The following is a 57,671-nucleotide window of genomic DNA, read 5'->3' on the forward strand; positions in this document are numbered from 1 at the left end:
GATAAATTCTTTTGTATCCCTTATTCTATTAACAAGAATTAGTAAGTCTCCAGTCAATTTTCTATTTTTTCGAATCTTTTTGAGATTATCATCATTCTTATATAACAGGATTTTTTTCAAATTAATACCAGTAGTTACACCACTAATATCTCCTATTTTTAAAGCCTCAATTTCTCCATTACATTTTTCTATAAAAGTGTTATCTAAATAGTGATAGATTTGATTAACCAAATCATTAAATCTATCCACACGTATTTCAAAACTCAATTTAACATCAGATAAACTATCTAATTTTTCTTTTACTTTTAGTAAGGTAGAGTAATCCACCGTCATAAGTTTTAAAAAGGCTTTATCTTGTTGTGTAAAATAGTTTTCCAATCCATTGTGAGATCCAAAATTCTTAAAAATTAACATATCTAATTCGTCTTTTTCTGGTAATTTCTCATAAATATCACGACAAAATTCATATACTTGTTTAGAATTGCTCTTTTTTATCGGAATCATTTTTCACCTCTAAACCTTAGTTTAATCATAATTATACCACAAAAGACCGTTTTCACGGTCTTGCTTTATATATTAACTATCCAACTCTACTAAAGGCTCAGCAACATCTAACAAATGACGGGATGGCTCTACTATTTATTTCATTAAATGACTACATTCAAATCTTTGCCCGAAATACCTTCAAGAAATACTTCATCAATTTCTGGTCTTAATTTTGTTAGTTTAAATTTTTGAATCTTCGTTATTTCGGGCTGAAAAGAGATAGTCCCACTTGGAAATTGGCCTACAAGAATTTTAGTATAGACATCTTTTACAAAACCTTCCCACTCCTCTGATAGCGGATTTTCAAAGGCTGCCTCTCCCTCAAGTAAATACCTGATGCCATCTGCACGATAGAAAGCTAATAAAGCCACTGAAAGACTACACTTGGAATGATTAAGCACTGCTTTTGGCACTTCAAATCCATTATCCCAGTTAAAATTGTCCAGCAAGACAAACAGCTCATCTTCAGTTTGAAGCTGCTTAAGGCTCGCCACAGCTTTAGCATTGCTTTCAGCGTACAAAATATCAGCTATTTGCTGAATTTGTCGATTATCCATTTAAAACTTCAACTCCCTCCTAATAATCCTAAGCTTTCCAATATTTGCAAAGCAGTATTTTTTGAAGGAGGACAATTATTCTTCACAAAGCCCTTAATTTCTTCAAGATAATTATAAAAATTCATATTGATTTCTTTTAAATTCGCAATAAATAAGTCTACTAAGCTTGAATCAATATTTTCCAAAGGAGAAGGCAATTGTTGCTGATTGTCCAGCAGATAGGCTTCCCTAGCAGTTGCACCGATTGCATAGCTGAGGTTGTCCCACGATGGAAGGTTAGCCTCATTCTCGTCTAATTGCATGTAGATAAAAATTCCCTTAAAATCCGTTCCATCATCTAGCAGACTATAAAGCTCCTTGCCCGTTTTGTTTTTATTTTCCAAAAAACTCCAGCAAGCATCCAAGGCAACTCGAATTTGTGGCTTATATTCTGTTTCCATATGACTTAGGATAGCTTCTGAGTAGACCAGCATGAGATAAAGTTGATTGGTATTCATATTCTCGCACTTACTCCTTAAATAAAAATTCTAAGTAGGGGATAACAGAGGAGTCTGAGACATACGCCTCCTTCTCAAGCAATTTCGTTTTCCTTGCAATGTCACTGTAGCTTCTAACCAGTTGCTTATAATGAATAAAATAATCTTCGAGCGTATCTTCATCCACACACTCTATGGTTTGGGGCAAATATCGCTGTCCAACAGCTTTGTATGACTGATAAACTACTAACGCAATGAAAGAATCAATACATCTCCACACAGCTGGATCGGTGCTTTTATCCAGCTCCGAATAGGTTAAGATGTCTTCCTCGTCTAAATTTTCCAATCTATCATACAGAAAGTCTGGGTCGGACTCACTAAGCCTATCAATAAATCGGCCCGCAATGTCTAACGTTTCATGCACAAATTCCTTATAATCCGAGTTGCCTATATATGTTTCTAGCGGTTCCGTTAATTTTTGCATAAATTGCAAAAGATTGAGATTAAGAGTAAATTCCATTTTGATTCCTTTCCGAACCTAGGACGCTGCAAAAGCTATCGTAGCTCTAGAATATTGACTTTCCATTAAAGCTAGTGTCTAATTTCATTCTTCATCTCCTTCATCAGCCTTCAAAAATGCTTGCTTGAAATCCTCATACATATCAAAAGCAATTTTCATGACATCTCTAAAATCAACGTAATCAGAAATTACGGGATCCAAAATGATATAGTCTCTTGAGATTAACCATTTGGCATAAGATGCAAAGGGGCTACCCATGATGGCTTTATCTCCCTCATAGATGACCCAGATCAATTCTAATCGACCACATTCAAAAGAAAAATGAAAGCCAAAACGAAAATTTCCGATTTCCTCCAAATCAATATGGAAAAAGCGTTCTTGTTTATCATACTGCACTTTGTAGCCTAATAATTCCACAATTTCCATCAAAAAATCACCGTCAAAATAATCCAATTCTTGGCCTTCCGGAGTTCTTTCCCTACTGTATTTTTTAGAAATATTCTCATATTTTTCTACAAAATTTATATTATATAAAGCTTGTTCAACTCTAGTATCTAATTTCATCTATTTATTCCTCAGTGAATTGTAATTCTAGGGCGTACTTTGGACATATTATATCACAACCAGATAATTGTGTGACCAATAGAAATCTAGTATAACAAAAACTTTTGAAAAACGAGAAAACCACCCATATGAATTGGATGATTTCGTTTTATGTATATCAATTATATTCATCAATCTTTAAAAAAGCTATCTACCAACTCTATGTTTTGGATATATTTATTTAACCCAACAGTTTAACAGCTGATAAAATGACATATTACTAACTTCACATTTAACCGAGTATCTCTGATAATTCATTTAAAATTCCATCTTTTGTTATATCAGAATTGCTTGATAAATATTTTTTGTAATTTTCTAAAACATCAATTTTGTTTCCAAAAATATCCTGTAATTGTTCATTGAAATACTCCTCTTCTTGTTCAGAATCAATTTCTTCTAATAAAGCAGGTATATATTTTTTCCTCTCGAACTCAAAAGCTAATGAAGATATCGAAGCACCCGCTTCAAAGATACAGTTCCACCTTGAGTCATATTTTGGATCATCCTCTTCCATATAAATAAAAGCTCCTCCGAATTCAGTCCCATCATCAAGAAGAGAGTATAAATAATCTGCTGACACCTCCTGATTTTCTACCCATTTCCAACAAGCTTCAAGAAGCTCATCAATATTTTTATAAAACTTACTTTCCTGCATAGATTTGGATAACCACGTAGCAATCCCTAGTTTATATATTGCGTTTATATTTTTACTCATTTTTTACTTTCCTTACCTCACTACTTCAAATACTTTCCATTTTGGATTGTGAAATTTAACCTTCCAACTTTTCTAACACCATCTCTCTTGACTGATGTAACAACAATTTTTAAATCTGGATATTTTTTTNAAAATTGTAAAAAAATTCCTTCTTTAGCAGCATCATTTGTGATGCCAGAAATGCACGAAGTACATACACCAATTGGATTAGATTGATACATTTCTAATGTACCTTTTACTTTTTCAGGTTCCATATTTTGATTTTTTAAATTATTTATCTTTAGCAATCTTTAAAAATACTTGCTTGAAATCCTCATACATTTCAAAAGCGATTTTCATAATGTCTCGAAAATCAACATAATCGGAAACAATTGGCTGTTTTATAATATAATCACGCGCAATCATCAACCTTGGATATCTAGTCCAAGGAGAACCAAGGACAACTTTATCTCCTTCATAAACAACCCAAATCAATTCTAATCGACCACTTTCAAAAGCAAAATGAAAGCCAAAACGAAAATGTCCGATTTCCTCCAAGTCAATATAGAAAAAGCGCTCTCGTTTATCATATTGAGCTTTGTAGCCTAATAATTCCACAATTTCCATCAGAAAATCACCGTCAAAGTAATCCAATTCTTGACCTTTTGGGGTTCTCTCCCTATCGTATTTTTTAGAAATATTTCCATATCGTTCTACGAAATTGATTTCTATTAAAGCTTGTTCAACTCTAGTATCTAGCTTCATTCTTCATCTCCTGTAGCAGCCTTCAAAAATGCTTGCTTGAAATCCTCATACATGTCAAAAGCGATTTTCATAATGTCTCGAAAATCAACATAATCGGAAACAATTGGCTGTTTTATAATATAATCACGCGCAATCATCAACCTTGGATATCTAGTCCAAGGAGAACCAAGGACAACTTTATCTCCTTCATAAACAACCCAAATCAATTCTAATCGACCACTTTCAAAAGCAAAATGAAAGCCAAAACGAAAATGTCCGATTTCCTCCAGTTTAATATGGAAAAAACGTTCTCGTCTATCATACTGCACTTTGTAGCCTAATAATTCCACAATTTCCATCAGAAAATCGCCATCAAAATAATCTAATTCTTGACCTTTCGGAGTTCTCTCCCTATTGTATTTTTTAGAAATATTTTCATATCGTTCTACGAAATTGATTTCTATTAAAGCTTGTTCGACTCTAGTATCTAGCTTCATTCTTCATCTCCTGCATCCACTATTTCTACATTTAAAATACCATCATCTAGGAATTTTTCCTCAGATATTTCTCCACTTTCATACATAAAGTGCTTATTCATTACTATTGAAATGTGTTTTAGTTCAGAAAATGCATCCTCCAGACCGTCTAGAGCTAAAAAGATATCTACAAATCCAGATGTATAAGAGGGTTCTTGAGATAATGAAATTTCATTTTTCTTTTTTTCTAACAAGCTAAGCCCGCTATTTAATTGGTTCAAACATCCATTTATAGCTTTTTCACAGCTTTTTAAATCATCTAGGCTGTCACCACTTAAAAGCTTTCCATTGCAGTTCTGATTTAAGTTCTCACAAAAGCTGATATACCTCGTTATTAGCTCATTCATTATCCTACACCTATCTATAATCAACTGTCGCAATAAATTTGATATTGGGCTGCTCTTCGTCTTGCCCACAATATTTATAATTATAAAGCAAAATAATGGAATTACTTTCAGGTATGGCTAAGCCATCTTCAATCTTCTTTAAATTATCTATGACAACATCTGCATATGAGGCTTCGATTAAATGGTCATATACATTTAAAAATCTTGAATCAAGATATTCTTTTTCGATTAGGTATTCGTCAATATCATCGATATCAATTTGAAAAGCATCATAAAACTTGGAACTGATAATTTCTCCGTCATCATTATACCTTAAGTCGATATAGGTATCCAGCTCTTCCCTACTTGCAAAATTTCCAACCCAAATTGATACTGTATTTTCAGTCTCCATATTCTCACCTCTATTTATACTGAAAGTCGCGCTATTAAAAATTCTAGGCTTATTCTAAAAATGCTACTGATGCTAGAACTTATAGCTTTTATCCCTCACTATCGAGCATTAGTTCATCTAGTTTCTCTCTATCAGCAGCAATATTTTTATAGGTTTCAATGGTATTATTTAGAAATCCCATATCCACTTCAGCTTGTCCTTTGTACAAGTTAATTTTTGCACCTAAACCTATGAGACTAGCGAGAATTTCTTGCATAACTATTAACTGGTCTAGATCCAGATAATCACTTTCTAACAAAGTCTCATTTCTCTCTATTCTCGTCTTGATTTCACCAATTGGCAAAGTGCTATGTTTCCTCATTATTTTACATGCCTGTAAGATATTATCTGACATTTTGACCTTTGCGTAGATTATTGACACCATTCGCTCCTTTATAAACATCTTCCATTAAAAGAATTCCCTCACTCGGTCACCCCATCTGTAGTTATTCGAGAAACTTGATTTAATCTGAGTCACCATCTTCATCCAGATATTTAACATTTAGGATTCCATCATCTAGGTATTCTTCCTCAGATGTTTCTCCGCTTTCAAACATCAATTTCTTATTTAGGGCTACCAGCAAGTCATCCGCATCATCCAATAAAACCTCTAGTCGCCTCAGTCCCCAAAAAATTTCAATAATCCCTTTTGTATAGACCCTGTTTCTTGAAGATTCAATTGATTCAACCTGACTTTCCAAGATCTGAAGACCATCTTTTAACTGTTCAAAACTTGAATCCCAGTCATCACGAATGTCCTCCAGAAAATCATCTAACTTCTCCTGATCAAGCAGTTTTCCATTAAATTTATCATTAAGTGTTGAGCATGCCTGATGCAAATTTTCTAGTACTTCTTTCACTTTCTACTTTCCTTATATATTTATCATCTACTTCTATCTTCAAAGACCACAATCTTGACTGAGAGGGAACAATTTCGCATTATTACTATGTTGGGAAGTCGGAACCATTACTTCGCATCATCGAATATATTAAAAATCGTCTTCCTCAATTTGATTTTTGGTATCTTCTTGTGACTCAATGACATGGCTCAAAAATTGCATGGTTACCTTTTCATCATCAAGAAATAATTGAAGCTCCCCGCCCAATTCGGTTATCTCTTCTACTGTCTTTTTAAAGCTCTTTAGTCGCTCTAAATTCAGATATTCTGTTTCAAGCACAACCATATGATGAGTCATTTTTTCCTTGATTGCTCCGATTGGTTCATGACTGAAATCTCTAATTATTTTCAAAATTTTCGTATCGCTATTATCTGACTTTATTTTGGCCATAAATTTATGCATGACTGCTCCTTTTTAAAATCGATCCATTCGCCGAGTAAACTCATTTTCTATCTTCTTTGCCAATCACATCTTCATCAACAATTTCGCCATTGATTTCTCTAATCTTCTTTGAAATTTGAATGTGAATCTCCCTTAAATCGGCTACATAATTTTCAATATTTAGCAATGCAGTATAGATATCATACATCCCATTTAGATAGGCTTGATTAGCAGTATCATGTATTGATTCTAAGTCTAAATTTTTCATTGTAGCAAGCCCTCTTGCAAGAGTATCGATGTCTTCTTGGAAATCTTCACGAATGTCATCACAAACATCCGATATCTTTTCTGGATTTATTAAATGCTCGTTATAATGGGAATTTAACTTCGAATAAAGGGTTGTTAATTCTTCCAATAATTGTTTCATAAGTGTCCTTTAATTCATTCTATTTAGGAAAGTATTTGACTTCAAAACAATATCTGCCTCTCACAAAATAGACAGGTTGTTAAAAATCAATATACAATAAAACTAGTATAACAAAAACTCTAGGAAAAATGAAAATGTGATAACATTAGGTTATCACATTAAACGAAATAAGACTATAACTTAACAATCACTTGCTCACGACCAGCATATCTATCGATTTCTTCTTGCCAGATTGCTATCAATTCATCATCAACAATGACTGGACTATTTACCTCTTTCATTTTTTGAATTCTTTCGTCAATAGATTTAATCTTACATACCTTACTTTTAATGATGGCTATAAATTCTTTAAACGAAAGATGGAAGGGAATAATTTTTTGTTTTTCATGATCAAAAAATGCTATGAGATTATAATTTTGTTTAGAAATTCCCAAAAGAATATAATTTCCAAAACTATCCTCTGCAATCGGTAGGTAGCCAGCTTGGATATGCTCGGATAGAAAGTCATGGTCAAGAAAATACTGGAAATTGTATTCGTAATCAGCATTTTCAAAACCATAAAAGGCTCGAATATCCGCACTCTCTTTCTTTATTTTAAAGCTTGTCTGTAAGGCATTTCCACCATTATAGTTTATTAAAAAGGTTCTATATTCTTCCGGCAACAAAATGTCATGATTTTTTTCAAATTGAGCCACTGCCTCTAAAACACCTGTTTTATCAAATGGAAAAATTCTTAACATTTTTTCTCCTTTTTTGTTCTTGAATAGCCAGTATACTTGAATTTCAGCTTTTTCTAGCTATTTCATCGGAAAGTTTAAGCAATATGTCACATAATTCCTCAAAATCCAAAGATAGATTGCGTAGACCTACTATCATCTGTGAAATTGCTTCTCTGTCCAACTGATTGTCTTTTGTAAGAGACTGAACCAGCTTTTCATTTCCCTTTTGTATCCAACCTACATGATTTGGAATGTAGTCCCTTAAATAGTCTGTGAAATCTTCTAGAACATCTTCTGAAAACGGCACCTCAGCTTGACTTATTTGAATCAATGAAATGCTTTCCACTATTTTTTCCAACTCTTTCTCAATTGTCATTTTATTCCTCTTTCTTGCCAAATTGCTAGCAATTCATCGAGTTGAAGGACTTATTTAACTTCAAAACCATAAAAATATTTTCTTCCTTCTATCCATTCTTGTTTTGATACATTTTCAATGTATTCTACCATAGACTCGATATCTTTTTTAGAAATCCTTTCATTGTTTTTGACTGAAACTCTTTTACCAGTATATGTAGAAAGAAGAGCAGATTGAAGGTATTTATGAAATTTACCTTCAATTTGAATACCTGCATACAATGAGGTCATGAGTTCCTTAGCGAACATTCCTGGAAATACAGGATAGCCCTTGTAATAATAGGTATCTGGATCTCTACGATCATGTACCAGAGTCCATAATTCTTCAACCTCTTCCTTAGTTGATTCATCCGTCAACAATTCCTGATCATAAAAATAATAATCTAATGCATCTTTGATCGCATTTTCAATATCAGAATTCGTATCTTCCCACTTGTCCCAGAGCGCAAGTAAATACGGAATCACCTCATAGGACATAGCTTCCACAGCACCCGTAACAAATGTGAAAATTGCAAATTCCGACGTATCGGATAAAAATCTAAGATTGGAAATATCCCTTAAATCTTCATTGCTACAAATAGAGCAAAAAAGTCGAATACACAAATTTAATACAGACTCATCTTTAGTCTGATTCATCAGCTCAATCAGCAACGGTTTAACCGAAAAATCTCCCTTCTTTAAAATTTCTGCGATGAGTAAGACACAATCTTTTTCATCAGATAAAAACAGTAGATCATTTTTCAAATTTTCAAGAGAAGAGGAACTAACCAGGCCGAAATCTATCCCTGTCAACAATAAATTATTTTCCATACAATTATCCTAATCCTTCTTTTCCTATAGCCATTTTCATGATAGAAATACGTTCCGATAAATTATACATCTTTGACTGAGATAGATTGATAGTGCCAGTTCCATCAGGAAAGTAGCTTAGAACGTCAATGATGAACAAATCTAGTATAACAGAAACTCTCCAAAAAATAAAAATGTGACAACATCAGGTTATCACATTAAACAAAATAAGACTACAACTTAACAATCACTTGCTCACGACCAGCATATCTATCAATTTCTTCTTGCCAGATTTCCTTTAATCCAGGTGTAATTCTTTTTTGCTACCTACAGCTCTCATATCGGCGATTCTTTCTTCAATCGTGCGAATCTTTTTCTTTTTGCTTTTAAGTTTAGCCACCCAGTCTTCAAAATTGATTTCTAAAGGCCGCACAAGCTGGCCTTCATGATCAAAAAATGCTAGCTGATTGAAATTTTTTTCTGTAACACCAAGAAGAATAGAATTCCCAAAACTATCCTTGGCTATGGGAATAAAACCTCTGTCTAAAACCTCTGTCTAAAACTTCTTCTAAAAAACCACTCTCAATCAAATATTGGAAATTATTGTATTGACTCGCTTTATTAAATCCATAAAATGCTCGTATGTCTGAAGTTTTACGATTTATACTAAAACTAGTTTGTAAGCTATTCCCGCCATTATATTTAAGTAGAAATTCTTTATATTTTTCTGGAAACTTGATTGTAAACTTATCTTCAAAATCCGCTATAGCCTGCTCTACACCTTCTGTATCGTAAGGAAAAATTCTTAACATTTCTAACTCCAAATCTTCTTGCCATCTTGTTGGGTTTCAATTCAATCAATCCACTATTTTTAAAATAAGTACTAAATAAAAAGAGAGAATACACATTCTAATCCCTCCCATTTACCATTAATTTTGGACTAATTCTAGAAATTCGGTAAAAGTGCGAACCAGAAAATAGGCATTATTTTCATCACTTGAAGCTTCCAGATTATATGTATCATCATAGTAATAAATACCTTCATTTTCATCACCACTCAACCAGAAAATAAGAAAACCATGTTGCAAGGAATCACCTATAATGATTGAATTAGAAAAAAGATCATCTAAGTATTCATCAGTCCAATCTTCTATATCAGAGTTTTTTACGCCAGTCTTAATCCCATATAAAACAGCAACATTAATTTCTTCATTGTTGTTCTTTATCTCAATAGAATTTTCAAACTCATAGGAAGGACATCGTCCACCATTGTTTTCTTTCAAAAAGTTTTTATAGTCTTCTGGAAGAGTTAGCATGTACTTCTCTTCCAAATCTTTTATTTCTTGATCACTGGCATGACCTAGTGGTCGAATCATTAAGCTCATCAAATTTTCCTCTTCTTTTCAATATCGCAATCTTTGGTTTACGATTTTGTTGAACATGCTCCCCTTTTGGTTAAAAGGCTTGATGCCTTTTAGACTTTCTTGTCCATCTATCGCAAAATCAGAGTCAACTCAGAAAGTCAGTAAAAATAGTATTACAGCTTAACAATCACTTGCTCTCGGTCTGCAAATTCATCGATTTCTTCTTGCCATAAAGCTTTTAACTCATCATCAACTACAACAGGACTTCCAATTTCTTCCATTTCTTTCATTCGTTCCTCAATGGATGGAATATGAACAACAGGACTTTTTATCTTTTTTAGAAATTCGATAAAATCGATAGTAAATGGAATATACGTTTGCTTTTCATGATCAAAAAAACCTACTTTATTATAAGTACTAGCGCCGACACCAATTAGAATACTATTACCAAAACTGTCTTTAGCTATGGGTAGATAATGATTGTCAATAAAATCTTCTAAAAATCCTTTTTCGACTAGATAGTTAAAATTACTAAAATAGTTAGCTAATGAAAAACCATAAAAGGAGTGGATATCTGAACGAACTTTCTCTACTTTAAAGGTTGCATCAATCGTATCTCCGCCATTATACCTTAATAAAAATTCTTTATATTTTTCAGGCAAGGACATAGAATAATTTTTCTCCAATTGTTCTATTTCATCTAAGACACCATCGGTTTTATTTGGAAAAATTCTTAACATATCTGCCTCTTTTCACTACTGGCACCAAAAATATCCTCTATCAATCTGGTTGAGCAATATCAATGAGTATTTGAAAGCTGTATCTGAATCTCTCGAAAATCAGATAAATTTTTCTTTCAATCTATATCTAGAATCGGCTCCGCCACTTCTAACAAAGGTCGGGATGGCTCTGTTTGATTGAGTTTTGCCTGCACAGCTTCTGCCACCGCTCGCGGTACGCCCACTTCGACGATTTCATCGACACTGGCTTCTTTAATCTTAGTCAGTGATTTGAAATGCTTCATGAGATTTTGCTTACGTTTTGGCCCCAAGCCTTCGATGCCATCGAGTTGCGATGAGAAGGAATTCTTAGATCGAAGCTGACGGTGGAAGGTAATGGCAAAGCGGTGGACCTCATCTTGGATGCGCTGGAGAAGGAAAAATTCCTGAGAATTACGGGACAGTTCTACGACTCGAAGAGGATCGCCAAAGAGCAATTCATGAGTCTGGTGCTTGTCATTTTTTTGCAGTCCAGCGATAGGAATATCAAGCCCCAACTGGTTCTGGATAACTTCTTTAGCAATATTGACCTGGCCTTGTCCACCGTCAATGACAATCAAGTCTGGTGGCGTCAGCCCGTCACGAATCACCCGACTATAGCGGCGCTTGATAACTTCTCGCATACTAGCGTAGTCGTCCGGCCCTACCACAGTCTTGATCTTGTATTTGCGGTAATCCTTCTTGCTCGGCTTACCATTGACAAAGACCACCATAGCTGAGACGGGACTAGTTCCCATGATATTGGAGTTATCGAAAGACTCAATCCGAACGGGTGTCGGAATATTGAGGAGCTTCCCTAGATTTTCTATAGCGCCCTGCGTTTTCTCAACGGATTTCTCCAAAAGGTCAAATTTCTGCTGAAGGCTGACCCGAGCATTCTTAATAGCCAGATTGACCAGCTGTTTCTTTTCGCCTCGCTGAGGCTTGACTACTTTGGTATCCACCACGGCCCGGACAGCTTCTTCATCAATGTCTGCTGGAATCAAGATTTCATTGGGCTTGAGGTGGGACTTTCCTTGGTAAAACTGGCCAATATAGGTCAGAAAATCTTCGTCGGGATCATTGTAATAGGGGAAAAGATTGACATCACGCTCAATCAACTTGCCCTGGCGCACAAAGAAGACCTGCACACACATCCAGCCCTTATCCACATAGTAACCAAAAACATCACGATTCTGCAAATCCTTGGCCATAACCCGCTGCTTGGTACGCAAGGTTCCAATAGCCTGAATCAGGTCACGGTATTCAGCCGCTCTCTCAAACTCCATAGCTGCAGCTGTTTTATTCATCTTATCACGCAGCTCATCGATAATCTTATCATCCTGTCCCTTGAGAAAGTCCGACACTTCCTGAGCCATATTCTTGAAATACTGGCTATCCCGCTTGCAAATCGTATGGGCTTCGCATTGCCCCAAGTGATAATAAAAACAGACTTTTGCAGGTGGATTGGTACATTTTTTGAATGTGAAAATTCGATCGAGCAGGCGCTTGATTTCATTGGCTGCACCGACGTCTGGATAAGGTCCAAAATAAAGACCGCCATCTTTTTTGACTTGGCGCGTGATGATCAGACGCGGATAGACTTCGTTGGTAATCTTAATAAAAGGATAGGACTTATCGTCCTTGAGCATGATATTGTACTTGGGCTTATTTTCCTTGATTAGATTGATTTCTAGGAGCAAGGCCTCAATATTAGACTCAGTAACAATAAACTCAAAATCCTCAATCTCTGAAACCAGAGCCTCCGTCTTAGTATCGTGGCTGCCACGAAAATAAGAGCGAACCCGATTACGTAGATTCTTGGCTTTGCCGACATAGATAATAGTACCGTTTTTGTCCTTGTGAATGTAACAGCCGGGACTGGTCGGCAACAGTTCCAGCTTGGTTTGAATTAGCTTGTTTGTAGACATATTTTCCAAAACCCTATCTTTTCAATAGAAATTTTTCAATTTCCTAGAGCATGCACTTTCCTAACAATTCATGATCATTCCTCGTTGCAAATGTTTATTTCTAGGTTGGTAGATCTTAGACTTACTTTGTTTCTCGCGCTCTTTTTTCTAACATTTTCTTTATGAAATAAGGCATTTTGACATTTTCTCTGCCCTTTTTCTCTATTAACTTTTTGACAAATTCAGGCATTTGAAGTTCTTCTGTTTCGCTTAAGATTTGATTACTTTCTTCTGAAGGAGCCAATTCGTCAAAGGTTGTTTCTTCTGGGTGCAGGTATCGAAGCTCTTCTGTTTCATGCTGACGAATAGTTGCTAATAATGCATCAATCAAACGGGAGTCTGTGTTAGGCATTGGTGGACGATGATAAACCACACCGAGTTCTTGGCACAATTCCTGACACTCCACATCATTATCAAACAGTACCTCGATATGTTCGCTGATGAAACTGATTGGGACAAAGATATAATGTTGCGGATGGTTCGTTTGATCTCGGAGATATTCTAAAACATCTGGCTTGATCCACGGCAATCCAATATCGCTTTCGCTCTGCCAGGTATTGGTATACTCAGATGGAGCAAGGCCCAGCCGATGTGCAATCAACTGTGAGTTTTCAATAATCTGATCAATATATGGATCTTCAAAATCAAGCGCTAAAACTGGCACACTGTGAGCTGAAAAGATGACCTTAAAACTTTCATCTTTGACTTGCGTTTGCAAGATTTTCCTGATTTCTTTCTCCCAAAAGCGAAGCAAGTCCTCAGCCTGATACCATTCTTTGATAATATGGAATTTAATTGTCTGACTCGTAATAAATTTTTCATACCCCATGACAGAGTAAAAAGAATAATGCGGTTCTAAAATCAAGCAGATACATTCCTCAATCCCGTCATTCTCCATCTGCTTAATAACATCTGGAATAAAGGGGCGAGAAAATTTATTAGCAAAATAGACAGCATACTCTCCCTTTAAAGCTTCTTTCACCAGCTCAACTTCTGCCCGTGTGATGCGTTGCAGGGGACTGCCACCAATACGCTGATAATTATCATGAAGGTGCTGAATCTCCTGATCAGTAGGCCGCACACCACGACGGATATTCGTGAAAAATTCTGCAATATCCTCAAAAGTATAGCCCTCTGGCGATCCAAAGGTCATCATTAGAATAGCTTTTTTAGTCATAAGTTCCTCTTTTTGTATAAAATCCTCTGCTATTATAACATGATATCCCCTGAAAAGCAGATAAAAGGAGTGCTTTCTAGCTAAATTTAAGAATTATTTGAGTCTCAAAAAATTTTCTTCTTAAATTTGTTTCAATCAAACTAATTAGCCAATAAAAAATGAAGTGAGATGTAACACTCACTTCACTATTATATACTATAAAGTTTTTCTGCGGCGATGTTTCACTGCACCTGCGAGAAGAGCTGCACCGAGAGTCATTCCAAGGAAGGCTAATTGTTCCGCTTCCGTTCCTGTATTAGGAAGGACAACTGACTGGCTAGGCGAAGCTTTAGGAGTCGCTGGAGTATTAGTATTATTATCAGTCTTTGGCTGAACTTGAGCAGCTACGTTAGCCAATGTTTCAACCGATGCATCCTTCTCATCTTGAGAAGCTGAATTTGCATTCGAAGTCAGAACCGTTTGACTACCTGCACCTGCTGCTGCAAAATTAAGTCCACCATTTGCTTGATAAGTAGTTGTAGTGGCAGATACTAGGGCTTGGCGCACTTCTTTTGGAAGAAGGTCTAGCAAATAATTGTAATTTGCTAGCAACTCATTGTAGACTGTTTGCAAATCAACTAATTTTGCATTCTCAGTCTCAGCAATAGCTTGTTTAGCCTTCAGGTCAGCCTCTGCTGCAACCAAGTCTTGCTTAGCTTTTTCCAATTGTTGTGGAGCTGTTTTCAGATCTGAAACTTTCTTCTGAGCCGCTGCTACACGATTTTGAGCAGCGACCAATTCAGCTTTAGCTGCTTCTAAGTCCTTATTCTTGTTTTCCTCAGCCGTCTTCAAAGCTGCGAGCTGATTCTTAGCCTCTACTAAGGTTGCCTGAGCTTTTTGTAATTTGGCTTGATATGGAGAGAGGGCAGACGCGATTCTAGCTGTTGCTGATTTCAAAGCAGCCTTTTTATCTGACAAGTTTTGTTGAGTCAGAGCTAAGGCTTTCTCAGCAGCTTCAAGATTCTGCTTAGCTTTTACAACAGCAGCCGCACGATCTTTCTGTGCTTGGTATGAATCTGTCAACTGATTATTTAAAAGATTCAAGCCAGACTCTTGACTAACTTTTTGCGCTTGTAACTCTGCCAAACGATTCTTCAAGGCTGTCACATTGGCACTTGAAGCAGCCCCACGACTGCCGCCGCTGCGAAGAAGTTTCTCCATCGCTTCAACTGTTAGCAGTGTGCCATTATTGACTCTTTGGTTGAAATTACGAACATTGTGGAATCCAACTTCTGAAGTTCCATGCGGAGTTCCAAACTGATTTGGATGAGTGTCATATGCTGCAGAAATAGCATTGGCCTTGTTATCCATCATTTGGACATAGTGACCGATTTGCGCAAAGACGTTAGGCCCTACCTTCATATAAATATCATTGGCATCCAGTTGTCTTTCATCAGTTGGCAAGCCGTATTGAGCAGCAATCTTCTGATACAAGGCTTTTTCACTATGCCAGAAATTAACCGCACCTTGAGGATCGAAGCTAATAGCTACGTTTTCATTGCCAATCAGCTTGCCCATGTGCCAATTTTCCTTCTCAAAGTACAAGGTCTGAATTTGGCTGGCAACATTAGCATATGGATCCACCAAAAGCTCTGGGAGACCCGCATTACGACGGTAAGCATTGATAGCCTTAACCAATTCCAAAGCCTGCAAGTTATTTTCCAAGCTGGCTGGGCTAGATGGATCTGAACCAACCGTGATCTTAAATTCATTCTGACCACGTTTGTAAAGAGCTAAAGCATCAGCTGCAGCATTTCTTACGGCTTCATTATTCGAATTATCTCGAAGATTCTCTAAGAATTGCGAATAGGTCGTATTTCGTAAATCAACCGGTGCTGTACTTGCATTTTTCTGTTCATGCACCAACTCTGTATTTGTTGCAGCAATCAATTGCTTGGTCTGTTCTAACTTAGCCTGAGTTTGATTGATTTTGTTTTGGATTTCTGCTTGATTTTGTGGCGCAGCATTTGCTGCTTGTTCTGCTTTTGCTAGTTCATTTTTAGCATGCTTCACAGCTGTCTGAGCTTGATTTTCCTGATTTTTAGCAGTTTCTACAGCAGCAGTTTCTGCATGAACTGGTTCTTTGGCTTTGTTTAGTTCAGATTCTGCCACATCTACCAATGATTGTTGACCAGCTATTGTATTTTCTTGGTCTTTAACTGCTTGACTTGCTTCTTGTACAGTAGTTTCTGCTTCTTTGACAGTTTCTGATTTTGCTGTTACTTCTTCTTCAGCTTTTTTAACATTGGTCTCTGCTTGAGAAATGTTTTCTTCAGTTGCTGCTTTTTCATTTTCAGTAGCTGTAGCCACTTTCTCTTGAGCCTCTGAAACTGCAGTTTTAGCTCCTTCAAGGTCTGCTTCAGCTTTCTTAGTTTGCTCTTGTTGCTGATTTACATTTTTCTTGGCAGCATCCGCTTTTTCCTTCGCTTCTGCTACATCCGCTGTCGTAATTGGTTTCTCGGTAACTGCTGTTTCCTTTGGTTTCGTAGCCGTTGACTCAACGAGTTCATCCGCTTTTACCTGATGGCTGAGCGCACCAGAAATAATCGTTGTCGCTGCAATGCCAGTTGCTACAACGGATTTACCAATTTTCTTGTCCATAGACATCTCCTTCTAATAGCACATGTATCATTTTACAATCAGTCCTATGCTATAATACTAACATAAAATGACTGGTTAAACCAGTCAAAACCATATCATTTAAATAGAAATTCTATTACAATTTTATGACAAAAATCGAACGCTCCATCCTAAGAATATAGAAATAGAGCGGATTTAAAGCATTTTTCGCCTCTTCCGCTCCTCATTTCCATTTATTTAGAAAAAATTTCTTTACTGCTTATTTGCTTCTGATGTCACTTGACTTTCAGGAGCTTTTTCTGAAGGAGCTGCTGAATTTGATTTTTCTACTTCAGGAGTGGCAGGTGAGTTTGACTCTTCCACTGTCTCTTTAGGAGCCTCGCTAGGTGTTTCTTTTTTAGTCTCCTCAGCCGGACTGGCCTCCATCTCAGTTTTAGCTTCAGTCGGAGCAGGCTTGTTGGCTTGAAGCTGATTAAAGAATGCTTCTGCTTCGGCTAGCAAAGCTGCTTTGTCCAAACTCGGATCGGATAATTTATCCAATAGAGCATCTACCTTGGCAAATTGCTCATCTGTTCCCTGTTGTTCCTCAAGCATCTTGTGGGCGGACATCAGCAAATTGTAAATTTTAAGATAGATCTCTTTATCCTTGAGCGCTGCAGATGCCTGCTGTTCCTTTAAGGTTTCAACGATTTGGGTCAAGAGCGTTTTCGTTTCTGCTAAGATTGTTTCTCTATCTTTTCGTGCTTCTTGCAAATCAGTTCGAAGTGCTGCGAGTTGCTTTTGATAATTTTCTTGCAGAGTCGAATTCGTTACTTTTTCCAAAAGTTCTTGACCTTTTTGGAAGAGAGCTTGGAGAGTTGCTTCTGAGATTTCCTCTGTAGGCTGCGGTGCAAATTCTCCATACAATTCTTTCAAGAAACCATAGATAGCCGTCTTATAACTGTGATCGTCCAGCTTTTCGGTATCCAGAACCGTTTTATCCTTGGCTGAAGCTGCCTCGCCACTTGCCAGAGCCTTATCAACTTCTAGCTTGGTTTGATAGAGTTCCAAGAAAAGAGCTTTCAGATCGACCGCTTCGATAAAGGCCTGAGATTTATAAAGCTTGAGCGTCAAATCAGCAACTTTCTTACGAAGTTCTGGCTGCAAACGAGCATCATCAACCGCAAGATAGAAAGCTTTGAGATATTCAACGGAGGTCACTCCTGTCCGATCTTGATAATCTTGCAGGCTTGCCAAGAGTTGCTCAATCTCAGCCATCTTAGCTTCATTTTTTTCTACCTTAGCTGCCTGCAATTCACTGAGCAAGCTGGTTTTATTCACATTGTAGCTGTCCGTTTCCAAACGTTTGATCTTGTCAACCAATTCTTGATATTTTTTATCAACTTCTGTCAGCTCTTCCGTTTTCGCTTTCTCGTCAACATGGATGTAGTGCTTATCAAATTGATCCAGGCTTGCCAAATATCCCTCAGTTGAGTTGCTTGGTAATTGCTTCATGGTTTCTACAAAATTACCGAGGGCTAGCTCGATTCGACGCTGCATGAGCAAGTCTTTAGCATAAATGGTTCGGCTAGCTGCCAAGAGGGCATCCACCTTTTCAAGAACAGCCTTTTCATCATAGCCTCCTGCTTGATAAGCTGATTGTAAGGCTGGAATTTTATTCTTCAAGCCCAGATTCAATCCTTTGGATTGGACACGGATGTAGTGGTTGTGATCGCCATGCGGAATGACAAACTGACCATTTTCCACCTGAATACTGTACGGAGACAGACCTGAACGCAGGGCTGTTGTATAAAGCTCGTTTAGGAAGTCCAGCTCTGGATTTCCAGTTTCTAGAGGAATCCGAACGTGCTCTTTTCGAACAGCGTATGGATGGATATGTGTCGGATCGTAGTCTTGATCTGGATTATTAAAGACAAAGAAGCCTTTTGAAATCTTAATCGCTTCACGCGGTACGCCATAAGTCTTGGAAATATAAGCGATTTTCTCTTCGTCACTTGCGTCACGAGAAAAACGGTCATATTCTGTGCTGACTTGACTGGACTGACTTGAATCTTTGTGCTTAGCCAGATTGGCTTCTGCTGCTGCAATCTGATCTTTGGTCAAATCTTTTTTGAAGAAATAATGTGCATGGCCGCCGTGTTGGACAACGTATCCTTCCTCATCTTTTGAGATGACATGCTCAGCATGGAAACCATGATCGTGCTCATCTTTATCAGCTGGTTTGGCTGGTTGACTTGGATTTGCTGGTTGGCTAGGCTGGCTTGGTGTACTTGCAGCAGCCTTAGGATAAGTCTTCTGACCAGTAACAGGAATGTTCCGAGCTATTTCTTCTTCTAGGGCAGACAGTTTGCTGTAAGGGATAAAGTGATAGTGATTTCCATGTGGAATGGCCACTCCTTCTGCAGTCCGTCTAACGATTTTGCTTGGATCAAAGACAAGACCATCTTTTTCAGCATAGCGTTTTTCTTTTGGTGTATGGTAGAGCTTCTCAAGTAAGGTTTGGTAACTTGATGGTGCATCTTCTGCTTTTTCAGCTGGTTTAGCTCCGTGCCCAGCATCTGATTGGGCAGGTTTGGACGGTTGAGCTGGCTTAGCAGTCTGTCCCTTATCAGCTTGATACGCTGGCTTAGTCGCAGTTCCTGCATGTTGATTTTCCGATGCTTTAGCTGTAGGAGCAGAAGCTTCTCCCCCTGTAGTAGGATTTTCAGCTGGACTAGCTGCTTGCTTGCCTCGCTGCAAGGAATCCCAGTAGGCTTGGGCAGCCGCTAATTCACCTGGCGACAGATCACTTTTAGGAATATAATGTATATGACCGCCATGTGGCACAAGGAATCCATCTCCTGTATCCGAAATCACATCAGATGGACTGAAAACATAGCCGTCATCTGTTGTATAGGCGCCATTGCTCCGACTCGATGCAGTGCCTTCTGCTTGATAGGTTCTCTTTCCTGCAGCATAAGCGGCACTTGGACGACTGAAGTCTTGTGTTTTTCTGCTAACAGTTTGACCCGATTTAGCTTCAGAACTGCCTTCGCCTTCTTCCTTGCTAGGATGAATTTGTCTTTGCCGTGCGATTTCATCAACTGAACGGACATTGCTGGTTTCTTTAGCATTGGTCAGATATAGGTAATATTTGCCTGCAACCTTGATAATATAGCCATCTTTCACTTGGTTGACAATATCTGATTCTTGCAATTGATAATTTGGGTCCCGCATGATCAACTCTTCACTCAGAATTGCATCAAAGGGAACCTTGCCATTATAGTAATGATAGTGATCACCATGTGAAGTCACATAGCCTTGGTCCGTAATCTTGACAACAATCTGCTCAGCAGTAATGCCTTCTTTGGCCTGAATCTGCTCAGGTGTCAATTTCTCCGCTTTTTGAGATTTATTGTCCTGCTTCTTTGCAGATTTCTTTTCTACATAGGCCACTCGATTTGTTGCTTGTTCTTGTGGCTTATCTGCTTGATACTGCATGATCGCATAACCGCACACACCAAGTGTAGCTAGTGCCGCAACTGAACTAATAATATATTTCTTTTTCATACATCACCTCAATGTTTTAATTCTTTGGCTAAAATTTCTAAATTATCTTCTAAATTTTCAAGATAGGTCTTGTCATTTTCAGGATCTGCTTCGAGAGGATTCAGCACCTTTAAGTTGACTCCTGTCGCCTTCTTCAAGGTTTCAGCCAGCTTAGAAGAAGCATTGCTCTCAACAAAAATCGTCTTGACTTTATAGGTCTTGATAAAATCTTGTATCTCCGTCAACTGCCTTGGACTAGGTTCTTGGTCTGGCGAAATGCCTGAAATCCCTAATTGCTTGAGACCGAAACGCTTGGCTAGATAAGAAAAGGCCGTATGCTGGGTCACGAAAGTTTTTTCATCTAGTCCGCTAAATACTCCTTTATATTTTTCGCTCAGGGCCTTTGCCTTCTCTGCAAATTTTTGAGCATTTTTTTGATAGGTTTCCGCATTTTTACTATCTAGCTTGGACAATTCTTGAGCGATGAGTTGCGCCTCTTCTGCCACTTTTTCAGGATCTAGCCAAGTATGTGGATCATAGAGGGTCTTTTCATCAATCCCTTCCTCAGCGGATACTTCTTCTAGGCCGGCCACCTTGTCCAACTGCATCCCGTTGCTAGCTTCTACGACCGCTACCTTGGACTTTTGTAAACTAGGATCCAAACTACCAGCCCAAGACTCCAAAGTCCGCGAATGATACACAAAGACATCCGCTTCATAAATAGCCGCTACATCGCTGGCTGACGGCTCAAATTCATGAATCCCTGCACCCGACTGAATCATCCGTACATCATTTAAGTCTCCAGAAACTTCTCTGACCATCGAATAAATCGGGTAAAAACTCGTGACAATATTGAGCCCGCGTTTGCTACCAGCACCGCTTGCTTCCTTTTTGCTACAAGCAGCAAGGCCAAGCCCCAGCAAGACTAGACTTAAAGCTATCAAAACTTTTTTGATTTTCATTTTAACTCCTTAACCAGTTTAGCAATCATTCAAAGAAAGAACTATTTTCAAAACATTCTTTCCAAAGAATTGCTTAAAAAAATAGCTTCTTTTGTTAACTGGTTTATTAACTAGTTAAGATAATACTCCTTTTTATTTTTTCTGTCAAGAAGGAAGTTTGAATTTTTTCAAAAATTTTCCAGCTCTTCATACAAATTAAGAAAGCCACAAACGTGGCTTTGAGAAATCAATATCTAAATTTTGCTACTTGATAGAAAGGACTAGTGTTCACTATCCCTACTATTGGCCCGAATTTCTTCCAACATTTTAGCTTCTTCGGCTGTACATTCATAGTTTTCCAGCAAGTCGGGACGACGCTCATAGGTTTTTTTCAGACTTTCATAAAGACGCCACTTGCGGATATTTTCGTGGTGGCCACTCATGAGAACTTCCGGAACAACCATGCCCCGATAGTCATAAGGACGAGTGTACTGAGGATACTCCAAGAGTCCAGATGAAAAGCTGTCATCTGTATGACTGACTTCCTTGCCAATAACCTCTGGAATCAGGCGAACTGTCGCATCAATCATGGTCATAGCCGCCAATTCTCCTCCGGTCAGGACATAGTCACCCAGCGAAATCTCGTCCGTCACCAAGGTCTTGATCCGCTCATCATACCCCTCATAGTGACCACAGATGAAGATTAATTCCTCTTCCTGAGCCAGCTCCTCAGCATAGGCTTGGTCGAAGGTACGTCCGGCAGGATCCAGCAAAATCACGCGCGGCTGCTTCTTTTCAATGGCATCATAGGCATCAAAAATAGGCTGAGCCCGCAGCAGCATACCCTGACCGCCACCATAAGGCTCATCATCCACATGCCGAGATTTTTCCGCATTTTCTCGAAAATTATGGTAGTTGATTTCCAAGAGGCCTTTTTCTCTAGCCTTGCCCACAATCGAGTGCTCCAAGGGCGCAAACATCTCCGGAAAGAGGGTCAAAATATCAATCTTCATCGTCCAGTCCTTCCGGTATCTCTACATCAACCCGACCTTGCTCGATGTCAATTCCTAGCACCACTGGAGGAATATAAGGCAGCAGCAAATCACGCTTACCTTTACGTTTGACTACCCAGACATCATTGGCTCCTGGCTGGAGAATCTCCTTAATCGTACCTAGCAGAACATCATTTTCATAAACTTCAAGACCGATAATCTCATGGTAGTAAAACTCCCCATCTTCCAAATCAGCCAAGTCTTCTTCGGCTACTTTCAGACTATAGTCACGAAATTTCTCGATGTCATTGATATGGTACATGCCCTTAAACTTGATGATATCAAAGTTCTTGGCCTTGCGGTGGCTGGCAATCTCCACATCCATGACAAACTGATCCTTCTTATCGAAAAGGGCCAGTTTATTGCCTTTTTTAAAACGCTCCTCCGCAAAATCTGTCACTGATAAAACCCGCATTTCGCCTTGTAAACCTTGAGTATTGACGATTTTCCCAACATTAAAATAATTCATTTTTACTCCAGTTAATCTTTTTACTATTCGTTTTATTGTATCATTTTGCTGGCTTTTTCTCAAGATAGACAGCTAGCTCAGACAGCAGAAAAGCCTATAAGTCAATGCCTTTTTCTCTGAGATTTTGCAGGCATTCCTCATAGTAAGCCGTATCATGCTCGGGGTAAATAGGGCTCGCCACAGCCATTTCTTCCAGATGCACATAAGCCGAACAAGTCTTGCCACGATAGTCCCGCTCCAGCCACTCTGGGGACACACGATAACCTCGCTTGCTCATCTCCTCCATAATCAGCTCATGGTAGCGGTAAAGCAAGTAAGGAGAGTGAGTAAAAACATAGTCAACGGTCGCATGTTTCTTACCCCAGCCATTGCCACGAAGGGCGCAGCATTCCCGATGCTGGCCAAGTAGTTGCGGACGGGGAAGCTTGGGAATCAGTGCTTGATGCCAAAGTCTCATTCTAACCTCCATATAGTAAAAACAAAGCAATCTTTTATTGTTCCAAATCGCAATTGAGCTCCAGAGAACTTCCTTTTAATAATCGCTGAAACGTCTATGTTTGATTTCAAAGTCGAAATAATTCTCTTCCTGAAGTCGGTGGAAAATATCCCGATAGGCTTCTTCATCAAAAGACTCCCCTCGATAAAGGATTTCAAAGCTAAGATCCTCATATTCCAGAAAGGCATTGGCTGACCGGAAGCCCTTGCTTTGATAGAAATCCCAGCGAGCTTGACGCTGCTCAAGATTGTCACAAGGCTCGTCTAAACGCTCGATTTCTAAAATCATGGTTCTCTGATAGAAATTGACCAGCTTTTCAATGATTTCACCGCCATAGCCATGGCTGCGCAGATGCGGCATAATCGCAAAGAAACTAACATAAAAGGCTTGCGCGTTGGAGATGGCAAAGGCAAAACCAACAAACTCCTTTTCATGATAAAAGGCGAAAAAATTAGCATCTTCCTGTTCCTCATATCGTAAAAATTCACTGAGCGGTATCCTTTCCTCTTCTGGGAAAGCTTCATTATTCAAGGCTTCTACCTTATCCAAATCTGGAAAATCTGCTGTAATGATCTGGCTGGTTAAGCTCATAAAATCACTCCTTTTCTAGTGATAGTATAACAAATTTTACAAAAGGGTTCAAAAAAGAGCCCTGAAAGAGCTCTTATGTATTTATTTTTCTGAAATGATAGTAAGGTGCCGAGTTCCTAAGAACTACTGATAGTTGGTCCCGATTGGACTCCCAGCCGCTACTTCACTATTTCACGTAATTTATCCAAATGCTGATTATCTGTCACAGCCATAATGCTGACTCCTGCTGGCCAGACAAAGTCTGGAGTAAACTGACTTTCCAAAGGCTGATTTTTTGTCAGACGATAGCCGATAATATTGAGATGATACAACCTACGAGCGTCTACATCACGAACTGTTTTCCCGACCCAGCTAGCAGGCAGCTCAAACTCAGCCACGACTACATCGTCATCCAACTGGAAAACCTCAATCGAATGGTTAAAGAGAATGGTCTTGGCCAATGAAATACCAGCCTCCACTTCAGGCAGAATAACCAGATCAGCTCCCACCTTTTCCAGTACCTGCTGGGTCACTTCATCCTTGACCTTGGCAATGACATTTTTAACGCCCAATGCCTTACAGTGCATGACCGCTAAGACACTGGATTCCAGACTTTCTCCAGTCGCCACGACGACCGTATCACAGGAACCAACGTCTGCCGCCTCCAAAAGCTCCATATCAGTAATGTCCCCGATTACACCGACGGCAATCATGTCTTCATACTGATTGATTGTCTCTTCGTGATTATCAATGGCAATGATTTCTACATCCTGAGAAATCAAGGCCTCAATGATACTCTGTCCAAAAATCCCCAAGCCGAGGATTCCAACTGTTTGTTTTGCCATTTCTTTTCTCCTATCCAATCATAATGTCCGCCTTGCTGTAGTGCAAGGTAGTAGCCTTCTTCGGTTGGTAATGGTTAAGACTGACCATAAGCGTTAGCGGCCCCACCCGTCCAATAAACATCAGCAACATAATCACAATCATACCAGCTGTATTGAGGCTAGTAGTGATATTGGCCGTGACACCAACTGTAGCCAATGCCGACACAGTCTCAAATATCAGGTAAATAAAACGATGACTGCTATCTGTCACTAGCCCAAGAGCCAAAAGACCAAGCAGAAATGTCAACTGAAAAATCACTGTCACACCAAAAGCCTTCTGCACCAGCTGAGGAGCCAGTGTTCTCCGACCGATATTAGTATGTGGCAAGCCCAAAATTTCCTTACGGGCGAACAGGAAAAGAACTAAGAAGGTCGTAATTTTTAGACCACCCGCTGTACCACCCGGAGCTCCTCCTAGAAACATCTGGAGCAAATAGATAAACAGGGTTACTGGACGAGCAGCTGTATAATCGATAGAAGCAAAGCCAGCTGTCCTCATGCTGACTGTCTGGAAAAAGCTGACCAGTAGCTTATCGCCAAAGGAAAGATTGCCAATTGTTCCAGGATTATTATACTCCGTCCAGAGACTCGTGACCGTCCCAAAAACGAGGAGACCAGCAGTCAGAAGCAAGACTACCTTAGTATGAAAGTGTAGCCCCTTCTGTTTTCCTCCCAATTTAGTTGCCAAGTCAAACCAGACCATAAAACCAAGTCCGCCAGTAATGATGAGGAGAGCCAAGGTGATATTGACCAAAACATCTGTCTGCAAGCCTAGTAGACTATCATTGCCAAAATTATCAAATCCTGCATTACAAAATGCAGAAACGGCTAAAAAGATAGAATTAAAAATCCCTTTTCCCAAGCCAAACTTAGGAATGAAGCGAATCATGAGAAGGAGAGCGCCCAGTCCTTCGATAGTAAAAGTCGTGATAAAAATCGAACGGACAAATTGACCCAAGGTACGATTGTGACCATAACTAAAACTATCTCGCAGAATGCGGCGATCCTTGAGGCTGAGCTTTTTCCGACTTTCCATGGTGAAAAATCCGATAAAGGTCAGGATTCCCAAACCACCAATCTGAATCAGCAGCATGCAAAGGAGCTGCCCCCAGACATTGTATGTATCTGCAACCGATCGTGTAAAAAGCCCTGTCACACAGACCATGGAGACCGCTGTAAAAAGATGATCCAGATAGCCCGCTTGGGAACTTGCCGTCTGCACCCAAGGCAGACTGAGTAGCAAGGAGCCACAGAATATCACCAGAAGAAAAGACAAGATAATCTTTTGCGCTGGTGACAAGCGTGAAAATAAATGCTTCATAAAGTTTCCTTTCCTGATCTAATAAATGCAGAGGCTAGCTCTATCTGCCCTCCTCTTTCCTTGATAGCCAGCTGTAAATCATCTGGACTCTGCAAGTTTCTGACTTTGATGGCATAATCCGCTGCGACAATAGCATGTCCCCGCATATGGGCTGTTGCGACTGCCTGGGCAAAGACACGCGCAGCATATTTACCGATTTGTGATTGAGCCTGCTGAGACAGTTTGTTAGCTAAGAAACCAGCCTTTCTTAGTTCATAGGCAGATGCCCTCCCATCAAGCCGAGTCTGAAAAACCTCTCTTACATGAGTCAAAATCTTCTGCTTTTCAATCTCATCTTCCGCATCAATCAGAGCTATAAAGCTTGACGCCATTTTCATAGCCCATCGAGCCAGTTGCCCCTGAGGAAGTTCCTCCAAAACAAGCTCCAATTCCAATCTCTTCTCACTGTCATCCAGAATTTTTAGCTTATAAGGGCTCGGTAAAATCACTTGATCATTCTCATAAGACTTGCGCTCATGAGCGTTCCAAGCATAATCTTCTGACTTCATATGTCCTCCGATTTCGAATTTATTTAAATTCGAGTGTAGATTTTGTGTTTGTCTTAACTGAGATACTTGCTTCTCGCGGAGCTCGAACTGCATCAAGGAAAATAAGGAACGTAGTTCTCGCGAAGCTCGAACCGCATCAATTTCTCTAACTTCACTTGCGTGCTAGGCACTCAGTTCGCTAAGAGAAATAGAAAAACGGGACACATGGCCCCGCTGCTTCTTATTTCTCATCAATGACGATGCGAACTTTTTTGTACTCGGTTGGGACAGAGTAAACAATCGTCCTTATAGCGGAGATAGTACGACCTTTACGACCGATCACACGTCCAACATCGCTTGGATCAAGATCAAGATGATACTCTAAAAACTCAGGTGTATCTTCAATCTTGATAGTTAAGGCATCTGGCTGTGAAATCAAAGGTTTCACTATCGCAATAATGAGATTTTCAATCGTGTCCATATATCAACCTGCACTTCTATTATTTAGAGTATTTTGAATCGTGGAATTTCTTCAAAACACCAGCTTTTGAAAGGATGTTGCGAACTGTATCTGAAGGTTGAGCTCCATCAGCCAACCATGCAAGAACGCGATCTTCTTTCAAAGTCACTTGGTTTTCTTCAACAAGTGGGTTGTAAGTTCCAACTGTTTCGATGAAACGTCCGTCACGTGGTGAACGTGAGTCTGCAACGTTGATACGGTAGAAAGGTTTTTTCTTAGAACCCATACGAGTCAAACGGATTTTTACTGCCATTTTTAAAATTTCTCTCTTTTCTTATTTTTTATTTCGGTGAAATAGCTGAGCTATTTGGCACATGTTCTATTATAGCAGATTAAAAACGGCTGTCAAGTTTTTTTCTTGACAGACTTAAAAATTTTTTCAAAGCAGCAATTTTTTAATTTCTTCATAGGAGGATACCGTATAAGTCGGCTGCGCACTGCTAGTGTTAATCAGCTTTTTGGGATTGTACCAGAGAGAGTCTAGTCCAGCATTATTAGCGCCAGCAATATCTGCTGTCAAGGAATCTCCAATCATCAAAGTCTGAGACAGGTCAAAATCGGGTATCTGCTCTGCTATTTTTTCATAAAACAAAGCTTCCGGCTTCTGAGTCCTCATCTGCTCCGAAATGAAAACATGATTAAAATAGGGCGCAATATCGGAATGAGCTATACGGCCGGTCTGAATAGCCGTGATGCCATTGGTCGCCCCGTAAATCTCATAGTCAGCTGCTGTCAGACTGTCCAAAAGCTCGCTAGCACCAGCGTAAGTTTGTCCTTGCTAAGCAATATGCTGCTGATAGAGAATGGCCAGCTCGGCTCCGTCCTTCTCAATGCCAAAATGAGCAAAAAGACGAGAAAAGCGAGTATTGACCAGCTCTGGCTTGGAGATTTTCCCCTGCTCCAGATCCCGCCAAAGCCCCTTATTCATGGGAATATAATAATCTTTGTAGGTCTGAATCTCCGTCACGCCCTGCTCCTCCAAAAAGTGAGTCAGGGCAATGTATTCTGCCGTATCAAAATCCAGTAAGGTATGGTCAAGGTCGAAAAGTAGAAATTTGTATGACAAGGTTGGAATCCTTTCTATAACTGTAGTAGGTTTATTATATCATACTGTACCTAGCAGTCCAATAACCAAAGTAACCTCTAAGCTCAACTAAAAAAGTAACCTCAAAGGCGCTTTTTAGGCTCTAATTAAACCAATCAAATACCAACCTTTGGATTTTTTAACTTTGGCAACTTTAAGAAATGAATCTTTCTCACTCTGAACATAAAAAAGGAGAGGACGTCAATTATCCTCTACAGATTTTAAAATTTCATTAATCCACTACAGTTGACAAAGATATCTAACTTTTGGGATTTAGGTCATCTTTTGGAAAGTCTCTATTATAATAAATTGCGAATTTTTTCTTTTATAAATGCGTTAAGAGAATAGTGTTTATCAAGATATTCTAGGAGTGCCTGAGCAGATTCAGAGATTCGTTCGTAACCTTGCAAAAAGTAGGGTAATTGTTTGGCCTCATTTGGATAACCTTTTTCAAATCGTCTGTTGCTGTTAAAAATATCTATAAAATCAGATTTAGAAGTTTTTTCCAAATTGATTAATTCAGTCCAAAGCTTGACGGATCTGTTTTGGATGAAATCATAAGCAGCTAATTTTTCGCCTCGTTGATAGCGACCTAGTCCTATATATAGATTGCATAAAATTTCTCCCAACAGCCATTCACGGTCTCTATTTTCTTTTGATGGCAATCTTTGTGGTTGGCAGATTGTTCCATCAAAACCGACCTCCTTCCAGATAATCTTGCCTTCAGCGAAGGGAATGTTTACTAGTTCATGAGCTTCAAAGACAGCAAATTCACAAAAAACATCATCTTCAAATAGAACTTTATGTCCATCCACTGTATTTTGGTAGTGAAATGCAATTGGTTCTAGCTTACTTAACCAGGTTAGGTCCTGGATATAGGCATGCTTGTAGCCATCTTTTACTATAACAAAGAAGTCCAAATCTGAGTACTGATCCAATCGTTCTCTTTCTGCTCCGCAAGAACCAAGTGCCAGCAAAGCTAGTGCTTGTCTAGAATCTTTTAGAGACTGACCAATATCATCTAGTCTTTGTAACAGTAATTCTGTTTTATTCATATCGTTACCTCATTATTTCTTGTTTACAGACATTATATAGTTAATGTTTTCGAAAGTCAATTTCATCCAACNCCAGACACATACCAATATAATATGGTGTTTTTCCGGTATTTTTTTGTTATGATAAATTGAATCATTTTACGGAGGTTTTCTCATGTTATCAAGAGTTGAAAAATTTGAAGTAGTCTTTGATTAATTAGAAAGTGGTTCTTATCTTTAAAAAGATTAAATGATTTGGAAAATATTTGAGAAGGAAAAATATATCGACTTAACCATCAATTTGAAAACGGTAAGATCTTCCCTCAAACGATGAAAATATAAATACGACCGCTCGAAGAATGGCTAATTTACCTAATTAGGCATGAAACAATCATTGCAAAATATATTTTTAAAATTACCCATAAAATGATGAGTTGAAGCGAGTTATTCAAAGTCATATGTATTGCTGATATTTAAAAGAGCGATCTGAGACTCAATCTATATATAAAATTAGGACTGCTAAGTAAAGTGCGGACATTATACCACAAGCCACAAAAAAACCAGCCGCTCAAAAATGAACGGCTGATTTCTAATCTATTTCACCACTGGTATCCAGAGTTCCATTTGATAATCTGGAGAGTACATATCACCCTCGGTGTAAACTTCAAAGTCTGGTGCTCCTGAATGGCGATAGCCAGTTTCTGGGAAGAAGACTTCCAAAACATATTTCCAAGCATGGTGGATGCTGGCAGGTATAGCCCCCTTGACTGGTACGATGGCATATTCAGCTGCTGGGATTTCCTTAATAGAAAGGCCTAGGGCTTCTGCTTTCGCTTTATCCGTCACATCATAAGCCGCCATGTAGTTAATGATTTCACCTTCTTTGACATCCGAGCAGATGCCAAAGGATTGGCCACTGCCCAGACTTTCCAGGCTTTCAAAGCTGTGATTGGCATAGAGCTGCTCCCATACAGACGGGCACTGGCTATTGTCAATAGCTTCCAATAGGACGCCTGCCACGGTAAAAGTAGGTTTCTTTTGAATCTTGATATCCATGTTTTTTCCTCCTGTAATCTTTAAGGATAATTGAAGTCTAGGAAAGACCCGATAAGATTTTCCATTTCGAACTTCTGAGGGAGTCGCACCATGGAATTTCTTGAAGGCTGCGCTAAAGGCATCGGCAGACTCATAGCCGTATTTCATCGCTATGTCAATGACTTTCTCAGAGCTTTCCCGCAAGTCCGTCACAGCTTCTGACAGCCTGCGATTGCGTAAATATTCTGCTAATGTCATATCTGCTAGAATAGAAAAGAGCCTGCTAAAGAGAGCATAAGAATAGCCCGATAGCTGCTGGAATTGCTGCAAATCCACTTCTGCGTCCAACTTACTTTCCAGATATTCCATGGTTCGATTGAATTGATGCATCATATTCTTTTTCACCTCACAAAAGATACTAAGGCCATTAAAAGCAAAGTGAAAATAGAAAAATTGACGGAGGGGCTCCTGCTCCGAGAAAATTTCATCTTTTTCACACAACTTTTAGGCCGTGTTCAATTCTAACTATAGTCTAACAGATATAAGATACTTCCGCCCTAGAATTTTTGTACAAGATTTAGAGGGGGATTCTACAACCTATCCCGTAGCTTCTCCACAAAGAGATAAGCCGCTGGACAGGTCAGGGTATTCTTAATCGTCAAATGGTTGATTTGATGGATCTTTTTTCGGTCTGTATGGGGAAACTCACGGCAGGCCTTGGGACGGACATCGTAAATCGAGCAGAGATTGTCTCCACCTAAAAAAGGACAAGGCATAGCCTTGAAGACCTTGTCACCGTCTTCGTCCACCTGCAGAAACTCCTCTTCAAAAGCCGGCAGCTTCATCTTAAAATACTTGGCAATACGGACAATATCGGCTTCCTTAAAGTCTGGTCCAAGCGTCTTACAGCAATTGGCACAGGCTGTACAGTCAATCTCCTCAAAGACCTCATCATGGATTTGCTGGGCAATCTTATCGAGATTTTTTGGTGGCTTTTTCTTGAGACTGGCTAAAAATTTTCGATGCTCTTTCTGCTTTTGCAGGGCTAGTTGGTGGTACTTTTCAAGGTCGATTTCTTGAGTCATAAACTACTTTCTAATCAGTTGATTTTCGTTAGCATTATATCATAAATCTCAAAAAAATGAGACCTACTTTCAGGTAGACCTCATTTACTTTGTATTAAATATTGTTAGTTGGGCCTTTTTCATCAAGGCTCCATGTTTCTTCTATGTATGAGATGACAGAAGCCAGAGTTTTTCGGTCGCCTTCAAAAGAGATCAAATACACTTTGTCATCTTTTTGGAAAACCCAAGAAACCACTAACTGCCCTGATTTCATAATTACATTCAGTTGGAAAGCTTCATTGCCAGAAACAGTGGATTTTGCTCCCCACATTTTTTCTACATCTTTATTATCATTCCAACTATAGGCTAGTCGCTGGGCAATTAACTCAGCATTGAAAGTTTCTCCATCTTGGACATGAGCTTTTTCTCTAGTATAGCCATTCATGGTAACGATATTATAAGCTGAACCATCTGTGTACTGAATACTGTCGCCGCCATCTAGGTCGGTAAACTTTATCCAATTATCAGGAATACTGATATAGCCATAATCATCAGAGCCAACCCGCTGCGTACCAGTAGTCTTTGACGTTTTTTTGTCTCTACTGCTACTACTGCTTGTATCGCTGTCATCTCTCAGGGAAACCCGACTGGAAGAATCAGATGGTTTCCGACTGCTGTAGCTCTTAATAAGGCTACAGGAAGACAGAGAAAGGCCGGCTAAGATAGTCAGGGAGAGCAGAAAGTACTTCTTTTTCATGGTCATTCCTTCCTAAATCTAATAAATTTTACTAATACTAGTTTACCATATTTTTAGGACGAAAGGAAAGAGAGACATTGTCACATCCGATTTCTTTTCCGTTTATAGGACTATGCTTTTTTAGCGGCCTTATTCCACTGGTACCATCCTACCAAACTGTTGATTAAATAGATCAAATATTTCCCTTGAATCTGAAGGCTTTCACCCCACCAGAGGTAGATAGAAAAAATATTGGTCGCTGCCCAGAAAATCCACTGTTCGCGATAAACAGCCGTCATCAAGATTTGCCCTACTCCATTTGTCGCATCTGTGATTGAATCACGATAAGGACGATTAGCCCCCACAGACTGATAAATCAAGCCAAAGACCAACCACCAAAGCATACTGAGCGATAGATACTTTGTCCATCCTTTGGCATCTAGCTTACGAGCAACAAACTCTTGCTTTTCTTTTTTAAACTGACCTTGGTAAATCCACACCAAGAGGCCAATTGGCTGCATGATGGTAAAGTAAAGAGTAGTCAAGACCTCGCCATAGAAGCCTTTCTGCAAAGCCAAAATCAAGTAAATCACAGAATTAATCAAACCAAAGAGGTAATTGCTAGCCCGCCCTTCAGAAACGAAGATCACACAGATAATCCCAGTCAGACTGCAAATCATCCCCGTCCAATCCACGATGCGATGTTCATATATCAGCTCCAGCCAGAGCGGAAAACTCCCTAGAATCAAGAGATAAACCCACTGACCTAGACTGCGATGAGCAAACAAATCGTCCCAGATAAGCTTCAAGGTACCAGAAAAGCCGAGCTTCTTCATACTAGTCACCATTCGTTTATAGCCACCAGACATTTCAGAAAGCGTCAGCTTCATGTTTGCGATTTTCTTTTGGATATAAGTATTCATTCTTTCTCCTTTTGTTTTTTAAGAGCCGTGTCAAATTGACTTACGGATGCAACGCTCTATTATTTTCGAACACGCACAAGATTTGTCTTATACAGTGTTCACATTTCATCATATTCCTATTTCAAAAAATGTCAACTAAAATCCAAAAAATATTTCCTAACGTTCGGATTTCAAGAAAAGACCTACAAATTTTTGTAAGCCTTTTTACTTAGATTTGATAGTAGTCGAACGTTTTTTGATTTGTTACTATATTTTTGTGAAGCATAATTAGCATCTACACTGAAAAAACAAGAGACTTAATAAATAGGCCTCTTGTTTTTTAAACTATTTTTCGCTGACTGCTCCCTTGCCATCAAGGCTCCAAGTATCTTTCATGTTTGTAATGAAATCATCAAGAGTTTCTTCGTCGCCTTCAAAGGATAGTATATAAACTTTGTCATCTTTTTGGAAAACTAATGTATTAGCAAGTTGTCCCGATTTCAGAATGATGTTTATTTGAAAGGCTTCTCTTCCTGAGACAGTACTTTTAGAGCCCCACATCTTCTCAATATTATCTTTTTGGCTCCAATTATAGGCTACATGTTGAGCAATTGTTTCTGCATTGAAAGTCTCACCATCTGCTACTTCAGCTTCTGCCTTAGAAACAGCATTCATGGTAACAATATTATAAGCAGAACCGTCGGTATATTGGATAAGTCCCTCAACCTCTGCATCAAAAAATTTAATCCATTTACTTGGGATATCGATATAACCAAACTCTGGAGAACCAACACGTTTTGTTTCTTGATTGGTTTTGTTCTTGCTTTTTTTAGAAGAAGAATTTGAAGACTTCTTTTTCACTTGTGCACTGGAACTGGTTGAAGAACTAGATTGACCAGGCTTTTGTCCAGAATTGGCACACGATGCAAGAGTAAGTGAAGTTAATACCAGAACTGCTCCAAGCAGATATGATCGTTTCATGATTTTCTCCTTTTAATATATATTACTTAGAGATATAAGACTTTATTCCTCATCCATACTTAGGACGCTGAGGAAGGCCTCTTGTGGGACTTCGACAGATCCGATAGCTTTCATTCGTTTTTTACCGGCTTTTTGTTTTTCTAGAAGTTTGCGCTTCCGAGAAACGTCACCACCATAACACTTGGCAAGTACGTTTTTACGAAGGGCCTTGATATCAGTACGAGCCACGATCTTATGACCAATAGCTGCCTGAATAGGTACCTCAAACTGCTGACGAGGAATGATTTTCTTGAGCTTGTCTACAATCAGCTTACCACGCTCATAGGCGAATTCCTTGTGAACGATAAAGCTAAGAGCATCAACCTTGTCCCCATTGAGGAGAATATCCATCTTCACCAGCTTGGACGAGCGATACTCAGAAATTTCGTAGTCAAAGCTAGCATAGCCACGAGTAGAGGACTTGAGCTTGTCAAAGAAGTCAAAGACAATTTCAGCGAGCGGGATTTGATAGATGACATTGACACGATTGTCATCAATATAGTCCATGGTCACAAAGTCACCGCGCTTACGCTGAGCCAATTCCATCACCGCTCCGACAAATTCCTGCGGCACCATAATCTGCGCCTTGACATAAGGCTCCTCGATGGAATCAATCTTGGTCGGATCCGGAAACTCGCTCGGATTAGAGACATCAATAGCTTCACCATCTGTCAGATTAACCTTATAGATAACAGACGGCGCCGTCATGATCAGATCAATATTAAACTCACGCTCCAAGCGCTCCTGAATGACGTCCATGTGCAGCAAGCCCAAGAAGCCACAACGGAAACCAAATCCTAGTGCTTGCGACGTTTCTGGTTCAAATTGCAGACTGGCATCGTTCAACTGCAATTTTTCAAGGGCTTCACGTAGGTCATTGTATTTATTGGACTCAATCGGGTAGAGACCAGCAAATACCATCGGATTCATCTGCTTATAGCCGTCCAAAGGCTCAGATGCTGGATTGTCCGCCAAAGTTACTGTGTCTCCGACCCGGGTATCCTGTACCGTTTTGATAGAAGCCGCGATATAGCCAACATCCCCTGTCGCTAAGAAATCACGTCCAATAGCCTTAGGTGTGAAGATGCCGACCTCAGTCACATCAAAGGTCTTGCCATTGCTCATGAGCTGAATGGTATCTCCCGGCTTGACCACACCGTCCATCACCCGCACTTGCAGGATTACCCCACGATAAGCATCATAGACTGAGTCAAAAATCAAGGCTTTGAGCGGTGCTTCAACATTTCCAGTCGGAGCTGGAACTTTTTCTACAATCTGCTCTAAAATATCTTCAATTCCGATACCAGCCTTGGCAGAAGCCAAAACGGCTTCGCTAGCATCCAACCCAATCACGTCCTCAATCTCAGCTCGCACCCGCTCTGGATCCGCAGCTGGCAGGTCAATCTTATTGATAACAGGCAGGATTTCCAAGTCATTGTCCAACGCTAGGTAGACATTGGCCAAGGTCTGAGCCTCAATCCCCTGAGCCGCATCCACGACCAAAATAGCCCCTTCACAGGCCGCAAGAGAACGCGATACTTCATAGGTAAAGTCCACATGTCCCGGCGTGTCAATCAAGTGGAAGATATAGGTCTCCCCGTCCTTGGCAGTATAATTGAGTTCGATAGCATTGAGCTTAATGGTGATACCGCGCTCCCGCTCTAAGTCCATGCTGTCTAAAAGTTGGGCCTGCATTTCCCGGCTGGAAACTGTCTCCGTCGCCTCCAAAATTCGGTCAGCCAAGGTTGATTTCCCGTGGTCAATGTGGGCAATGATGGAGAAATTGCGGATCTTCTCCTGACGTTTTTTCAAATCTTCTAACTTCATTTTTCTCTTCCTTTTAGGGTATTCTATTTATTATATCATGATTTGTCGAAAATAAAAACGACTGTAACCAAGACAGTCGACTTAATTTTCCATTTATCTAGAGTCTCATAAATACGAAGACGATTAGTCATGGGCTTTTCTGAGTTTTTCAAGAGTTTCTAGGAAAATAGCTGGCGCTTCAGCCGTAAATTCCATTACTTCGCCAGTCCGAGGATGGGTGAAGCCCAGTGTTCGCGCGTGCAGAAATTGACCATGTCCTTTCAGGGTCTTACGTGGCCCATAGACCTCATCGCCAGCTACTGGATGGCCGATATAAGCCATGTGGACACGGATTTGATGCGTCCGCCCCGTCTCCAGCTGCAGCTCCACCAAGGTATAGTCTCCAAAACGTTCCAAGACTTGGAAACGTGTCAGAGCGGGTTTTCCCTTAGCTGTAACTGCCTGTTTCTTGCGGTCTTTTTCACTACGGCCAATCGGTGCCTCAATCACTCCGCGGTCGTTAGGTAGATTGCCATGTACAATCGCCCAGTATTTACGCAGGGATTTCTTGTTCTTAAGCTCATCTGCAAGTGACAGATGGGCTTGGTCATTCTTGGCAATCATCAAAAGACCAGAAGTATCCTTATCAATCCGATGGACAATCCCTGGGCGCAGTACACCATTGATTCCAGAGAGATCTTTGATGTGGTACATGAGGGCATTGACCAGAGTACCGCTGGTATGCCCAGCTGACGGGTGAACCACCATGCCTTGTGGCTTGTTGACGACGGCTACATCTTCATCCTGATAGACAATTTCTAGCGGAAGATCCTCTGCCACATACTCAACCACCTCTGGCTCAGGTACTTCATAGGAAATGACATCACCCTCTTTGACGGCATACTTGGCTTTTTTTGCCTCTCCATTGACCAAAATCTGACCATTTTTTATCTGTTCATTGGCTAAACCACGGGATAACTCTGTTAGGTCCGCCACTGCCTTATCTAAACGCAGACCTGCGGCTACTGCATCAATTTTCAATTCCATTTGTTTCTTCCTTCAACATCACCAGTAATAAAATTGCTACTCCAACAGTCAGGTACATATCCGCTACGTTAAAAATAGCAAAATTGACAAAATCTAGCTGGAACATATCCACTACAAATCCTTGCTGAATCCGGTCAATGAAATTGCCCAAACCACCAGCAATAATTAGAATGAGTCCCGTCAGCATCCACTTGGAAGCTTGGATATTTTTAATCAAATACCAAACAGCAACTCCAATCACGATACAAGTTATCAGAGCGAAAAACCACTGCTGATTTTCCAAGATAGAAAAGGCTGCACCAGTATTTCGCAGATAGGTCAAACTGACAATCTTAGGAATAAACTTCCTGACCTGCCCCAAAGAAAAATTGGAAACAATATAACACTTGACTGCCTGATCAAGAGCAATCAAAAGAATAACTAAAAAAGGAATCGCAATTTTACGTTTCATACTTCTCTTTTCTGTGCAAAATATTCTTTCATAACAGCTACAAAAGCTTCGCCGACCTGACTCAACTCTACATCTTCCCTCTTGACATAAACCATGTGATTGTCCAAATTGTCTCGGAGTTTGATGACAGTGATTCCATTTACACTGTTACTATCCAAAAAGCCAGATCCAGTCGCATAAGCATCCGTCCGCTCCAAAATCCCATTCAGCGTAGCTCGATCCGTCACATTAAACATCTGGGAGCTGGCACTGGTATCGACAAAATTCTCGGAATAATAGAGGTACTCATCCTTTTCCTGTGTGAAGCGAACAGTTGGCAAGGTAGCTAAATCTTCCATGACCAGTTCCTCCTTTTGAGTCAGAGGATGGTCTTCCCGCAGATAAATGTGGGTCTGGAAAGGAATTAGCTCAATGACCTCCAAGCCGAGCTTCTCCACCCGCTGCATAATGCCCTTGCTATTCTGATTATTGAGATAAATAATCCCAATCTCACTGTGGCCTTGGGCTACTTCGTCCAAAATCTGCACGGTCGTTGATTCAAAAATCCGGAAATTCTTATATTCTGGATACTTTTGCGAAAACTCCGTAATCAAAGGCGGCAAAAAGTCATAGTGCTGGCTGGCAATGGAAAATTCATCCTTTTCCTCTTCAGGATTGGCATACTGATTTTGAAAGACATCAAATCCTTTGACCAATTCTTGAGCTCTCTCGTAAAATTCCATCCCCCGTCGGGTCAAAAAAGTTCCGCTACTGGTTCGACGAAAAACTTTAAATCCCAGCTCCTTTTCCAAATCTCGCACCGCGATAGATAGACTGGGCTGGCTGACATACATCTTTTCTGCTGCTTCGCGGAAAGTTCCGCTGTTGGCAATAGCCACTACATAACGCAATTGTTGAATATTCATATCTTTTTCCTTTTATAAATACTCCTAATTATACCACAAAATCAACCTTCCTCAAAGGCAGGCAGCTACTTTCCTCTTAGAAATACATCTCTGAAATCTGCATCATTTTCCAAAAATGTCCTTTGCATATAAGAAGGTGACATAAAGTACGACAAACAAGGCTATTAAGACCTCAAAAGCAAGCAAAATTTGCCCTGCTAGACCGAAATTTAGTATATTTAAAGACTGCTTCAAGGCTACAGCCGAAATAACCAAGGGGAAGGTAAAGGCCGAAAATCCTGCTGAAAAAGGACGATTGATCAAACGAGGCAGTTGCCACAAAATAAAGGCATAAAAGCATTGACCTGAAATCAAGAGAAAGCTCAACAAGACAGGATTCGGCTGAGAAAAAGTAGCTACATAAGCCGCCGTCATCAAGGAAATAGGCGCACAAATCGTTGTCGTATTCGGGCGAACATTCTCTACTAAGCCAATTTTATAAGTCTTATAAAGGACGATTGGCAAGACCAAAATAGTCGCTAAAAGCCCGTACCAAAAGACCAGCTGGCCCAAAGCTAACTGCTGGGGAACTGAAATGGTCAGAGGAGCGACACCAATCCCGACAAATAAGACCGTCCAAGCGGGAAAGACATTCTCCCACTTGAAAGGAAATACAAAAGCTAGAATATAGTAGACCATCAAGAAAACCAGCCCGCTGAAGCTCAGCCACCACAGCACTTGTGCACTAATGCGGGCAAAATTTCCCAAAAAAGTCCAGCTCGTTAAATAAGTCGAAGCCACCATTCCCTGCATGAAAAAAGTCGGGAAGACCGAGGCTACTAGCGCTTGACCTAGTTGCTCTTTGACTTGCTTGGCATGCGTCAGCATTCCCATCACTAGATGGAGGAAAAACAAGAGTGCCAGACTTGCTAAAAGATAACGTAAGAGCTGACTAACATCACCGACTAAATTTCCCAAGGCTAGTAGGCCTAGTACCAAGCCCGCCTGAACTAAGAATGGCTCTTTTCTCTTTATCATAAACAGATCTCCTGACCTCCATAGCCCTTTACTCTGAAGGTTAATCTTTTTATTTTCTCTTTAAATAAACTGTTTCCGATTTTCGTTTAAAGCCCAATCTTTCATACAGCCTTAGGGCACCTGTATTTTGAGCTTCTACTACGATTTGACAGACTTGTCCATTTCGGCCAGAAAGGTCATTCAGGATAGACCTGACTAAGTGACTCCCTAAGCCCTGTCCCTGAAAGGCCTGATCCACAGCTAAGGCGAACAGATGATTACTTCCAAAACTTGTATCCACTGAGCAAGACGCCACAATCTGACCATCTTTTTTCAGTACATAGAGTAGGCTATCTGGGCTCTCCAGTGCTTGACTGGCATAGTGAAGCGCAGTCTCCATCGGCATTTCAAAAACCTGCGACTGAAAAGCTGCAATCTCCGCAACCATTTCTTTTTTCCCAAGTAAAACTTCCACGCCTTCTTTGTCTTCTTCAGGTAAAGTTCCTGCAGCCTGCTCCAGCCAGATTTCCGTTTCTTTCAAATCATAGTCAAACTTCTCAGCAAAGGTCGGATGGTCTGTTAAAAACTTGACTTCACTGATGTATTCAATTTGGGATAAATCGTATTTCTCTGCAATTTTGGAAAATTCCTGCAAAAGAGCGCTCGCTATACCCTGTCTGCGATAGTCGGGCAAGACATAGACAGATACCTCTGCTTGCCTCGGCTCATCCGCATATACCGATAAAAAACCAACCGTTTGATGATCTAGATTGGCCAGAAAAAATGCTGGCATATCCCCATCAAAATTATAGGCGTTGTCCAGATAAGGAAGACGATAAGTCCCATCTGCAACGTGACAGCTTTGAACCAGCTCAAAAAGCTGATCTTTGATTTCCTGACTAGGCTTGCTATAAATCTGTATTTCCATCATTCTCCCTCATAAACCTGTATCCATAACGAAAGTACCACGTACTGTCCTACTCCAACTCACTCAGATACTCATAGCGCTCATACTTTCCAAGAAGCTGCTCATTCTTGTCATCCAGCTCCTTCTGGAGTTCCGAAAGCTTAGTAAAGTCTGAGCCGTTCTGCTCCATCTCCGTCTCAATGGCGGCGATGCGTGCTTCCAGCTTCTCGATATCCGCCTCGATGGTCTCCCACTCTTGCTTTTCAAAGTAGCTCATCCGCTTCTTCTGCTCCCGCGCCTTGACGGACTTTTCCTTTTCTTTCTTTTGGGAAATAGCTGCGCTGGATTGTCTAAATGCCTTTTCATCCAGATAGTCCGTATAGTTGCCAAAGAACTCTCTGACCTGTCCATCCTCAAAAGCTAAAATCTTGCTGGCTACCTTATCGAGGAAATACCGATCGTGGCTAACTGTAATTACTGGCCCTGCAAAGCCCTGCAGGAAATTTTCTAGAACTGTCAAGGTTGCAATATCCAAATCATTGGTCGGCTCGTCCAGAAGCAGGACATTGGGCTTTTCTAGTAAAAGCTTGAGCAGATAAAGCCGCTTCTTCTCTCCGCCAGACAATTTCTCAATCAAAGTGCCGTGGCTTGAGCGAAGAAAGAGAAACTGCTCCAAGAGCTCAGCAATAGAGGTTGTGCCGCTCCCTGTCTTAACTTCTTCTGCCACTTCCTGCAAGTAATTGATGACCCGCTTGGACTCATCCAGACCTTCAATACGCTGAGAAAAATAAGCCACTCGAACTGTCTCACCAATTATAACCTGACCAGACTGAGGCTGCAACTGACCAGCAATTAGATTGAGCAAAGTAGACTTGCCCACTCCATTATCTCCGACAATGCCCAGTCGATCTTTATTTTGCAGCAAGAGATTGAAATGCGACAAAATCTGCTTGTCTCCGTATGCAAAATCCACATCTCTAAACTCAATGACCTTCTTCCCAATACGACTGGTTTCAAAGTTCATCTCTAAGTCCGTCTGATTGGTCTGACCAGCCAAATCACTTTTAAGGTCATGGAAACGATTGATACGTGCCTGCTGCTTGGTCGCCCGCGCTTGAGGCTGACGGCGCATCCAAGACAGTTCCTGCTTGTATAGCTGCTGTTTCTTGTGTAGCAGGGCAGCATCGCGCTCATCCTGCTCAGCCTTGAGCCGAACATAGTCCTGATAATTGCCCTGATACTCAATCAAGCTCCCGCCGTCTAATTCAAAAATCCGCGTGGAAATATTATCCAAAAAATAGCGGTCGTGAGTGATAAAGAGGACGGTCTTCTTTGAATTTTTCAGGAAATTTGTCAGCCATTCAATCGTATCAATGTCCAGATGGTTGGTCGGCTCATCCAACAACAGCAAGTCCGCTTCTGAAAGTAGGACCTGCGCCAACTGAACCCGCCGGCGTAGACCACCAGAAAGCTGGCTGATTTTTGCTGCCAAATCTGAGATACTGAGCTTGGATAGGACGGTTTTTACCTGACTCTCAATCTCCCAAGCATGCAGTGAATCCATTTCTGCCATGACCTTGTCCAGACGAGCTTGTTTAGATTCATCATAAGCTGCCATAAGCAGTTCATATTCTCGAATGAGCTGCATTTCTCGCAAATCACTGGACAAAACAGTATCCAAGACTGTCTTCGCTTCATCGAAGTCTGGTTCCTGAGTCAAGTAAGAGATTTTATAATCAGATTTTGCTGAAAAGGGATATACATCACCATCAAAGCCTGATTTGCCAGACAAGACATCCAAAAGAGTGGTTTTTCCTGTCCCATTGACCCCAATCAGTCCAATCCGATCCAAGTCGTGAATGATAAAAGAAATCTCTTGAAAGACTGTCTTATCCCCGACAGACTTACTCAGCTTTTCAACGATAAAGTCACTCATCCAACTTGCTCCTTAATAAAGTTCATAATCTCTTCCTTGCTATTTGCCAATTCTCCGTCGACAATGGCCAATTCAATTTTAGTCAGGATTTGTCCCAATTCTGGCCCGGGTTTAAAGCCATAATCTCGGATCAAATGACTGCCCGTCACCACAATCTCATGTTTGTCATGAATGATCAGAGCAGCATGTGTTGCCTCAATAACCTCAAACTCAACCGGTAAGCCTGCTGCCTGTCTCAAACTTTCTGCCTGCAGAATCAAATCCAAATCATACTGATAACAATCACGCTTAGAAAGGCTCCGTTCCTGCCGAATCTCATAAACAGCTACCAGCTGATTCACTCGCTTTTGAAAGTCATTGGACGTCTTCCAATGTTTCAAAAACTTACGAACATCTTTTACCTTCAAAGCCAGCAAAAGCGCAGCCCAAGCCTGCTCGGAACTAGAAAATTGAAAATCTCCTGCTAGACGGTCTAATAATTCCTGCAAAGCTTCTGCTGAATGTTTCATATCAGGAAGAAAGTCGTAGGCAGCAGCTTTAATCAGACTCTCCAAGCCTTTCCGCCAGAAAGGTGCCATCAGGAGTTTGTCAAACTCGATAAAAATCCGTTCTACCGATATTTTCTCTAGAAGCGGCGCGCAATCTGCCATAGCCTGAAAGGTCAAGTCTTCCAAATCAAAGTCTAAACCAGCCTGAAAACGAAAGCCTCGCATGATGCGGAGAGCATCTTCATTGAAACGCTCTGCAGCTACTCCCACTGCCCGCAGAGTGCGATTTTTCATATCTGCCAAACCGTTAAAGAGGTCTACAATCTCCCCCTCTTGGTTTAAGGCAAGGGCATTGATTGTAAAGTCCCTGCGCTTCAGATCTTCTTCCAAAGAGCGCACAAAAGAGACCTGACTAGGCCTGCGGTAGTCCACATAGACATCCTCTGTCCGAAAGGTCGTTATCTCGTATTCCCCCTGGCCTTCCAAGACCAGAACCGTTCCATGCTCAATCCCAACATCGACAGTCCGAGGAAAGATGGTTTTGATTTCCTCGGGATAGGCCGAGCTGGCAATATCCACATCGTGAATCGGCCGATTCAACAGAGCATCTCGTACAGAACCGCCGACAAAATACGCCTCAAAACCAGCCTCTTTAATCTTCTCTAATACTGGCAAAGCCTCCTGAAACTCAGAAGGCATCTTCTCTAATCTCATAGTAAATGTTCCAATCCATAGACCAACTCAGAGCGCTTCACTACCTCTTTGATACCCAGATTTACCCCAGTCATAAAGGAAACCCGGTCATAGGAGTCATGCCGCAAAGTCAGCCCTTCTCCTTGACTACCAAAGATAACTTCCTGATGAGCGACCAAGCCAGGCAAACGCACTGAGTGAATCCGCATGCCGTCAAAGGCAGCTCCACGGGCGCCAGCTAACGATTCTTCTTCATCAGCCGCTCCCTGCTGCTTACTCGTCCGAACGTGACTAATTAATTCAGCTGTTTTGATAGCCGTACCGCTCGGTGCATCTTTCTTGTTGTCATGATGCAGTTCGATAATCTCCACATCTGGAAAATACTTGGCTGCTTGGGCCGCAAACTGCATAAGCAAAACAGCTCCCAGAGCAAAATTCGGGGCAATCAAACCGCCCAGACGCTTTTGACGCGATAGTTCAGTCAATTCTTCAATCTGCTCAGGCGTGAAACCAGTCGTTCCGACCACTGGAGCAAACCCATTCTCGAGAGCGAAGCGAGTATTATCATAAGCCACTTTGGGAGTCGTAAAGTCAATCCAGACATCCGCCTGAAGACCAGCTAGTTCTTCTTTAGCATTGAAAACTGGAACTCCTGCTACTTCCTTTTCATCTGTAAAGGGATCTAGTAGACCGGCCAATACCAACTCAGGATCTTCTGTTACCATTTTATAGGCTGCTTGTCCCATCTTTCCCTTGAAACCAGCAATAATGACTTTTATACTCATCTAGAACCTCTCTCTATTCTTGACTAACCGCTCTGCAAAACTCTAGACCAGCGGAATGTAGGCCAAAGCGATACTACCCTCGCCCAAGTGAGTTCCAATCACACTACCGAAGGTAGCCAGAGGAATATCGTCCGCTATGCCAGCCTCTATCAGCTGCTGGCGTAAGCTTTCCGCCTTCTCTTCAGCATTCCCGTGAATCACCATGACTTGATAGGAAGCAGAGGCAGTTTTTTCCTCCACCACTTCAATCAATCTCTTAATCGCTTTCTTTTCTGTCCGAATCTTTTCAAAAACTTCAATGACACCTGCATCGTTAAAATACAGAATCGGCTTGATACTTAGGAGATTTCCCAAAATAGCTGCGCCATTGGACAAGCGACCGCCCTTAACCAGATGATTGAGATCGTCAACCATGATAAAGGCACTGGTTCCATCAATTTGTCTCTGAATCTTGAGAAAAATCTCTTCAAAATCCTGTCCTTCCGCAGCCCAAGTCAAAGCATTTTCGACCATGAGCCCCAGCGGAGCACTAGTGATTTTTGAATCAGGGAAGGCGATTTTCAAGTCAGGAAACTCGTCCTTGAGATACTGGATATTTTGATAAAATCCTGAAATCCCACTGGATAAAAAGAGCCCCAGCACATGCGTGTAATCCTCGCTAGCAAGACGCGTCAACGTCTCCTCTAACTCTGCCACACTAGGCTGACTTGTCTTTGGCAAATCATCTGCAGCAGCCATTTTTTCATAAAAGTCACTGGCTGTCAGATTTTTTCCTTCCACATAAGTCTCTCCAGCAATCACTACTGGAATATCGAGAACAAAAAGATGGTCATTTCCACGAAGGCTATCCGGTAAAAAAGCGGACGAATCCGTTATAACCGCTAATTTCATCATTAGAACTCCAAATTAATACCTGGTAAATCTAGCGCAATCTCAGTTACTTCATAAGTCAAGCGATTGAGCATAGTCAAGCAAGGACGCGCCAATTCTTCCACTTCTTCATGCTCAAACTCACTAGGTTCCTGCACCAAACGTCCTTGAATATGATTTGTCTGTGTAATCGTTCCACTAATTACAAAACGATCAAACACAATCATGAAAGTCAAAATCACAATCATGGATGTTGAATTCTTTTCTTCATTTCTTTCAATCAGCTGAAAATTCACGTCAACTTTTGTTTCAGGTGTTCCATTTTCTTTTTCCCATTCAAAATTGCGTGCATCAAAATGATATTGGCTGACAAATTCTTGTTCACGTTGTAATTCCATTACTATTCTCCTAAAAATATACGATAGTCCATTATAACATAATTTAAGGAAAGTTTCTATGTAAAAAAGGAGCCTACCCAACAAATAGATAAAAAACTTCTCCTAACATTGCACAAGTGTAAGCAAATCTTTAATTTAGCATTTTTAAATAAGTTTTATTGCGCAAGACTTCAATTCAAGAAAGATTATAACTACCTTAGATGGATGTGCTCAAGTAACTACTTGTAATTGATTTTGGCGCTATTCCAGACTGGTTCGAAACGGACTTATAGTTATTGCCATGGGTATACTACAACATAGCTAAGGATCTCTTTCTTTCTGCTTAAATTGTCCTCGATCGCTTTCACATGTACAACACCTAAATCAGACTATGGACTGCCTTCACATCCAAATCATGAAACAATTTGATCAAAAATCTCGCGATTACAAGACAATAAAACGATGCTGGAAATTCATCCAACAAGATAGTCAAAAACTAAGGAATAAACGTTTTTATCGCCCATCCTTTCCTATGTATTGATCAATAAAGAAATCAATGTTAACTAACATCACCCAGCTACAAGTTAACAAAAAAGCAAAAAGCCTTAGTTCTGTATTGTACAAAACCAAGACTTTTTCTCACATGACTTATATCACTTTCGAAAAGCAAGTAAAACTTACTTTATCCATGACTCTATTAGTCTTTTTTCTTAGCACCAATAGTCAATCCTGAAGCTACTGCAACTAATGCTACTCCAACTACAGCCAAACCTGAAGAAACTTGCTCCCCAGTTTTTGGTAATTCAGCCACCTTATTAGAAATTGATGTAGTATGATAAACTGGCTTCGTACTTCCAATAGGTTTCGCTACTGTAGGAGCTGGAGCTTTTTGCTTAAGTACGACATGTGCTTCTGCCAAGAAGTCATATTTCTCTGTCACAATGCGGTAAACACGTCCTTCTTGGACAGTCTTAACAACATGATTTGTAAAATCACGATTTAAAAGACTAGAAAATTCTTGACGGATATCAAGGTAAAGACCTTTTGTTCCTTCAACTAGAGGTTTAAAAGTCGTTTTTTCGTATTCTACACCCACAACCGACAGGGAAATATCAGCCGCTTTAAGAGCTTTCAGAGTTTCTTCTACTGTTGGAATACCTGGAGTACTGAAATCAATACTTTCATCAGTAATCAAGAAAGCAAAACGACGATTATTAGAAGCTGTAGACCAATCGTAATCTTTTGAAGTTGCAATATGATGAAGAGGGGCTGTAGGCTCTTCTGTTCCACCGCCTGTTTGAATAGATCTAAGAGCCTTAATATACTCTTCTACATTCTTAGTGAATTTAGACCCATTAAAATCGAAATATTGAACATCCTTAGCAGACTCATACGCGATTAAGCCAAGACGAGCATCAACCTTTTTACTAGCCAAATCACGGACAAAAGCCTCAATATTTTGCATAACATTCTGAATAGATGAACCCATTGAACCTGACTTATCAATAGTAAAAACGATGTCAGCAGAACCAGACGATTGCTTCGTAATTGTCACATCTGCTTCTTTCATCACTTTTTCAAATGTTGTCTTCTTGATGGTCTGAGTAACATCAGCTACATACTCATCCGTATCAACATGATCGGTAACTGTCTTTGATGTAGCAACTGGCGCTTTTTCTCCAACAGCAGTTCCTTTAGCAGCTACACTAGTTGTCTCAACACTCACAGAAGCCTCTGCTTTAGCAACAGCTTCTGTACCAGCTTCATTTTCTTTCGTATCCACTTTGACATCAGTAGAAGTAGTAGATACTTTCACTACATCACCAGGTTTAGCCTTATCAATTGGCACTACTGGAGTATTAACCTTTTCTTGAATCTCTTTGGCTGTCTCAGAAAGTTGTTGATTAGCCTGAGTTGTTTTAGCAGCAAGTTCATTTGAGCTTACTTGAGCTAGCTCATTAGCAGCTTGACTTGGCTTATTTACCTCATCAGCATCAGCTTGTGTAACTGCTGTAAAAACAGATGCTAGGGCAACTGAAAATAAAACAGATTTGCATTTCCAAAATAAAGAACGCTTCTTATTTTTCATAAGTATTCTCCTTTAATAAATTTTGACTATATTATATCAATATCAAGGGGATTTGTCAAATATGATCTAATGTTCGGAACAACTTGCTATATTTACTAAAATCAGATTCTAGATTCTCTTTGATAACAAATTCAATTCTTGAAATTATTTTCAAAACATGGTATAGATATTAATCCAAAGAACGCTTCTTATTTTATTTCTGTAAGTAAAGTTTTTATCAAGATTTCATTTCCTTTTATTTCACCTAACAATGAGACCTCTGCCTATCAAGATTCTAGAAGATGCAAAAAGAATCTTGATAAAGCATCAAGATTCTTTCGCATATGTTTTATTTTTCAAGTGGTTTACGCAAATATCCGAAAAGAATACCGCTGACTACTGCACCAATCAAAACATACACAAGGTAAAGGATTGGGTTGTTAGTCAAACCGATAACGAAGATTCCTCCGTGAGGAGCCATAAGTTTGATGCCAGACAGACCGACAAGTGCACCTGTAAGAGCTGAACCGACGATAAAGCTTGGAATTGCACGGGCTGGGTCAGCAGCTCCAAATGGAATCGCTCCTTCTGTGATGAAAGATAGTCCCATAACGATATTGGTAATTCCAGAGTCACGCTCTTCTTCTGTAAATTTATTTTTGAAAAGAATTGTTGCTACGAACACTGCTAAAGGCGGAACCATGCCAGCTGCCATAACAGCCGCCATAACAGTTGAACCACCACTTGTCAATGATTCAGCCAAAGAAAGAGTACCCACAGTATAAGCAGCCTTATTAACAGGCCCACCCATATCGACAGCCATCATTCCTCCTACCAGAAGTCCAAGAATAACTGCTGATGTACCACTCAAGCTCATAAGGAAGTCATTAAGAGCTGTATTAATCGCTGACATCGGAATGTTTACTGCCAACATAGCAAATCCGGTAAGAGCAACACCTAACAAAGGGAGAAGAAGAATAGATTTAACACCTTCAAGTGAACGAGGAACCTTGATGTATTTTCTAAGCAATAGTACAATACCACCAGCTAAGAAACCACCTACCAGGGCACCAAGGAAGCCTGATGAGACTTGAGATTTAGCAAGAGCTTGCAAGATTTCTTGAACTTGTTCTGGGGTTTTATTTGCAAGATCTTTGTATACAGGAATATTTCCATAAGCAATACCTGCCTTTGCAATTGCCCCTGCTACGAAACCAGCTACCAATCCAGGCTTTTCGGCAATAGAATAAGCGATATAAGCAGCTAATACGGGAACCATGAAGCCAAAGGCTGCTCCACCAATCTGATTGAAGAGAGCTGACAAACCATTATAATTCCCCAAGTGACCCAATTGGTCTTTAGGAACCCCCTGGTCAAGCAAGAATGAGATCGCTATCATAATCCCGCCACCGATAACGAATGGCAACATTTGAGAAACACCGCTCATTAGGTGCTTATAGAATGCAGCTCCCAGACTAAGTTTTTCATTGTTTTCTTCTACTGCTCCACCATTAGTAGCCTTGTATACTTCAGCTTTCCCTGAAAGAGCCAGATTGATCAGTTCTTCCGTCTTACGAATACCATCCGCAACGGGACGTTTGATTAATGCTTTGCCGTCAAAACGATCCATCTCAACAGCCTTGTCTGCAGCGATAATGACTGCTTTAGCTTTTTTGATGTCTTCTGCTGTCAGTTTGTTGCCAACACCGCTAGCACCGTTGGTTTCAACCTTAATGCCAACGCCCATTTCAGCAGCCACTTTTTGAAGGGCTTCTTGGGCCATGTAAGTATGGGCAATCCCCGTTGTACAAGCTGTAACGGCTACGAGGAAGTCGCCAGATTCGTTGGCAGGAGCAACAGTTGCAGGCTCTTCTGCTTTTTCTGAAGCTTGGTCAAAGAGAGCAATAACTTCATCTGGCGAAGATACTTTACGCAATTTGTCAGCAAAACCGTCTTTCATCAAGTATTGAGACAATTCTGCCAAGGCTGCCAAGTGAGTATCATTGGCACCTTCTGGAGCTGCAATCATGAAGAAGAGATCAGTTGGCTGACCATCCAAACTTTCATAGTCAACACCCTTGTTTGACTTAGCAAAGAGAACAGTCGCTTCTTTGACAGCAGAATTTTTGCTGTGAGGCATAGCAATTCCGTCACCCAAACCAGTGGAAGTTAGAGCTTCACGCGCTAAGATTCCTTCTTTAAAAGTTTCGAAATCCGTCACATAACCGTGATCGACCAAGCTTTTAATCATCTCTTCGATGACAGCTGTTTTTTCAGTTGCCTGCAAATCTAGCAACATGACATCTTTTCTCAATAGGTCTTGAATTTTCATCGTTTTCCTACCTCAACTTTTTCATATGTTTCTTTAATAAATTCCGCTGTTGCCAAGTCATCCGAGAAGGTAGTTGCCGTTCCGCAAGCGACTCCCCACTTGAAGGCTTCTACTGCATCTTTGGATTTGACAAATTCACCTGTAAATCCGGCAACCATAGAGTCGCCAGCTCCGACTGAATTTTTCACTGTTCCCTTGATAGGTTTGGCAAAGTAAGCTCCCTCAGATGTGACAAGAAGGGCACCGTCGCCAGCCATGGAGATAATGACGTTTTGAGCACCTTTGGCCAGTAACTCACGAGCGTATTTCTCGATTTCGTCCAAACTTTCGAGTTTCACTCCAAAGATAGCTCCAAGTTCGTGATTGTTTGGTTTGACCAAAAGTGGCTGGTAATCCAAACTATCAATCAAGGTCTGACCTTCGAAGTCACAAACAACTTGCGCACCAGTCTGGCGTGTCAATGCAATCAAATCCTTATAGATAACATTGCCTAGGTTCTTAGCACTTGAACCCGCAAACACAACCGTATCTTCTGCTGTCAAACTAGATAAGATAGCTTTCAATTCTTCTAGCTGAGCTGGTTCCACATTTGGACCAGTCCCGTTGATTTCTGTTTCTTGGTCTGCTTTGATTTTAACATTGATGCGAGTATCTTCTGCTACTTGGACAAAACGCGTCTCGATTTCCTCTTCTGCCAGAGTATCAGTGATAAATTTACCAGTAAAACCTCCGATAAATCCAGTCGCTGTATTTGGAATATCTAAGCGTTTCAAGACACGACTGACATTGATTCCTTTCCCACCAGCAAACTTATCATCACTGTCCATACGATTGACACTCCCGACTTGAACTTGGTCCAAGCGAACGATATAGTCAATGGATGGATTAAGTGTGACTGTATAAATCATGCTTCTATTACCTCCGTTTTTTCTTTAATCTTTTGAATCACTTCAGATTCAGTTTGGTTTGTAATGAGCCTTGCCCGCGATACTGGTGCCACTTTTGCAAAAGATGTCTGACCTAACTTTGAAGCATCAGCCAAAACATAAGTTCTCTTAGCATTTTCGAGAATAGCGCGTTTCACTGCTCCTTCTTCCATATCCGGAGTCGTGAAAAATCCATCGTCAATTCCATTCATTCCGATAAAAGCCTTGTCAAAATTTAGTTGTCCGATTTGATTTAGAGCGACACCGCCGATACTGGCATCTGTCGACCGTTTCACGACACCGCCAATAATCACAGTGGGAATGTTGCGCTCCACCAACTTAGTCGCATGATGGATAGAGTTTGTCACCACCGTCACGCTCGGATCGTGCAATTCATTGACTAAGAGTTCATTGGTCGTCCCTGCATCAATAAAAATGACATCGTATTCTTGAATCAAGCTGGCTGCTTTTTGAGCAATCTTGGTTTTTTCTTGAATGTTTTTGATAGATTTTTCTTGATTGCTTTCTTCCTCCTGCAAAAAGTGAAGACTCTCGGCACCACCATGCACACGCCTCAACTTCCGCTCGCTTTCAAGCTCATCTAAATCTCTTCTAACAGTTGATTCTGAAGTGTCTAAAGCTTTTACTAGATACTCTAAAGAAACAAATTTATCTTTCATAACTTTCTCGAGAATCAGCTGCTTTCTTTTCGACTTCAGCATAGAATACCTCCTCTGCAATCGATTACAGTTCTATTATACAAGATTAAATTCCAAAGTCAAGCATTTTCTTTCGCTTTCTATCAAAATTAATCATTTGTTTGAATATAGAAAAAAGAAGCCTGTTAGACTTCTTTTAATTTCTTTATTATCTTGTAGTGATATAGACAAGAAGAATTGGTAAAAAGGCAGCAAGCACACATAAGATTGAAAATACCCAGAACCAGACTGATTTAAGAGCTTGCTTATATGTCCCCGGCTGAGATCTATTTTCAGCAATATAAGCTTTAATTTTCGACCTATTTAGGATGAGTACAATCAATACTACTGTTGTTCCTGCAGTCATCAATCCATAATTTATCAGATTCACGATGCTTTCTGGGATATAGTTGGTCAGGAAATCAAGCCCCTCTGCGATGACCAAATTATTGAAAATATGGAAGAAGATCACCCAGAAAATGGAATATTCAAAAGCGATGTAACCAAATCCCAGACCAATCATAGCAGCAAAATAAAGCTGATAGAGATTTTCATGAAATAGTCCGAAAAGAAGAGCCGTCATGACAATGGCAAAGACTTTTCCGTGCTTTTCCAAAGCTCGCAAGCCTGCTCCTCGAAAAATAATCTCCTCCGTAATCGGTGCCATGATCGTTGTATAGATAAACATGGTGATTGAATGAGAGCTAAAAGCCTGTGATAAAATCTCAGAAAGATCCAAACCAAAGAGAGACAAAATAGCATTCATGATTTGACTTGTCACAGTGCTAAACAGCTGAGAGAAAAACAAGAAGCAAATCATGAAGAAGAAGACTTTGGCTGTCATTTTCTTATTTTTCTTGCGCAAATCTCGAGTGAAAAGCTGCTTGCCCCTGAAAATCGTGAAAATAAGCACTCCCACACAAGAAGCTATAATGTAGGAACCGCCATCTTTATCCATAAAACTTTTCACAAATTCCTCAGTCTTACCTATATCAAAGCCCTGCTGAAAAAGAACAAAGAAATAGGAAAAGACAGTATAAAGTATGACAACCACTAGCATCACGATAGAATAAGTGAAGCAGCTTGCTGAAAATCTCCCCAAATCTTTCTTGGGATTTAAAGGCTCAGGTAACGTATTCATAAATTCTCCTTTGTTATTATTGACTACGAGTCTTTCTACTGAAAAAATACAAACTTAAAAAGATTCCTTCATAAAGAAGAGCAAAAAGAATAAAGGCGTGCATGAAAAATTCTTCTGGCAAAATCCAAATGACTGGATCCTTGGCTGGATCAAATAGCCATGTATTATCTCCCACAAAAAGCACTTGATGAAAGAGCGTAAAAAAATTGTTAAAACCAATCAAGCCAGCCAAGCAAATCATGACGAAGGGCAATACGCTCAAGAAAAACAAACTTCTTTGATAAAGAGCTAAAAATCCTTTTTTGACCACTTTTTTGATAAAGAAAATCAAAGCCGGCAGAGTAACTAGAAAAATAGCTTGCGCCAAGTGAAAAAGATACTTGACCGCTTGAAAATGATGCAGACCTGCTGCCGACGAACGAAAATCAGGCATTACCAGCTTCTGACTAAAAGGATTGGTCAGGTAATTCATCAAAATGTTGAAATTATACTGGATGGTCTCTGCTTTCAAATGAACCTTATCGGGCAAAGCGAAATAGGAAATTTCCAGCGGGTAAAACAACCAAGCTAGGTAAATGGTCAACAAAATGGATGCTGCTAGCAAGCACAAGACGCTGGCTGAAAATCTCAACTTATCACGCATCGAAGTCCCACTCCGCTAGACTGGACAAGACATGCGTCGGTTGGATAGGCAGATTGGGCACCTCTTCTGGCAGGGTAAAGCCTGTCGTAACCAAGAGTGTCGGAATGCCATTGTTGATTCCCGCTCGAATATCTGTCAAATAGTTATCCCCCACCATGACCACTTCTTCACGCGCCAACCCTAGATGCTCTATGGCTTTTTCCATGATGATAGCATTAGGCTTGCCTATAAAGGTCGGCTCAACCCGAGTGGCTGCTTCCAAGAGGGCATTGATAGCACCTGCTCCTGGCTGCAGACCTCGCTCAGTCGGAATGTTGAGATCTGGATTGGTTCCGATAAAGTGAGCATCCTTTTGAATGGCCAGAGTTGCTATTGTCAGCTTCTCGTAATCCACTTCCCAGTCCAGCCCCACTACTACATAGTCTGGATTTTCTGTGTCTTCTATATATCCAGCTTCTTCAATGGCCTGTTTCAGTCCGACATCACCAATGACATAGACTTTTTTGCCCAGATTTTTCTCCTGCATATAATCGATGGTAGCTAAAGTAGCTGTGTAAATAGTTTCAAGTGGCGTCTCAATATTGAAGTTTGCAGCCAGCATGGTCTGCACTGCTTCTGGCGTGCGCGTGGTATTATTGGTCACGAAAAGATAGGGAATCTTGCGCTTCTGCAACTCATGCACAAAGGCTTCGCCAGCCGGAATTCGGCTCTTTCCCTTATAAATCGTCCCATCTAAATCAATCAAATATCCTTTATAAGTCATACATTACTTTCTAATCTTTTTCAATCTCTTGCCAAGTGATTATAGCTTGCGCATTGACTTCGCCGTCACTGGAAATCTGGTGAGTGCTCTGCAGGCCTTCTAGGTCATAGCTAGAGGCAATCATGCCGCCCGGTCGGACTTCCTTGACATACTTCAGGTTGATTTTCTGAGGAATATGCTGGGTAAGGAAATCTGCCCCCATGACCTCAAAAATCCAGTTCAGATACTTGCTATTGTTGACATGTCCGTTCATATCCAAGTCGTAAAAGCGCACATGATAGTCCTTGCTGACAGGATCTTCTAAGTTTGGATATTTAGGGCCACGCAGTAATTTCTTGGAAAACTCTGATTGATATGGTGCTACAATCTCCGGTTCAACTGCATGAACCTTGCGGCTATCACGATCCATAAGGACAAAGGTTGCCATCATCTGGATAATAGCCTCACCCGCTTCATCAAAAATCGTGAAGCGACGGTAGCAAAAGAGCCGATTGTAGGTCAAAGCCTCTGTTTCAATGGTAATCTCCTCTGCAAATCGTGGCAGTCGTGTTACATCAATATCGTAGTCCGTAATAATCCAGACTAGATTATACTGATCCAGCATGTCCTTGTCACTGACGCCGAGCTCAATCGACTGCATGCCTGATACCTGCAAGGACAGCAGGATGACATCAGGCAGCTTGATATGGCCATTCATATCCGCCATATCAAAAGGAATTTTCATTTTCATTTGGTAAGTTAAGCCCATGATTTACTCCATTATAAATTTCTCAGCAACCGTATCGCCCAAAAAGAGGCCTTTTTTAGTCATGCGTACGATGTCTCTATCCGGGACTAGCAAACCCTGCTCAGTTAGCTCAGACACGACAGCACCGTACTGGTCTTCAAAGGAAAGACCGAATTTTTCCTCAAAACGTTTTTTAGAAACACCCGACTTCTTACGCAATCCCAGGAACATCTCTTCTTCCATCTTTTCATGCAGCGTCAGCACTTCTTCCTGCACACGGGCATTGCCCGCTTCCACCGCTTGCAGATAATGACGAATGGGGCCGTGATTTTTATAGCGAACACCATTAACGTAGCCAGACGCTCCCGCTCCAATACCATAATATTCCGCATTGTCCCAATACATGAGATTGTGGCGGCTCTCAAAGCCTGGCTTGGAAAAGTTGGAAATCTCGTAATGCTCGAAGCCGGCCTTTTCCAGCTCAGCTATAATGTATTCAAACATCTCTGCTTCCAAGTCTTCCTTGGGCAGAGGCAACTTCCCACGCCGCATCCGATTCATGAAGACCGTATGATTCTCCAAAATCAAGCTGTACAAGCTCATGTGGGGAATATCCAGGGCAATAGCCTTGGCTACATTGATTTTCACATCTTCCATAGTCTGCTTGGGCAGTGCATAAATCAGATCGATTGAAATATTATCAAAACCTGCTTTTTTGAGATTGGCAATGTTCTCATAGATGTCCTTTTCCAAGTGACTGCGGCCGATCTGCTTGAGCATGCGGTCATTAAAGGTTTGCACGCCCAGAGAAACCCGATTGACAGGCGAGTCTTTTAGTACAGCAATCTTTTCCTGATCCAAGTCCCCAGGATTGGCTTCAATGGTCAGCTCTTCTAGATAAGACAAGTCCAACTTATCTGCCAACTTTTCCAACAAAAAGGCTAATTGAGGTGCAGATAGAGCTGTCGGAGTTCCCCCTCCGATATAGAGAGTACGGAGCTTTTTGATATCGTAAGAATCATACTCCTCAATCAAATGCTCCAGATAACTATCTACCGGCTGATTTTTGATAAAAACCTTAGAAAAATCGCAGTAATAACAAATCTGAGTACAAAAAGGAATATGCACATAGGCAGAAGTCGGTTTAGTTTGCATAGTATTTATTATAGCATAAAATTAGCGACAAAGTCCCCTTGGAAAATAGAATAAAAAACTCAAGAAATAGAAAAATTTCTTGAGTTAATGTTGAAAGAGACTCTGTTCGAGCAGATCACGGATAAAGCAACTGCTGAATCACTAAAACATGGCTCTCTTCTACGCCATATAAACTATGAAGTTCATTCGGCTCCATAGTCAGAAAACTTCCCGGTACCAATTGTACAGTTTCTCCTAAGGCAGTAAAATCCACTTTTCCTTCTAGACAGACAACTGTAACAAGAGCATCTGCGCTATGCTCAGGGATTTGTTTTCCTTTAGCAAGGTGCAAATGTCGGATGAGACGTCCTTGCTCTTCGACCGGAGTTTCAACCACATCAACATTTGGATCTATTGAGTAAAATTTCATCGTTTTCCCTCCTTTTCTTCATTTTAGCATAATTCCGAAGAATTGTCTGAATTTTTTAATATTCCTAATTACTACCTACAAAGTTACAAAATATGGTATTTTCATCATGCTCTATTCGATTAATTTTCTTAAATATAAAAAGATTGAAGAACGTCATCTAAAATAGATCTTTTCTTCAATCTAGAAATTTGGTTTAAATTAGATTTTAAAATCATTGAATTCCATAAGCCATACTGATCTGGATTTTAGCAACTCCATTCTGCAGGCTGATTTCGTCAATGCTGAATGGGCTCTGCGGCAGAGATAGAAGGAAACTATCTCCCTCCGTCGTGATAGTAGAATTAGAGGTCTGCAGTTGCTGCTTCAGCATGCCAGTCACCCAAGATTTAGGGATAGGAAGGATGCCTAGCTTGGCACTATCGATTGTGATGTATAAGGCACTCCCCTTCACCGTCACATCCACCTCTAGATCTAGCTTACTATCAATAAAAAACAGCTTAACCGGATACTGGATGCGCAGCTTATTGCCTTCAATACTGTAAGCTCCATTTAGCAGTTCCTGATTATCACTATCAGTCAGCGAAGACTTGAGAAGCTGATTAAGCTGGATACTGTTTAGAGAGACTTCTGTGCTGACTCCCTGAGCCGTTACATTAGCATTGTTCAAAGTCGGCTCAATCATACTTTCCCACGAAGTATTAGCTTGAACATTTTTTAGTTGTTCATTCGGATTGATAGAAGAAGGAACCAGAAATAGCACTGCTGCAAGCAACAGCACCAAGACAATCCCTACCAATCTTTTGATCAATTTCATTTTTGTCTTCCTTTACTTTGAGAAATATCCTTGGCTTAAAACACAGAAAGGATTTATCTCATTTTACACTATTTTTACATCATTTTCTGTAACAAAGAGATTAAAAGACTAACAATACTATAAAAAAGACTGGGACAAATAATCCCAGCCTCTTAGTCATATATTGCCTGTATAAGAAGACTTACTTAATCACTTGTTGCGTCTTAGCATAATTAGCTTCTACTGCTTCTTTTTCAGATTTCCACCAGTCTTGGTTGTCTGTGTACCACTTGATTGTCTCTTTGAGACCTGCTTCAAAGTTGGTGAACTCGGGCTTCCATCCTAGCTCATCGCGGAGCTTGCTGGCATCAATGGCATAGCGAAGGTCGTGGCCGGCACGGTCTGTCACATGGTCATAAGCATCAGCTGGCTGTCCCATTTCCTTGAGAATCAGCTCCAGCACTTCCTTATTATTCTTCTCACCGTCAGCACCGATCAAGTAAGTTTCACCGATTTGACCCTTGGTCAGAATCGTCCAAACACCTGATGAATGGTCATTGGTATGAATCCAGTCACGGACGTTTTTACCTTCACCGTAAAGT

63 protein-coding genes and 2 pseudogenes (1 of these 65 running past the window's edge) are annotated in these 57,671 nt (G+C 40.4%); 1 reads left to right on the forward strand and 64 read right to left on the reverse strand.

The annotated features are described in order from the left end of the window. From D8793_RS02445 to D8793_RS02705, 52 genes and pseudogenes are all read right to left on the reverse strand, one after another. On the reverse strand, positions 1-504 hold a 504-nt coding region (locus D8793_RS02445; RefSeq protein WP_221765965.1), incomplete at its 3' end, for a hypothetical protein. Between the two features lie 143 nt (positions 505-647). Further along, positions 648-1,103 carry a DUF4274 domain-containing protein gene (locus D8793_RS02450; RefSeq protein ID WP_125372398.1) on the reverse strand — a complete coding sequence of 152 codons (456 nt, stop codon included), beginning with the start codon at positions 1,101-1,103 and terminating at the stop codon, positions 648-650. 8 nt (positions 1,104-1,111) lie between these two features. Next, on the reverse strand, positions 1,112-1,600 hold the full coding sequence (locus D8793_RS02455) for an Imm6 family immunity protein (RefSeq protein ID WP_125372397.1): 489 nt from the start codon (positions 1,598-1,600) through the stop codon (positions 1,112-1,114). Positions 1,601-1,610: 10 nt separating this feature from the next. Next, complete coding sequence (locus tag D8793_RS02460; RefSeq protein WP_125372396.1) at positions 1,611-2,099, reverse strand: Imm6 family immunity protein; 489 nt, start codon at positions 2,097-2,099, stop codon at positions 1,611-1,613. Between the two features lie 84 nt (positions 2,100-2,183). Continuing rightward, complete coding sequence (locus tag D8793_RS02465) at positions 2,184-2,663, reverse strand: hypothetical protein (RefSeq protein ID WP_125372395.1); 480 nt, start codon at positions 2,661-2,663, stop codon at positions 2,184-2,186. 271 nt (positions 2,664-2,934) lie between these two features. After that, on the reverse strand, positions 2,935-3,417 hold the full coding sequence (locus D8793_RS02470) for an Imm6 family immunity protein (RefSeq protein WP_125372394.1): 483 nt from the start codon (positions 3,415-3,417) through the stop codon (positions 2,935-2,937). 270 nt (positions 3,418-3,687) lie between these two features. Beyond that, a complete protein-coding gene (locus tag D8793_RS02480; RefSeq protein ID WP_125383873.1) occupies positions 3,688-4,161 on the reverse strand; it encodes a hypothetical protein in 474 nt (157 codons plus the stop codon). After that, entirely contained in the window at positions 4,158-4,637 is a 480-nt protein-coding gene (locus tag D8793_RS02485; protein ID WP_125383874.1) for a hypothetical protein, read from the reverse strand. Before D8793_RS02485 ends, D8793_RS02480 begins: the two co-directional genes overlap by 4 nt. Continuing rightward, positions 4,634-5,023 carry a hypothetical protein gene (locus tag D8793_RS02490; protein WP_125370450.1) on the reverse strand — a complete coding sequence of 130 codons (390 nt, stop codon included), beginning with the start codon at positions 5,021-5,023 and terminating at the stop codon, positions 4,634-4,636. The genes D8793_RS02485 and D8793_RS02490 overlap by 4 nt, the downstream gene beginning before the upstream one ends. A gap of 10 nt (positions 5,024-5,033) precedes the next feature. Next, positions 5,034-5,414: an immunity 22 family protein gene (locus D8793_RS02495; RefSeq protein WP_125370451.1), complete on the reverse strand. Its 381-nt coding sequence runs from the start codon at positions 5,412-5,414 to the stop codon at positions 5,034-5,036. Between the two features lie 88 nt (positions 5,415-5,502). Next, positions 5,503-5,808, reverse strand: coding sequence for a hypothetical protein (locus D8793_RS02500; RefSeq protein WP_260471100.1), 306 nt, complete (start codon positions 5,806-5,808; stop codon positions 5,503-5,505). 109 nt (positions 5,809-5,917) lie between these two features. Further along, positions 5,918-6,313, reverse strand: a complete 396-nt coding sequence (locus D8793_RS02505) for a hypothetical protein (RefSeq protein WP_125383875.1) — start codon at positions 6,311-6,313, stop codon at positions 5,918-5,920. Positions 6,314-6,442: 129 nt separating this feature from the next. Then, positions 6,443-6,754, reverse strand: a complete 312-nt coding sequence (locus D8793_RS02510) for a hypothetical protein (protein ID WP_125370454.1) — start codon at positions 6,752-6,754, stop codon at positions 6,443-6,445. A gap of 40 nt (positions 6,755-6,794) precedes the next feature. Then, a complete protein-coding gene (locus D8793_RS02515) occupies positions 6,795-7,160 on the reverse strand; it encodes a hypothetical protein (RefSeq protein WP_125370455.1) in 366 nt (121 codons plus the stop codon). A gap of 173 nt (positions 7,161-7,333) precedes the next feature. Beyond that, the gene (locus D8793_RS02520; RefSeq protein WP_125370456.1) at positions 7,334-7,900 is read right to left on the reverse strand and encodes an SMI1/KNR4 family protein; all 567 of its coding nucleotides are present in this window, start codon (positions 7,898-7,900) and stop codon (positions 7,334-7,336) included. Between the two features lie 43 nt (positions 7,901-7,943). Further along, positions 7,944-8,255 carry a hypothetical protein gene (locus D8793_RS02525; RefSeq protein WP_125370457.1) on the reverse strand — a complete coding sequence of 104 codons (312 nt, stop codon included), beginning with the start codon at positions 8,253-8,255 and terminating at the stop codon, positions 7,944-7,946. Between the two features lie 50 nt (positions 8,256-8,305). Next, positions 8,306-9,103, reverse strand: coding sequence for an Imm47 family immunity protein (gene imm47, locus D8793_RS02530; RefSeq protein ID WP_125370458.1), 798 nt, complete (start codon positions 9,101-9,103; stop codon positions 8,306-8,308). 491 nt (positions 9,104-9,594) lie between these two features. Next, positions 9,595-9,894, reverse strand: coding sequence for an SMI1/KNR4 family protein (locus D8793_RS12095; RefSeq protein ID WP_260471102.1), 300 nt, complete (start codon positions 9,892-9,894; stop codon positions 9,595-9,597). Between the two features lie 117 nt (positions 9,895-10,011). Then, positions 10,012-10,467, reverse strand: a complete 456-nt coding sequence (locus D8793_RS02540) for an SMI1/KNR4 family protein (protein ID WP_125370459.1) — start codon at positions 10,465-10,467, stop codon at positions 10,012-10,014. Between the two features lie 152 nt (positions 10,468-10,619). After that, positions 10,620-11,186, reverse strand: a complete 567-nt coding sequence (locus tag D8793_RS02545) for an SMI1/KNR4 family protein (protein ID WP_125370460.1) — start codon at positions 11,184-11,186, stop codon at positions 10,620-10,622. A gap of 116 nt (positions 11,187-11,302) precedes the next feature. After that, positions 11,303-13,135: an excinuclease ABC subunit UvrC gene (uvrC, locus tag D8793_RS02550; protein ID WP_125370461.1), complete on the reverse strand. Its 1,833-nt coding sequence runs from the start codon at positions 13,133-13,135 to the stop codon at positions 11,303-11,305. 121 nt (positions 13,136-13,256) lie between these two features. Beyond that, entirely contained in the window at positions 13,257-14,351 is a 1,095-nt protein-coding gene (gene hemH / locus D8793_RS02555; RefSeq protein ID WP_125370462.1) for a ferrochelatase, read from the reverse strand. A gap of 195 nt (positions 14,352-14,546) precedes the next feature. Continuing rightward, positions 14,547-16,991 carry a CAP domain-containing protein gene (locus D8793_RS02560; protein WP_125370463.1) on the reverse strand — a complete coding sequence of 815 codons (2,445 nt, stop codon included), beginning with the start codon at positions 16,989-16,991 and terminating at the stop codon, positions 14,547-14,549. Between the two features lie 231 nt (positions 16,992-17,222). Beyond that, a complete protein-coding gene (locus D8793_RS02565; RefSeq protein WP_125370464.1) occupies positions 17,223-20,519 on the reverse strand; it encodes a pneumococcal-type histidine triad protein in 3,297 nt (1,098 codons plus the stop codon). A gap of 8 nt (positions 20,520-20,527) precedes the next feature. Then, positions 20,528-21,460, reverse strand: coding sequence for a metal ABC transporter solute-binding protein, Zn/Mn family (locus D8793_RS02570; RefSeq protein WP_125370465.1), 933 nt, complete (start codon positions 21,458-21,460; stop codon positions 20,528-20,530). 260 nt (positions 21,461-21,720) lie between these two features. Beyond that, complete coding sequence (gene trmD, locus D8793_RS02575) at positions 21,721-22,452, reverse strand: tRNA (guanosine(37)-N1)-methyltransferase TrmD (protein WP_045497615.1); 732 nt, start codon at positions 22,450-22,452, stop codon at positions 21,721-21,723. Next, positions 22,442-22,960, reverse strand: coding sequence for a ribosome maturation factor RimM (rimM, locus tag D8793_RS02580; protein ID WP_125370466.1), 519 nt, complete (start codon positions 22,958-22,960; stop codon positions 22,442-22,444). Before rimM ends, trmD begins: the two co-directional genes overlap by 11 nt. Positions 22,961-23,054: 94 nt before the next feature. Further along, positions 23,055-23,417, reverse strand: a complete 363-nt coding sequence (locus D8793_RS02585; protein ID WP_125370467.1) for a TIGR02328 family protein — start codon at positions 23,415-23,417, stop codon at positions 23,055-23,057. A gap of 75 nt (positions 23,418-23,492) precedes the next feature. Next, the gene (locus D8793_RS02590) at positions 23,493-24,047 is read right to left on the reverse strand and encodes a GNAT family N-acetyltransferase (protein WP_125370468.1); all 555 of its coding nucleotides are present in this window, start codon (positions 24,045-24,047) and stop codon (positions 23,493-23,495) included. Positions 24,048-24,205: 158 nt separating this feature from the next. Then, complete coding sequence (locus tag D8793_RS02595; RefSeq protein ID WP_125370469.1) at positions 24,206-24,871, reverse strand: potassium channel family protein; 666 nt, start codon at positions 24,869-24,871, stop codon at positions 24,206-24,208. 10 nt (positions 24,872-24,881) lie between these two features. Continuing rightward, the gene (locus D8793_RS02600) at positions 24,882-26,231 is read right to left on the reverse strand and encodes a TrkH family potassium uptake protein (protein ID WP_125370470.1); all 1,350 of its coding nucleotides are present in this window, start codon (positions 26,229-26,231) and stop codon (positions 24,882-24,884) included. Further along, the gene (locus D8793_RS02605; RefSeq protein ID WP_125370471.1) at positions 26,228-26,779 is read right to left on the reverse strand and encodes a putative immunity protein; all 552 of its coding nucleotides are present in this window, start codon (positions 26,777-26,779) and stop codon (positions 26,228-26,230) included. Before D8793_RS02605 ends, D8793_RS02600 begins: the two co-directional genes overlap by 4 nt. Positions 26,780-26,999: 220 nt before the next feature. After that, complete coding sequence (gene kphA, locus D8793_RS02610; RefSeq protein WP_005590445.1) at positions 27,000-27,239, reverse strand: RNA-binding protein KphA; 240 nt, start codon at positions 27,237-27,239, stop codon at positions 27,000-27,002. Between the two features lie 19 nt (positions 27,240-27,258). Continuing rightward, positions 27,259-27,531 (reverse strand): 30S ribosomal protein S16, encoded by a 273-nt coding sequence (rpsP, locus tag D8793_RS02615; protein WP_005590447.1) that lies wholly within the window; start codon positions 27,529-27,531, stop codon positions 27,259-27,261. Positions 27,532-27,657: 126 nt separating this feature from the next. Continuing rightward, a pseudogene (gene pynA / locus D8793_RS02620) lies at positions 27,658-28,344 on the reverse strand (pyrimidine 5'-nucleotidase PynA). 317 nt (positions 28,345-28,661) lie between these two features. Next, complete coding sequence (locus D8793_RS02625) at positions 28,662-29,417, reverse strand: hypothetical protein (RefSeq protein WP_061909236.1); 756 nt, start codon at positions 29,415-29,417, stop codon at positions 28,662-28,664. 573 nt (positions 29,418-29,990) lie between these two features. After that, the gene (locus tag D8793_RS02630) at positions 29,991-30,824 is read right to left on the reverse strand and encodes an AraC family transcriptional regulator (protein WP_125370472.1); all 834 of its coding nucleotides are present in this window, start codon (positions 30,822-30,824) and stop codon (positions 29,991-29,993) included. A gap of 197 nt (positions 30,825-31,021) precedes the next feature. Then, entirely contained in the window at positions 31,022-31,516 is a 495-nt protein-coding gene (locus D8793_RS02635) for a YkgJ family cysteine cluster protein (protein ID WP_002904626.1), read from the reverse strand. Positions 31,517-31,610: 94 nt separating this feature from the next. Next, a complete protein-coding gene (locus tag D8793_RS02640; protein WP_125370473.1) occupies positions 31,611-32,258 on the reverse strand; it encodes a hypothetical protein in 648 nt (215 codons plus the stop codon). Between the two features lie 104 nt (positions 32,259-32,362). Further along, a complete protein-coding gene (gene pnuC / locus D8793_RS02645) occupies positions 32,363-33,154 on the reverse strand; it encodes a nicotinamide riboside transporter PnuC (protein WP_111675720.1) in 792 nt (263 codons plus the stop codon). 324 nt (positions 33,155-33,478) lie between these two features. Beyond that, positions 33,479-34,114: a hypothetical protein gene (locus tag D8793_RS02650; protein ID WP_125370474.1), complete on the reverse strand. Its 636-nt coding sequence runs from the start codon at positions 34,112-34,114 to the stop codon at positions 33,479-33,481. Between the two features lie 42 nt (positions 34,115-34,156). Then, positions 34,157-35,980: a translation elongation factor 4 gene (lepA, locus tag D8793_RS02655; RefSeq protein ID WP_125370475.1), complete on the reverse strand. Its 1,824-nt coding sequence runs from the start codon at positions 35,978-35,980 to the stop codon at positions 34,157-34,159. A gap of 123 nt (positions 35,981-36,103) precedes the next feature. Continuing rightward, positions 36,104-37,006, reverse strand: coding sequence for an RluA family pseudouridine synthase (locus D8793_RS02660; RefSeq protein WP_125370476.1), 903 nt, complete (start codon positions 37,004-37,006; stop codon positions 36,104-36,106). After that, on the reverse strand, positions 36,990-37,457 hold the full coding sequence (gene lspA / locus D8793_RS02665) for a signal peptidase II (RefSeq protein WP_125370477.1): 468 nt from the start codon (positions 37,455-37,457) through the stop codon (positions 36,990-36,992). Before lspA ends, D8793_RS02660 begins: the two co-directional genes overlap by 17 nt. Beyond that, positions 37,454-38,362 carry a LysR family transcriptional regulator gene (locus D8793_RS02670; protein ID WP_061422760.1) on the reverse strand — a complete coding sequence of 303 codons (909 nt, stop codon included), beginning with the start codon at positions 38,360-38,362 and terminating at the stop codon, positions 37,454-37,456. The genes lspA and D8793_RS02670 overlap by 4 nt, the downstream gene beginning before the upstream one ends. A 102-nt stretch (positions 38,363-38,464) precedes the next feature. Next, positions 38,465-39,379, reverse strand: a complete 915-nt coding sequence (locus D8793_RS02675) for a TDT family transporter (protein WP_125370478.1) — start codon at positions 39,377-39,379, stop codon at positions 38,465-38,467. 49 nt (positions 39,380-39,428) lie between these two features. Beyond that, the gene (locus D8793_RS02680; RefSeq protein WP_125370701.1) at positions 39,429-40,286 is read right to left on the reverse strand and encodes a GNAT family N-acetyltransferase; all 858 of its coding nucleotides are present in this window, start codon (positions 40,284-40,286) and stop codon (positions 39,429-39,431) included. A 49-nt stretch (positions 40,287-40,335) separates the two neighbouring features. Continuing rightward, positions 40,336-42,201, reverse strand: coding sequence for an ABC-F family ATP-binding cassette domain-containing protein (locus D8793_RS02685; protein ID WP_125370479.1), 1,866 nt, complete (start codon positions 42,199-42,201; stop codon positions 40,336-40,338). After that, positions 42,198-43,403: a CCA tRNA nucleotidyltransferase gene (locus D8793_RS02690; protein ID WP_125370480.1), complete on the reverse strand. Its 1,206-nt coding sequence runs from the start codon at positions 43,401-43,403 to the stop codon at positions 42,198-42,200. Before D8793_RS02690 ends, D8793_RS02685 begins: the two co-directional genes overlap by 4 nt. Continuing rightward, entirely contained in the window at positions 43,400-44,167 is a 768-nt protein-coding gene (gene dapB, locus D8793_RS02695) for a 4-hydroxy-tetrahydrodipicolinate reductase (RefSeq protein WP_125370481.1), read from the reverse strand. Before dapB ends, D8793_RS02690 begins: the two co-directional genes overlap by 4 nt. A gap of 42 nt (positions 44,168-44,209) precedes the next feature. Beyond that, entirely contained in the window at positions 44,210-45,058 is an 849-nt protein-coding gene (locus D8793_RS02700; protein ID WP_125370702.1) for a DegV family protein, read from the reverse strand. A 2-nt stretch (positions 45,059-45,060) separates the two neighbouring features. Further along, positions 45,061-45,435, reverse strand: coding sequence for a DUF1149 family protein (locus D8793_RS02705; RefSeq protein WP_005590470.1), 375 nt, complete (start codon positions 45,433-45,435; stop codon positions 45,061-45,063). A 148-nt stretch (positions 45,436-45,583) separates the two neighbouring features. Between D8793_RS02705 and D8793_RS12100 the strand changes: the two are divergent. Continuing rightward, positions 45,584-45,952, forward strand: a pseudogene (locus D8793_RS12100) (transposase); the annotation flags it as partial. Positions 45,953-46,111: 159 nt separating this feature from the next. Here the strand turns inward: D8793_RS12100 and D8793_RS02710 are convergent. From D8793_RS02710 to rfbB, 12 genes are all read right to left on the reverse strand, one after another. Further along, complete coding sequence (locus tag D8793_RS02710) at positions 46,112-47,503, reverse strand: vWA domain-containing protein (RefSeq protein ID WP_125370482.1); 1,392 nt, start codon at positions 47,501-47,503, stop codon at positions 46,112-46,114. 328 nt (positions 47,504-47,831) lie between these two features. Further along, entirely contained in the window at positions 47,832-49,814 is a 1,983-nt protein-coding gene (locus D8793_RS02715; protein WP_125370483.1) for a PTS fructose transporter subunit IIABC, read from the reverse strand. Next, entirely contained in the window at positions 49,811-50,722 is a 912-nt protein-coding gene (gene pfkB, locus D8793_RS02720; protein WP_125370484.1) for a 1-phosphofructokinase, read from the reverse strand. Before pfkB ends, D8793_RS02715 begins: the two co-directional genes overlap by 4 nt. Next, positions 50,719-51,462 (reverse strand): DeoR/GlpR family DNA-binding transcription regulator, encoded by a 744-nt coding sequence (locus D8793_RS02725; RefSeq protein ID WP_125370485.1) that lies wholly within the window; start codon positions 51,460-51,462, stop codon positions 50,719-50,721. Before D8793_RS02725 ends, pfkB begins: the two co-directional genes overlap by 4 nt. Positions 51,463-51,607: 145 nt before the next feature. Then, positions 51,608-52,579 carry a CPBP family intramembrane glutamic endopeptidase gene (locus tag D8793_RS02730; RefSeq protein WP_125370486.1) on the reverse strand — a complete coding sequence of 324 codons (972 nt, stop codon included), beginning with the start codon at positions 52,577-52,579 and terminating at the stop codon, positions 51,608-51,610. Positions 52,580-52,595: 16 nt separating this feature from the next. Further along, positions 52,596-53,222, reverse strand: coding sequence for a TIGR01906 family membrane protein (locus D8793_RS02735; RefSeq protein ID WP_125370487.1), 627 nt, complete (start codon positions 53,220-53,222; stop codon positions 52,596-52,598). Next, positions 53,215-53,985, reverse strand: coding sequence for a TIGR01457 family HAD-type hydrolase (locus D8793_RS02740; protein WP_125370488.1), 771 nt, complete (start codon positions 53,983-53,985; stop codon positions 53,215-53,217). Before D8793_RS02740 ends, D8793_RS02735 begins: the two co-directional genes overlap by 8 nt. Before the next feature lie 10 nt (positions 53,986-53,995). Next, the gene (locus D8793_RS02745) at positions 53,996-54,733 is read right to left on the reverse strand and encodes an acyl-[acyl-carrier-protein] thioesterase (protein ID WP_125370489.1); all 738 of its coding nucleotides are present in this window, start codon (positions 54,731-54,733) and stop codon (positions 53,996-53,998) included. 3 nt (positions 54,734-54,736) lie between these two features. Further along, the gene (gene hemW / locus D8793_RS02750; protein ID WP_125370490.1) at positions 54,737-55,867 is read right to left on the reverse strand and encodes a radical SAM family heme chaperone HemW; all 1,131 of its coding nucleotides are present in this window, start codon (positions 55,865-55,867) and stop codon (positions 54,737-54,739) included. A gap of 115 nt (positions 55,868-55,982) precedes the next feature. Continuing rightward, entirely contained in the window at positions 55,983-56,276 is a 294-nt protein-coding gene (locus D8793_RS02755; protein WP_005590484.1) for a cupin domain-containing protein, read from the reverse strand. A 211-nt stretch (positions 56,277-56,487) separates the two neighbouring features. Then, on the reverse strand, positions 56,488-57,090 hold the full coding sequence (locus tag D8793_RS02760; protein ID WP_125370491.1) for a hypothetical protein: 603 nt from the start codon (positions 57,088-57,090) through the stop codon (positions 56,488-56,490). Between the two features lie 181 nt (positions 57,091-57,271). After that, on the reverse strand, positions 57,272-57,671 hold the final stretch of the coding sequence (rfbB, locus tag D8793_RS02765; RefSeq protein ID WP_125370492.1) for a dTDP-glucose 4,6-dehydratase. The gene runs 647 nt beyond the window's last position; only the last 400 of its 1,047 coding nucleotides appear in the window; the start codon falls outside the window, past its right edge; the stop codon is at positions 57,272-57,274.

Source organism: Streptococcus cristatus, from assembly GCF_003943465.1.
Taxonomy (GTDB): domain Bacteria; phylum Bacillota; class Bacilli; order Lactobacillales; family Streptococcaceae; genus Streptococcus; species Streptococcus cristatus_C.

Bases quoted from the DNA above. Each gene is read 5' to 3' on its own strand.
- D8793_RS02480 (WP_125383873.1), bottom strand. From the start codon at position 4,161: ATGAAGCTAGATACTAGAGTTGAACAAGCTTTAATAGAAATCAATTTC.
- D8793_RS02460 (WP_125372396.1), bottom strand. From the start codon at position 2,099: ATGGAATTTACTCTTAATCTCAATCTTTTGCAATTTATGCAAAAATTA.
- D8793_RS02490 (WP_125370450.1), bottom strand. From the start codon at position 5,023: ATGAATGAGCTAATAACGAGGTATATCAGCTTTTGTGAGAACTTAAAT.
- uvrC (WP_125370461.1), bottom strand. From the start codon at position 13,135: ATGTCTACAAACAAGCTAATTCAAACCAAGCTGGAACTGTTGCCGACC.
- D8793_RS02545 (WP_125370460.1), bottom strand. From the start codon at position 11,186: ATGTTAAGAATTTTTCCAAATAAAACCGATGGTGTCTTAGATGAAATA.
- D8793_RS02495 (WP_125370451.1), bottom strand. From the start codon at position 5,414: ATGGAGACTGAAAATACAGTATCAATTTGGGTTGGAAATTTTGCAAGT.
- D8793_RS02675 (WP_125370478.1), bottom strand. From the start codon at position 39,379: ATGATAAAGAGAAAAGAGCCATTCTTAGTTCAGGCGGGCTTGGTACTA.
- imm47 (WP_125370458.1), bottom strand. From the start codon at position 9,103: ATGGAAAATAATTTATTGTTGACAGGGATAGATTTCGGCCTGGTTAGT.
- D8793_RS02680 (WP_125370701.1), bottom strand. From the start codon at position 40,286: ATGGAAATACAGATTTATAGCAAGCCTAGTCAGGAAATCAAAGATCAG.
- D8793_RS02520 (WP_125370456.1), bottom strand. From the start codon at position 7,900: ATGTTAAGAATTTTTCCATTTGATAAAACAGGTGTTTTAGAGGCAGTG.
- D8793_RS02455 (WP_125372397.1), bottom strand. From the start codon at position 1,600: ATGAATACCAATCAACTTTATCTCATGCTGGTCTACTCAGAAGCTATC.
- D8793_RS02450 (WP_125372398.1), bottom strand. From the start codon at position 1,103: ATGGATAATCGACAAATTCAGCAAATAGCTGATATTTTGTACGCTGAA.
- D8793_RS02600 (WP_125370470.1), bottom strand. From the start codon at position 26,231: ATGAAGCATTTATTTTCACGCTTGTCACCAGCGCAAAAGATTATCTTG.
- D8793_RS02715 (WP_125370483.1), bottom strand. From the start codon at position 49,814: ATGAAAATTCAAGACCTATTGAGAAAAGATGTCATGTTGCTAGATTTG.
- pfkB (WP_125370484.1), bottom strand. From the start codon at position 50,722: ATGATTTATACAGTCACACTTAATCCATCCATTGACTATATCGTTCGC.
- D8793_RS02540 (WP_125370459.1), bottom strand. From the start codon at position 10,467: ATGAGCTTAATGATTCGACCACTAGGTCATGCCAGTGATCAAGAAATA.
- D8793_RS02510 (WP_125370454.1), bottom strand. From the start codon at position 6,754: ATGCATAAATTTATGGCCAAAATAAAGTCAGATAATAGCGATACGAAA.
- D8793_RS02515 (WP_125370455.1), bottom strand. From the start codon at position 7,160: ATGAAACAATTATTGGAAGAATTAACAACCCTTTATTCGAAGTTAAAT.
- trmD (WP_045497615.1), bottom strand. From the start codon at position 22,452: ATGAAGATTGATATTTTGACCCTCTTTCCGGAGATGTTTGCGCCCTTG.
- D8793_RS02730 (WP_125370486.1), bottom strand. From the start codon at position 52,579: ATGAATACGTTACCTGAGCCTTTAAATCCCAAGAAAGATTTGGGGAGA.
- kphA (WP_005590445.1), bottom strand. From the start codon at position 27,239: ATGGACACGATTGAAAATCTCATTATTGCGATAGTGAAACCTTTGATT.
- D8793_RS02630 (WP_125370472.1), bottom strand. From the start codon at position 30,824: ATGATGCATCAATTCAATCGAACCATGGAATATCTGGAAAGTAAGTTG.
- lepA (WP_125370475.1), bottom strand. From the start codon at position 35,980: ATGAAGTTAGAAGATTTGAAAAAACGTCAGGAGAAGATCCGCAATTTC.
- hemW (WP_125370490.1), bottom strand. From the start codon at position 55,867: ATGCAAACTAAACCGACTTCTGCCTATGTGCATATTCCTTTTTGTACT.
- D8793_RS02710 (WP_125370482.1), bottom strand. From the start codon at position 47,503: ATGAAAAATAAGAAGCGTTCTTTATTTTGGAAATGCAAATCTGTTTTA.
- rpsP (WP_005590447.1), bottom strand. From the start codon at position 27,531: ATGGCAGTAAAAATCCGTTTGACTCGTATGGGTTCTAAGAAAAAACCT.
- D8793_RS02565 (WP_125370464.1), bottom strand. From the start codon at position 20,519: ATGAAAAAGAAATATATTATTAGTTCAGTTGCGGCACTAGCTACACTT.
- D8793_RS12095 (WP_260471102.1), bottom strand. From the start codon at position 9,894: ATGTTAAGAATTTTTCCTTACGATACAGAAGGTGTAGAGCAGGCTATA.
- D8793_RS02585 (WP_125370467.1), bottom strand. From the start codon at position 23,417: ATGAGACTTTGGCATCAAGCACTGATTCCCAAGCTTCCCCGTCCGCAA.
- D8793_RS02605 (WP_125370471.1), bottom strand. From the start codon at position 26,779: ATGAAGTCAGAAGATTATGCTTGGAACGCTCATGAGCGCAAGTCTTAT.
- D8793_RS02670 (WP_061422760.1), bottom strand. From the start codon at position 38,362: ATGAATATTCAACAATTGCGTTATGTAGTGGCTATTGCCAACAGCGGA.
- D8793_RS02465 (WP_125372395.1), bottom strand. From the start codon at position 2,663: ATGAAATTAGATACTAGAGTTGAACAAGCTTTATATAATATAAATTTT.
- D8793_RS02760 (WP_125370491.1), bottom strand. From the start codon at position 57,090: ATGAAATTGATCAAAAGATTGGTAGGGATTGTCTTGGTGCTGTTGCTT.
- D8793_RS02470 (WP_125372394.1), bottom strand. From the start codon at position 3,417: ATGAGTAAAAATATAAACGCAATATATAAACTAGGGATTGCTACGTGG.
- lspA (WP_125370477.1), bottom strand. From the start codon at position 37,457: ATGAAACGTAAAATTGCGATTCCTTTTTTAGTTATTCTTTTGATTGCT.
- D8793_RS02500 (WP_260471100.1), bottom strand. From the start codon at position 5,808: ATGTCAGATAATATCTTACAGGCATGTAAAATAATGAGGAAACATAGC.
- D8793_RS02560 (WP_125370463.1), bottom strand. From the start codon at position 16,991: ATGGACAAGAAAATTGGTAAATCCGTTGTAGCAACTGGCATTGCAGCG.
- dapB (WP_125370481.1), bottom strand. From the start codon at position 44,167: ATGAGTATAAAAGTCATTATTGCTGGTTTCAAGGGAAAGATGGGACAA.
- D8793_RS02595 (WP_125370469.1), bottom strand. From the start codon at position 24,871: ATGGCAAAACAAACAGTTGGAATCCTCGGCTTGGGGATTTTTGGACAG.
- D8793_RS02755 (WP_005590484.1), bottom strand. From the start codon at position 56,276: ATGAAATTTTACTCAATAGATCCAAATGTTGATGTGGTTGAAACTCCG.
- D8793_RS02485 (WP_125383874.1), bottom strand. From the start codon at position 4,637: ATGAAGCTAGATACTAGAGTCGAACAAGCTTTAATAGAAATCAATTTC.
- D8793_RS02635 (WP_002904626.1), bottom strand. From the start codon at position 31,516: ATGACTCAAGAAATCGACCTTGAAAAGTACCACCAACTAGCCCTGCAA.
- D8793_RS02660 (WP_125370476.1), bottom strand. From the start codon at position 37,006: ATGGAATTGAAAATTGATGCAGTAGCCGCAGGTCTGCGTTTAGATAAG.
- D8793_RS02640 (WP_125370473.1), bottom strand. From the start codon at position 32,258: ATGACCATGAAAAAGAAGTACTTTCTGCTCTCCCTGACTATCTTAGCC.
- D8793_RS02735 (WP_125370487.1), bottom strand. From the start codon at position 53,222: ATGCGTGATAAGTTGAGATTTTCAGCCAGCGTCTTGTGCTTGCTAGCA.
- D8793_RS02740 (WP_125370488.1), bottom strand. From the start codon at position 53,985: ATGACTTATAAAGGATATTTGATTGATTTAGATGGGACGATTTATAAG.
- D8793_RS02650 (WP_125370474.1), bottom strand. From the start codon at position 34,114: ATGAAACGATCATATCTGCTTGGAGCAGTTCTGGTATTAACTTCACTT.
- D8793_RS02700 (WP_125370702.1), bottom strand. From the start codon at position 45,058: ATGAAATTAGCGGTTATAACGGATTCGTCCGCTTTTTTACCGGATAGC.
- D8793_RS02570 (WP_125370465.1), bottom strand. From the start codon at position 21,460: ATGAAAATCAAAAAAGTTTTGATAGCTTTAAGTCTAGTCTTGCTGGGG.
- D8793_RS02525 (WP_125370457.1), bottom strand. From the start codon at position 8,255: ATGACAATTGAGAAAGAGTTGGAAAAAATAGTGGAAAGCATTTCATTG.
- D8793_RS02590 (WP_125370468.1), bottom strand. From the start codon at position 24,047: ATGAGCTTAACCAGCCAGATCATTACAGCAGATTTTCCAGATTTGGAT.
- D8793_RS02685 (WP_125370479.1), bottom strand. From the start codon at position 42,201: ATGAGTGACTTTATCGTTGAAAAGCTGAGTAAGTCTGTCGGGGATAAG.
- D8793_RS02625 (WP_061909236.1), bottom strand. From the start codon at position 29,417: ATGAATAAAACAGAATTACTGTTACAAAGACTAGATGATATTGGTCAG.
- hemH (WP_125370462.1), bottom strand. From the start codon at position 14,351: ATGACTAAAAAAGCTATTCTAATGATGACCTTTGGATCGCCAGAGGGC.
- D8793_RS02725 (WP_125370485.1), bottom strand. From the start codon at position 51,462: ATGCTGAAGTCGAAAAGAAAGCAGCTGATTCTCGAGAAAGTTATGAAA.
- D8793_RS02690 (WP_125370480.1), bottom strand. From the start codon at position 43,403: ATGAGATTAGAGAAGATGCCTTCTGAGTTTCAGGAGGCTTTGCCAGTA.
- D8793_RS02745 (WP_125370489.1), bottom strand. From the start codon at position 54,733: ATGGGCTTAACTTACCAAATGAAAATGAAAATTCCTTTTGATATGGCG.
- D8793_RS02705 (WP_005590470.1), bottom strand. From the start codon at position 45,435: ATGGAATTACAACGTGAACAAGAATTTGTCAGCCAATATCATTTTGAT.
- pnuC (WP_111675720.1), bottom strand. From the start codon at position 33,154: ATGAATACTTATATCCAAAAGAAAATCGCAAACATGAAGCTGACGCTT.
- rimM (WP_125370466.1), bottom strand. From the start codon at position 22,960: ATGAATTATTTTAATGTTGGGAAAATCGTCAATACTCAAGGTTTACAA.